The sequence below is a fragment of the Aestuariimicrobium soli genome (genome assembly GCF_051192575.1).
Lineage (GTDB): Bacteria > Actinomycetota > Actinomycetes > Propionibacteriales > Propionibacteriaceae > Aestuariimicrobium > Aestuariimicrobium soli.
Genome location: NZ_JBPJSQ010000002.1, coordinates 1 through 53,201, shown reverse-complemented (window position 1 = coordinate 53,201; position 53,201 = coordinate 1). Strand labels below are relative to the sequence as shown.

63 protein-coding genes (1 of these 63 running past the window's edge) are annotated in these 53,201 nt (G+C 69.3%); 36 read left to right on the top strand and 27 right to left on the bottom strand.

Annotation, left to right across the window (positions count from 1 at the left end):
• The 4 genes in view from ACSDQ9_RS01620 to ACSDQ9_RS01605 are tightly spaced (at most 5 nt apart) and all read left to right on the top strand, a layout consistent with a single transcriptional unit that may run on beyond the window.
• Positions 1–326: the 3' portion of an Lrp/AsnC family transcriptional regulator gene (locus tag ACSDQ9_RS01620; protein WP_435142883.1), read on the top strand. 151 nt of this gene lie to the left of the window's left edge; the window shows 326 of its 477 coding nt (coding positions 152–477); its start codon lies beyond the left edge, outside the window; its stop codon occupies positions 324–326.
• Positions 323–1,918: an apolipoprotein N-acyltransferase gene (lnt, locus tag ACSDQ9_RS01615; RefSeq protein WP_435142881.1), complete on the top strand. Its 1,596-nt coding sequence runs from the start codon at positions 323–325 to the stop codon at positions 1,916–1,918. The genes ACSDQ9_RS01620 and lnt overlap by 4 nt, the downstream gene beginning before the upstream one ends.
• A gap of 5 nt (positions 1,919–1,923) precedes the next feature.
• The gene (locus tag ACSDQ9_RS01610; RefSeq protein ID WP_435142879.1) at positions 1,924–2,679 is read left to right on the top strand and encodes a polyprenol monophosphomannose synthase; all 756 of its coding nucleotides are present in this window, start codon (positions 1,924–1,926) and stop codon (positions 2,677–2,679) included.
• A 2-nt stretch (positions 2,680–2,681) separates the two neighbouring features.
• Positions 2,682–3,257 carry an FxsA family protein gene (locus tag ACSDQ9_RS01605; RefSeq protein WP_435142877.1) on the top strand — a complete coding sequence of 192 codons (576 nt, stop codon included), beginning with the start codon at positions 2,682–2,684 and terminating at the stop codon, positions 3,255–3,257.
• Here the strand turns inward: ACSDQ9_RS01605 and ACSDQ9_RS01600 are convergent, their stop codons facing one another.
• Both ACSDQ9_RS01600 and ACSDQ9_RS01595 read right to left on the bottom strand, forming a co-directional pair.
• A complete protein-coding gene (locus tag ACSDQ9_RS01600) occupies positions 3,258–3,596 on the bottom strand; it encodes an RNA polymerase-binding protein RbpA (protein WP_435142875.1) in 339 nt (112 codons plus the stop codon).
• A gap of 87 nt (positions 3,597–3,683) precedes the next feature.
• On the bottom strand, positions 3,684–4,469 hold the full coding sequence (locus tag ACSDQ9_RS01595) for a glycerophosphodiester phosphodiesterase (RefSeq protein ID WP_435142873.1): 786 nt from the start codon (positions 4,467–4,469) through the stop codon (positions 3,684–3,686).
• Between the two features lie 70 nt (positions 4,470–4,539).
• Here ACSDQ9_RS01595 and pdxY point away from each other — a divergent pair, with 70 nt between their 5' ends.
• Complete coding sequence (gene pdxY, locus ACSDQ9_RS01590; protein WP_435142871.1) at positions 4,540–5,388, top strand: pyridoxal kinase PdxY; 849 nt, start codon at positions 4,540–4,542, stop codon at positions 5,386–5,388.
• Between the two features lie 22 nt (positions 5,389–5,410).
• On the opposite strand, the gene ACSDQ9_RS01585 is transcribed toward pdxY, so the two are convergent.
• The gene (locus ACSDQ9_RS01585; RefSeq protein ID WP_435142869.1) at positions 5,411–6,955 is read right to left on the bottom strand and encodes a helix-turn-helix domain-containing protein; all 1,545 of its coding nucleotides are present in this window, start codon (positions 6,953–6,955) and stop codon (positions 5,411–5,413) included.
• Between the two features lie 48 nt (positions 6,956–7,003).
• Between ACSDQ9_RS01585 and lpdA the strand changes: the two genes are divergently transcribed.
• The gene (gene lpdA / locus ACSDQ9_RS01580; protein ID WP_435142867.1) at positions 7,004–8,404 is read left to right on the top strand and encodes a dihydrolipoyl dehydrogenase; all 1,401 of its coding nucleotides are present in this window, start codon (positions 7,004–7,006) and stop codon (positions 8,402–8,404) included.
• 28 nt (positions 8,405–8,432) lie between these two features.
• Here lpdA and ACSDQ9_RS01575 read toward each other — a convergent pair whose 3' ends face one another.
• Complete coding sequence (locus ACSDQ9_RS01575; protein ID WP_435142865.1) at positions 8,433–9,083, bottom strand: cation transporter; 651 nt, start codon at positions 9,081–9,083, stop codon at positions 8,433–8,435.
• Between the two features lie 34 nt (positions 9,084–9,117).
• On the opposite strand from ACSDQ9_RS01575, the gene ACSDQ9_RS01570 reads away from it, so the two are divergent.
• From ACSDQ9_RS01570 to ACSDQ9_RS01550, 5 genes are all read left to right on the top strand, one after another.
• Positions 9,118–10,329 (top strand): cytochrome ubiquinol oxidase subunit I, encoded by a 1,212-nt coding sequence (locus ACSDQ9_RS01570; protein WP_435142863.1) that lies wholly within the window; start codon positions 9,118–9,120, stop codon positions 10,327–10,329.
• The gene (locus ACSDQ9_RS01565) at positions 10,326–10,865 is read left to right on the top strand and encodes a hypothetical protein (protein ID WP_435142861.1); all 540 of its coding nucleotides are present in this window, start codon (positions 10,326–10,328) and stop codon (positions 10,863–10,865) included. Before ACSDQ9_RS01570 ends, ACSDQ9_RS01565 begins: the two co-directional genes overlap by 4 nt.
• Positions 10,862–11,374: a hypothetical protein gene (locus tag ACSDQ9_RS01560; protein WP_435142859.1), complete on the top strand. Its 513-nt coding sequence runs from the start codon at positions 10,862–10,864 to the stop codon at positions 11,372–11,374. The genes ACSDQ9_RS01565 and ACSDQ9_RS01560 overlap by 4 nt, the downstream gene beginning before the upstream one ends.
• A 112-nt stretch (positions 11,375–11,486) precedes the next feature.
• Entirely contained in the window at positions 11,487–12,074 is a 588-nt protein-coding gene (locus ACSDQ9_RS01555; RefSeq protein ID WP_435142857.1) for an HhH-GPD-type base excision DNA repair protein, read from the top strand.
• Positions 12,064–12,465 (top strand): (deoxy)nucleoside triphosphate pyrophosphohydrolase, encoded by a 402-nt coding sequence (locus tag ACSDQ9_RS01550; protein ID WP_435142855.1) that lies wholly within the window; start codon positions 12,064–12,066, stop codon positions 12,463–12,465. The genes ACSDQ9_RS01555 and ACSDQ9_RS01550 overlap by 11 nt, the downstream gene beginning before the upstream one ends.
• Here the strand turns inward: ACSDQ9_RS01550 and ACSDQ9_RS01545 are convergent.
• Positions 12,449–13,357 carry an AEC family transporter gene (locus ACSDQ9_RS01545; RefSeq protein ID WP_435142853.1) on the bottom strand — a complete coding sequence of 303 codons (909 nt, stop codon included), beginning with the start codon at positions 13,355–13,357 and terminating at the stop codon, positions 12,449–12,451. The two genes, ACSDQ9_RS01550 and ACSDQ9_RS01545, sit on opposite strands and share 17 nt — an antisense overlap.
• Positions 13,358–13,415: 58 nt before the next feature.
• Between ACSDQ9_RS01545 and ACSDQ9_RS01540 the strand changes: the two genes are divergently transcribed.
• Together ACSDQ9_RS01540 and ACSDQ9_RS01535 are read left to right on the top strand one after the other, a co-directional pair.
• On the top strand, positions 13,416–14,339 hold the full coding sequence (locus ACSDQ9_RS01540) for an ABC transporter ATP-binding protein (protein ID WP_435142851.1): 924 nt from the start codon (positions 13,416–13,418) through the stop codon (positions 14,337–14,339).
• Positions 14,336–15,160, top strand: a complete 825-nt coding sequence (locus ACSDQ9_RS01535; RefSeq protein WP_435142849.1) for an ABC transporter permease subunit — start codon at positions 14,336–14,338, stop codon at positions 15,158–15,160. Before ACSDQ9_RS01540 ends, ACSDQ9_RS01535 begins: the two co-directional genes overlap by 4 nt.
• Positions 15,161–15,913: 753 nt before the next feature.
• On the opposite strand, the gene ACSDQ9_RS01530 is transcribed toward ACSDQ9_RS01535, so the two are convergent.
• Both ACSDQ9_RS01530 and ACSDQ9_RS01525 read right to left on the bottom strand, forming a co-directional pair.
• The gene (locus ACSDQ9_RS01530; RefSeq protein ID WP_435142848.1) at positions 15,914–16,351 is read right to left on the bottom strand and encodes an OsmC family peroxiredoxin; all 438 of its coding nucleotides are present in this window, start codon (positions 16,349–16,351) and stop codon (positions 15,914–15,916) included.
• Positions 16,352–16,413: 62 nt separating this feature from the next.
• Complete coding sequence (locus ACSDQ9_RS01525) at positions 16,414–17,247, bottom strand: pseudouridine synthase (protein ID WP_435143708.1); 834 nt, start codon at positions 17,245–17,247, stop codon at positions 16,414–16,416.
• A gap of 114 nt (positions 17,248–17,361) precedes the next feature.
• Between ACSDQ9_RS01525 and ACSDQ9_RS01520 the strand changes: the two genes are divergently transcribed.
• From ACSDQ9_RS01520 to ACSDQ9_RS01505, 4 genes are all read left to right on the top strand, one after another.
• Positions 17,362–17,850 carry a GNAT family N-acetyltransferase gene (locus ACSDQ9_RS01520; protein WP_435142846.1) on the top strand — a complete coding sequence of 163 codons (489 nt, stop codon included), beginning with the start codon at positions 17,362–17,364 and terminating at the stop codon, positions 17,848–17,850.
• A 31-nt stretch (positions 17,851–17,881) separates the two neighbouring features.
• On the top strand, positions 17,882–20,143 hold the full coding sequence (treS, locus tag ACSDQ9_RS01515) for a maltose alpha-D-glucosyltransferase (protein WP_435142844.1): 2,262 nt from the start codon (positions 17,882–17,884) through the stop codon (positions 20,141–20,143).
• Between the two features lie 38 nt (positions 20,144–20,181).
• The gene (locus tag ACSDQ9_RS01510) at positions 20,182–20,679 is read left to right on the top strand and encodes a hypothetical protein (RefSeq protein ID WP_435142842.1); all 498 of its coding nucleotides are present in this window, start codon (positions 20,182–20,184) and stop codon (positions 20,677–20,679) included.
• Between the two features lie 282 nt (positions 20,680–20,961).
• The gene (locus tag ACSDQ9_RS01505) at positions 20,962–21,321 is read left to right on the top strand and encodes a hypothetical protein (protein WP_435142840.1); all 360 of its coding nucleotides are present in this window, start codon (positions 20,962–20,964) and stop codon (positions 21,319–21,321) included.
• Positions 21,322–21,352: 31 nt separating this feature from the next.
• On the opposite strand, the gene ACSDQ9_RS01500 is transcribed toward ACSDQ9_RS01505, so the two are convergent.
• Genes ACSDQ9_RS01500 through ACSDQ9_RS01480 form a run of 5 tightly spaced genes read right to left on the bottom strand, consistent with a single transcriptional unit; the run spans position 21,353 to position 24,472 of the window.
• On the bottom strand, positions 21,353–22,189 hold the full coding sequence (locus tag ACSDQ9_RS01500; protein WP_435142839.1) for a D-hexose-6-phosphate mutarotase: 837 nt from the start codon (positions 22,187–22,189) through the stop codon (positions 21,353–21,355).
• A complete protein-coding gene (locus tag ACSDQ9_RS01495; RefSeq protein WP_435142837.1) occupies positions 22,186–22,743 on the bottom strand; it encodes an AAA family ATPase in 558 nt (185 codons plus the stop codon). Before ACSDQ9_RS01495 ends, ACSDQ9_RS01500 begins: the two co-directional genes overlap by 4 nt.
• 4 nt (positions 22,744–22,747) lie before the next feature.
• Positions 22,748–23,548: a phosphotransferase gene (locus ACSDQ9_RS01490; RefSeq protein WP_435142835.1), complete on the bottom strand. Its 801-nt coding sequence runs from the start codon at positions 23,546–23,548 to the stop codon at positions 22,748–22,750.
• Positions 23,538–24,029 carry a GyrI-like domain-containing protein gene (locus ACSDQ9_RS01485; RefSeq protein WP_435142834.1) on the bottom strand — a complete coding sequence of 164 codons (492 nt, stop codon included), beginning with the start codon at positions 24,027–24,029 and terminating at the stop codon, positions 23,538–23,540. The genes ACSDQ9_RS01490 and ACSDQ9_RS01485 overlap by 11 nt, the downstream gene beginning before the upstream one ends.
• 14 nt (positions 24,030–24,043) lie before the next feature.
• A complete protein-coding gene (locus ACSDQ9_RS01480; protein ID WP_435142832.1) occupies positions 24,044–24,472 on the bottom strand; it encodes an MmcQ/YjbR family DNA-binding protein in 429 nt (142 codons plus the stop codon).
• Between the two features lie 49 nt (positions 24,473–24,521).
• Here ACSDQ9_RS01480 and ACSDQ9_RS01475 point away from each other — a divergent pair, with 49 nt between their 5' ends.
• The 3 genes from ACSDQ9_RS01475 to ACSDQ9_RS01465 are packed head-to-tail and all read left to right on the top strand — an operon-like array spanning position 24,522 to position 26,216.
• Positions 24,522–25,346, top strand: a complete 825-nt coding sequence (locus ACSDQ9_RS01475) for a DUF2786 domain-containing protein (protein WP_435142830.1) — start codon at positions 24,522–24,524, stop codon at positions 25,344–25,346.
• A complete protein-coding gene (locus ACSDQ9_RS01470; RefSeq protein ID WP_435142829.1) occupies positions 25,339–25,839 on the top strand; it encodes a hypothetical protein in 501 nt (166 codons plus the stop codon). The genes ACSDQ9_RS01475 and ACSDQ9_RS01470 overlap by 8 nt, the downstream gene beginning before the upstream one ends.
• Positions 25,836–26,216, top strand: a complete 381-nt coding sequence (locus tag ACSDQ9_RS01465; protein WP_435142827.1) for a thiol-disulfide oxidoreductase DCC family protein — start codon at positions 25,836–25,838, stop codon at positions 26,214–26,216. The genes ACSDQ9_RS01470 and ACSDQ9_RS01465 overlap by 4 nt, the downstream gene beginning before the upstream one ends.
• Before the next feature lie 22 nt (positions 26,217–26,238).
• Here ACSDQ9_RS01465 and ACSDQ9_RS01460 read toward each other — a convergent pair whose 3' ends face one another.
• The gene (locus ACSDQ9_RS01460; protein ID WP_435142825.1) at positions 26,239–27,231 is read right to left on the bottom strand and encodes a Gfo/Idh/MocA family protein; all 993 of its coding nucleotides are present in this window, start codon (positions 27,229–27,231) and stop codon (positions 26,239–26,241) included.
• A gap of 141 nt (positions 27,232–27,372) precedes the next feature.
• Between ACSDQ9_RS01460 and ACSDQ9_RS01455 the strand changes: the two genes are divergently transcribed.
• On the top strand, positions 27,373–28,209 hold the full coding sequence (locus tag ACSDQ9_RS01455; RefSeq protein ID WP_435142823.1) for an EamA family transporter: 837 nt from the start codon (positions 27,373–27,375) through the stop codon (positions 28,207–28,209).
• Between the two features lie 9 nt (positions 28,210–28,218).
• On the top strand, positions 28,219–28,968 hold the full coding sequence (locus tag ACSDQ9_RS01450; RefSeq protein WP_435142822.1) for an SDR family oxidoreductase: 750 nt from the start codon (positions 28,219–28,221) through the stop codon (positions 28,966–28,968).
• 15 nt (positions 28,969–28,983) lie between these two features.
• Here the strand turns inward: ACSDQ9_RS01450 and ACSDQ9_RS01445 are convergent, their stop codons facing one another.
• Positions 28,984–29,763, bottom strand: coding sequence for a DUF1206 domain-containing protein (locus ACSDQ9_RS01445; protein ID WP_435142820.1), 780 nt, complete (start codon positions 29,761–29,763; stop codon positions 28,984–28,986).
• Between the two features lie 58 nt (positions 29,764–29,821).
• Here ACSDQ9_RS01445 and ACSDQ9_RS01440 point away from each other — a divergent pair, with 58 nt between their 5' ends.
• Genes ACSDQ9_RS01440 through ACSDQ9_RS01420 form a run of 5 tightly spaced genes read left to right on the top strand, consistent with a single transcriptional unit; the run spans position 29,822 to position 36,357 of the window.
• Entirely contained in the window at positions 29,822–30,529 is a 708-nt protein-coding gene (locus ACSDQ9_RS01440) for a phosphatase PAP2 family protein (RefSeq protein ID WP_435142818.1), read from the top strand.
• Between the two features lie 10 nt (positions 30,530–30,539).
• Positions 30,540–32,915 carry an ATP-binding cassette domain-containing protein gene (locus tag ACSDQ9_RS01435; protein WP_435142816.1) on the top strand — a complete coding sequence of 792 codons (2,376 nt, stop codon included), beginning with the start codon at positions 30,540–30,542 and terminating at the stop codon, positions 32,913–32,915.
• A gap of 51 nt (positions 32,916–32,966) precedes the next feature.
• Positions 32,967–33,545 carry a TetR/AcrR family transcriptional regulator gene (locus tag ACSDQ9_RS01430; RefSeq protein WP_435142815.1) on the top strand — a complete coding sequence of 193 codons (579 nt, stop codon included), beginning with the start codon at positions 32,967–32,969 and terminating at the stop codon, positions 33,543–33,545.
• On the top strand, positions 33,542–34,183 hold the full coding sequence (locus tag ACSDQ9_RS01425; RefSeq protein WP_435142813.1) for an ATP-binding cassette domain-containing protein: 642 nt from the start codon (positions 33,542–33,544) through the stop codon (positions 34,181–34,183). Before ACSDQ9_RS01430 ends, ACSDQ9_RS01425 begins: the two co-directional genes overlap by 4 nt.
• A 2-nt stretch (positions 34,184–34,185) precedes the next feature.
• Entirely contained in the window at positions 34,186–36,357 is a 2,172-nt protein-coding gene (locus ACSDQ9_RS01420) for a YhgE/Pip family protein (RefSeq protein ID WP_435142812.1), read from the top strand.
• A gap of 7 nt (positions 36,358–36,364) precedes the next feature.
• Here the strand turns inward: ACSDQ9_RS01420 and ACSDQ9_RS01415 are convergent, their stop codons facing one another.
• The 3 genes from ACSDQ9_RS01415 to ACSDQ9_RS01405 are packed head-to-tail and all read right to left on the bottom strand — an operon-like array spanning position 36,365 to position 39,026.
• Complete coding sequence (locus ACSDQ9_RS01415; RefSeq protein ID WP_435142811.1) at positions 36,365–38,101, bottom strand: hypothetical protein; 1,737 nt, start codon at positions 38,099–38,101, stop codon at positions 36,365–36,367.
• On the bottom strand, positions 38,101–38,412 hold the full coding sequence (locus ACSDQ9_RS01410; protein ID WP_435142809.1) for a hypothetical protein: 312 nt from the start codon (positions 38,410–38,412) through the stop codon (positions 38,101–38,103). Before ACSDQ9_RS01410 ends, ACSDQ9_RS01415 begins: the two co-directional genes overlap by 1 nt.
• Positions 38,413–38,435: 23 nt before the next feature.
• Positions 38,436–39,026: a hypothetical protein gene (locus tag ACSDQ9_RS01405; RefSeq protein ID WP_435142808.1), complete on the bottom strand. Its 591-nt coding sequence runs from the start codon at positions 39,024–39,026 to the stop codon at positions 38,436–38,438.
• 49 nt (positions 39,027–39,075) lie between these two features.
• On the opposite strand from ACSDQ9_RS01405, the gene ACSDQ9_RS01400 reads away from it, so the two are divergent.
• From ACSDQ9_RS01400 to ACSDQ9_RS01390, 3 genes are all read left to right on the top strand, one after another.
• Entirely contained in the window at positions 39,076–39,963 is an 888-nt protein-coding gene (locus ACSDQ9_RS01400; RefSeq protein ID WP_435142807.1) for an aldo/keto reductase, read from the top strand.
• A gap of 139 nt (positions 39,964–40,102) precedes the next feature.
• Complete coding sequence (locus ACSDQ9_RS01395; protein ID WP_435142805.1) at positions 40,103–40,459, top strand: ArsR/SmtB family transcription factor; 357 nt, start codon at positions 40,103–40,105, stop codon at positions 40,457–40,459.
• Between the two features lie 2 nt (positions 40,460–40,461).
• Positions 40,462–41,109, top strand: a complete 648-nt coding sequence (locus tag ACSDQ9_RS01390; protein WP_435142803.1) for an SRPBCC domain-containing protein — start codon at positions 40,462–40,464, stop codon at positions 41,107–41,109.
• Positions 41,110–41,147: 38 nt separating this feature from the next.
• Here the strand turns inward: ACSDQ9_RS01390 and ACSDQ9_RS01385 are convergent, their stop codons facing one another.
• The 4 genes from ACSDQ9_RS01385 to ACSDQ9_RS01370 form a co-directional block, all read right to left on the bottom strand.
• The gene (locus tag ACSDQ9_RS01385; RefSeq protein WP_435142801.1) at positions 41,148–42,107 is read right to left on the bottom strand and encodes a serine hydrolase domain-containing protein; all 960 of its coding nucleotides are present in this window, start codon (positions 42,105–42,107) and stop codon (positions 41,148–41,150) included.
• 20 nt (positions 42,108–42,127) lie between these two features.
• Positions 42,128–43,381, bottom strand: a complete 1,254-nt coding sequence (locus tag ACSDQ9_RS01380; protein ID WP_435142800.1) for a glycoside hydrolase family 76 protein — start codon at positions 43,379–43,381, stop codon at positions 42,128–42,130.
• Between the two features lie 99 nt (positions 43,382–43,480).
• Complete coding sequence (locus ACSDQ9_RS01375; RefSeq protein ID WP_435142798.1) at positions 43,481–43,996, bottom strand: SRPBCC domain-containing protein; 516 nt, start codon at positions 43,994–43,996, stop codon at positions 43,481–43,483.
• Complete coding sequence (locus ACSDQ9_RS01370) at positions 43,993–44,310, bottom strand: ArsR/SmtB family transcription factor (protein ID WP_435142796.1); 318 nt, start codon at positions 44,308–44,310, stop codon at positions 43,993–43,995. Before ACSDQ9_RS01370 ends, ACSDQ9_RS01375 begins: the two co-directional genes overlap by 4 nt.
• A 109-nt stretch (positions 44,311–44,419) precedes the next feature.
• On the opposite strand from ACSDQ9_RS01370, the gene ACSDQ9_RS01365 reads away from it, so the two are divergent.
• Positions 44,420–44,803 carry a VOC family protein gene (locus ACSDQ9_RS01365; RefSeq protein ID WP_435142794.1) on the top strand — a complete coding sequence of 128 codons (384 nt, stop codon included), beginning with the start codon at positions 44,420–44,422 and terminating at the stop codon, positions 44,801–44,803.
• Between the two features lie 8 nt (positions 44,804–44,811).
• Here the strand turns inward: ACSDQ9_RS01365 and ACSDQ9_RS01360 are convergent, their stop codons facing one another.
• Positions 44,812–45,372 carry a helix-turn-helix domain-containing protein gene (locus tag ACSDQ9_RS01360; RefSeq protein WP_435142792.1) on the bottom strand — a complete coding sequence of 187 codons (561 nt, stop codon included), beginning with the start codon at positions 45,370–45,372 and terminating at the stop codon, positions 44,812–44,814.
• A 67-nt stretch (positions 45,373–45,439) separates the two neighbouring features.
• Here ACSDQ9_RS01360 and ACSDQ9_RS01355 point away from each other — a divergent pair, with 67 nt between their 5' ends.
• Positions 45,440–46,450 (top strand): NAD(P)/FAD-dependent oxidoreductase, encoded by a 1,011-nt coding sequence (locus ACSDQ9_RS01355; RefSeq protein WP_435142790.1) that lies wholly within the window; start codon positions 45,440–45,442, stop codon positions 46,448–46,450.
• Here ACSDQ9_RS01355 and ACSDQ9_RS01350 read toward each other — a convergent pair.
• From ACSDQ9_RS01350 to ACSDQ9_RS01340, 3 genes are all read right to left on the bottom strand, one after another.
• Positions 46,425–47,249, bottom strand: coding sequence for a sugar phosphate isomerase/epimerase family protein (locus ACSDQ9_RS01350; RefSeq protein ID WP_435142789.1), 825 nt, complete (start codon positions 47,247–47,249; stop codon positions 46,425–46,427). The two genes, ACSDQ9_RS01355 and ACSDQ9_RS01350, sit on opposite strands and share 26 nt — an antisense overlap.
• A gap of 9 nt (positions 47,250–47,258) precedes the next feature.
• Entirely contained in the window at positions 47,259–48,566 is a 1,308-nt protein-coding gene (gene aspS / locus ACSDQ9_RS01345) for an aspartate--tRNA(Asn) ligase (RefSeq protein ID WP_435142788.1), read from the bottom strand.
• Between the two features lie 174 nt (positions 48,567–48,740).
• The gene (locus ACSDQ9_RS01340) at positions 48,741–49,511 is read right to left on the bottom strand and encodes a hypothetical protein (protein ID WP_435142786.1); all 771 of its coding nucleotides are present in this window, start codon (positions 49,509–49,511) and stop codon (positions 48,741–48,743) included.
• Positions 49,512–49,714: 203 nt separating this feature from the next.
• Here ACSDQ9_RS01340 and ACSDQ9_RS01335 point away from each other — a divergent pair, with 203 nt between their 5' ends.
• A complete protein-coding gene (locus ACSDQ9_RS01335; protein WP_435142784.1) occupies positions 49,715–49,813 on the top strand; it encodes a type II toxin-antitoxin system YoeB family toxin in 99 nt (32 codons plus the stop codon).
• Positions 49,814–49,954: 141 nt separating this feature from the next.
• Complete coding sequence (locus ACSDQ9_RS01330) at positions 49,955–50,116, top strand: hypothetical protein (RefSeq protein WP_435142782.1); 162 nt, start codon at positions 49,955–49,957, stop codon at positions 50,114–50,116.
• A 19-nt stretch (positions 50,117–50,135) separates the two neighbouring features.
• Here the strand turns inward: ACSDQ9_RS01330 and ACSDQ9_RS01325 are convergent, their stop codons facing one another.
• Entirely contained in the window at positions 50,136–50,666 is a 531-nt protein-coding gene (locus tag ACSDQ9_RS01325) for a DinB family protein (protein ID WP_435142781.1), read from the bottom strand.
• Between the two features lie 135 nt (positions 50,667–50,801).
• On the opposite strand from ACSDQ9_RS01325, the gene ACSDQ9_RS01320 reads away from it, so the two are divergent.
• Together ACSDQ9_RS01320 and ACSDQ9_RS01315 are read left to right on the top strand one after the other, a co-directional pair.
• Positions 50,802–51,269 (top strand): pyridoxamine 5'-phosphate oxidase family protein, encoded by a 468-nt coding sequence (locus ACSDQ9_RS01320; RefSeq protein WP_435142779.1) that lies wholly within the window; start codon positions 50,802–50,804, stop codon positions 51,267–51,269.
• 73 nt (positions 51,270–51,342) lie between these two features.
• Positions 51,343–52,533 (top strand): NAD(P)/FAD-dependent oxidoreductase, encoded by a 1,191-nt coding sequence (locus tag ACSDQ9_RS01315; RefSeq protein WP_435142777.1) that lies wholly within the window; start codon positions 51,343–51,345, stop codon positions 52,531–52,533.
• Between the two features lie 95 nt (positions 52,534–52,628).
• On the opposite strand, the gene ACSDQ9_RS01310 is transcribed toward ACSDQ9_RS01315, so the two are convergent.
• A complete protein-coding gene (locus ACSDQ9_RS01310; RefSeq protein ID WP_435142775.1) occupies positions 52,629–53,096 on the bottom strand; it encodes a DinB family protein in 468 nt (155 codons plus the stop codon).
• Positions 53,097–53,201: the final 105 nt, after the last annotated feature.

The following is a 53,201-nucleotide window of genomic DNA, read 5'->3' as shown; positions in this document are numbered from 1 at the left end:
GGGCGGTGCTCAGCCCCGAGCAACTCGGTCGCACGCTGACCGCGTTCATCGCGATCCGCCCCTTCGACCCGGCCGAGGACGAACTGGTGCCGCCGGCGATCGCGGCGATGCCCGAAGTGATTGATTGCTACTCGGTGGCGGGGGAGGCCTCGTACCTGCTGAAGGTGCAGGTGGCCACCACCACCGAGCTGGACGAACTGCTCACCCGCATGCGCCTGAACGCGAAGGTGTCGACGTCGACCACGGTCGCCCTGACCACCCTGTTCACCGATCGACCGCTGCTTGAACCCGCAGGGCACGGCTCGACGGGCGCGGACGAGGCGTGACCAGCGATCGGCTCAACCGCTGGCTGCGGGCGGTGCTGCTGATCGCCGCAGGCGTGGTCACGGCCGGGGGGTTCGCTCCGTTGCAGTGGTGGCCTCTGGCGATCATCGGGCCGGCGGCCTTCTTCTGGTTGGTGCGCGGCGGCATCGACGAGCACAGTCTCGGGGTCCGCAGCGGACTGTGGCGGGGGTGGCTGTTCGCCCTCGGCTTCTACGGAGCGCTGATCGGCTGGATCGGTGTGCTGGGTTGGTACGTGACCCCGGGTCTGGTCGGCCTGATGTCGATGCACCCGGCCCTGGTGGGTCTGGGCGTCGTGCTGGTGCGCAGGCTGCGCTGGTGGCCACTGTGGACCGCCGCGTGCTGGTCGTTGGGGGAGTGGACCGCCGGCCGGTTCCCGTTCGGCGGGTTCTCGTGGGGACGACTGGCCTGGACGACGGCCGACCAGCCCCTCGGAGGTTGGTTGGGGTGGGTCGGAGCATCCGGCGTCAGCCTGTTGTGCGCCGGGGTTGCCGCCGCGATCGCTCACCGGATCGAGGTGGCGCGGCGTCGTCCACTGATCGCCGAGGGCGCGGTCGTGGCACTGGTGCTGGCCGGCGTGGCTCTCGGCCGGGTTCCCGCCGTGCCTGCGACGGGGCAGAACGTGACCATCGGCATGGTGCAGGGCAACGTCGACGGGTCGGCCGGCCCCGACTCGATGGGCTACGCCCGATCGGTCACCAACAACCACCTCTCCGAGACCATCACGCTGATGGCCCGCGCGCGCACCGGTGTCGACCCCATGCCGCAGTTCGTGCTGTGGCCCGAGAACTCCACCGACATCGACCCCACCGTCGACGTCGAGACGCGCCGCATGATCACCGAGGCCCAGCAGCTCGTGGGGGTGCCGATGTTCATCGGCATCGTCCGCTTCGGACCGGGCCCGGACGAACGCCAGACCTCCGGGCTGTGGTGGACCGCCGACGGCCCCGGGCAACGCTACGACAAGCAGAACCTGGTGCCGTTCGGTGAGTACATCCCCTTCCGCGACCAGTTGCTGCCACGGTTCCCGATCCTGCAACAGGTCGGCGCGCAGGGGGTGCCCGGCACTCTGCCCGGGGTCACCACCGCGACCGTCGCCGGTCGTCCGCTCACAGTCGGCGACATGATCTGCTTCGAACTGGCCTACGACCAGACGGTGCACGAGATGGCCCGCCTCGACCCGCAGGTGGTCGTCGTGCAGTCGAACAACTCGACCTACACCCTCACCGGCCAGCCGGCCCAGCAGTTCCAGATCACCCGGGTGCGCGCCATGGAGATGCGCCGAGAGGTGGTCGTCGCCACCACCGGTTCGTTCTCGGGACACATCGATGCCCACGGACGAGTGCTCGACCGCACCCGCGAGGCCACCGCCGCCGCCCGCACCTACACGGTGCCGGTGCGCCAGGGGGTCTCGCTCGGGGTGAGGATCGCCCCTTGGGTGGAGTCCGGGGCGGCCCTGCTCGCCCTGGGGGCCATGGTGGTGGGGCTGGTGAGCGCGGTGACCGCGAGCCGCGCCCGGCGACTGGCTAGGCTGGAGGGCGATCGACCCGCCGTCGCCACCAATCAGCAGGAGTAGCCAGCATGACGAGGCCGCCCATCACGACCGTGCTCGTGGTCATTCCGACCTACAACGAGGCCGAGAACCTGGAGAGCATCGTCGGCCGCCTGCGCCGCGCCGTTCCGGTGGCCGATGTGCTGGTGGCCGACGACAATTCGCCCGACGGCACCGGAGCTATCGCCGACCGACTCGCCCAGGCCGACGACCACGTGCACGTGATGCACCGCGCCGGCAAGCAGGGCCTGGGTGCCGCCTACCTCGCCGGCTTCGCCTGGGGCCTCGAGCGTGGCTACGACGCCATCGTCGAGATGGATGCCGACGGCTCGCACCAGCCCGAGCAGCTTCCCCTGCTGCTCGAGGCACTGCGCGACGCCGACATGGTCAAGGGATCGCGCTACGTCAAGGGCGGCAGCACCGTGAACTGGCCCGCCACCCGCAAGGTGATCAGCCGGGGCGGTTCGCTGTGGAGCGCCGCCGTGCTGGGGTTGCCGCTGCGCGACGTCACCGGGGGGTTCAACGCCTTCCGCGCGGAAACGCTGCGCACCATCGGTCTGGACGAGATCGCCTCGGCGGGTTACTGCTTCCAGATCGACCTCGCCTGGCGCACTCACAAGGCCGGACTGGTGATCAAGGAGGTTCCCATCGAGTTCGTCGAGCGCGAGTTCGGCGACTCCAAGATGAACCGCTCGATCGTGGTCGAGGCCATGATCCGCACCACCCTGTGGGGGGTCGACCACCGGGCCAAGCAGGTCAAGCGGGCCCTGACCCGCGGGCACTGACGATGGCCCGAACGCCCCGCCGTTGGCTCACCCCGCTGTTGGTGGTGATCTTCGTCGGGCTGCCCATTCTCGAGGTCTTCCTGCTGGTCAAGGTGGGCGAACTCATCGGCGTGCTGCCGACCATCGGCCTGCTGGTGGTGACGGCCGTGCTGGGTGCGTGGCTGATGAAACGCGAGGGCGCCAAGGCCTGGCGGGGGTTGCGCGACGCGTTCGGTGAGGGCAAGGTGCCCAGTCGGGAACTCTCCGACGGTGCGCTGGTGCTGGCCGGCGGACTTCTGCTGACCCTGCCCGGGTTCACCACCGACGTCGTCGGCCTGCTGTGTCTGCTGCCGTTCACCCGGCCGCTGCCTCGTCGTCTGCTGAGCTGGTTCGCCGAGCGTCAGGTCGACCGCGCCGGGCTGGGCGGGATCGGCACCACCTTCTCGACGGGCATCACCCGCATGCGTGGCGACGTCATTCCCGGTGAGGTCGTGGACGACGCCACCTCACCCTCGACCGGCGCCGGGAATGGCGCGACCCCCGACGACCCGGGTCGGGCCATCGAGGGTCGGGTCATCGAGGGTCGGATCGACGACTGATCAGTACTGCTGATCCTTGCGGTGCAGGTCGAGGCGCTCCTGCAGCAGTTCTTCGAGGTCGCTGACCGACCGGCGCTCGATCAGCATGTCCCAGTGCGTGCGCACCGGCTTCTCGGCCTTCTCCTCGGCCTGGGTTCCATCGGTGCGCACGGCCTCCTTGCCACAGCGGGGGCACTCCCACACCGCCGGGAGTTCGGCCTCGCTCGCGAAGGTCAGCTCGAAGTGGTGTCCGTTGGGGCAGTCGAATCCCAGCTGCAGCCGGGAGGCGAACTCGATGCCCTCCTCGTCCTCGAAGCTCTTGGAGCCCAAACCCATGCCACGCAGAGCCCTGTCAGCCATCGTCCCCTCCTCAGGTCGGTACGGATGCACCCTGACTCGAGGGTAGCGAGGCCGGTCAACCGCCGGGGCGGATTCGCCGGGGAACGACTACGACCAGAGGCCGCGGCCGACCAACACCTGCTTGAGCACGTCGATGGCGTCACTGACGAGTCCGTCGACGCCGAGGTCGATCAGGCGGTGCATCTCGTCGGGGTCGTCGATCGTCCACACGTGCACCCGTCGGCCGGCCCGGTGTGCCCCGCGGACGAAGCCTCGGGTGACGACGGGCACGCGTCGTCCGGCCACCTCGTGGTGCGTCGGAACCTGGTAGGCCAGCCCCGGCCCGGGCAGTGGCAGGCCGACCACTCCGGCGGCCATGGCGGCCGCCACCTCGACGGGTCCGCACGACGTGGCCGCGGTGCCCTTCGGCAGGGGTGCCGCGAGCCGACGGTAGGTCGCCAGCCGTGACTGGCCGAACGACCCGACACACACCCGGTCGAACGCCGCGTGGGCACGCAGCAGGTCGGCAAGGGGAGCCTCGGCACCGGCGGCCTTGATGTCGACGTTGAAGCGGGCGTCGCGGAACTCGTCGACCAGGTCGGCGAACAGCGGGATGGGCTCACCGTTGACCCTCACCGCGCGCACCTGGTCGAGGGTGAGGTCGCGGATCAGTCCGGAGGCATCACTCACCCGGTCGAGCCGGTCGTCGTGGAAGGCGACCAGGTGGCCGTCCCGGGTGACGTGCACGTCGGTCTCGAGGTAGCGGAAGCCGAGCGCCACCGCGTTGCGGAAGGCGACCGCCGTGTTCTCGCGACCCACATTGGCCGGCAACAGGCTGCCGCCGCGGTGGGCCAGGGCCGCGAAGCCGACATCGAAGTAGGGATGAGTCTGCACGGGCACCATCCTTGCTGGAGCGATGCCCGAAGTGCTGGAAGAATGCCGCTGTGCTGGAAGAATGCGGGGGGTGACCCGCATTCTCTCGATCCAGTCGCACGTCGCCTACGGGCACGTGGGCAACTCCGCGGCCGTCTTCCCGCTGCAGCGGCTCGGCGTCGAGGTCTGGCCCGTGCACACGGTCACCTTTTCGAACCACACCGGCTACGGCGCGTGGCGCGGGCCGATGATCCCCGCGGACGAGGTGCGCGAGATCGTGCGCGGCATCGACGAACGGGGCGCCCTGGCCACCGCCGATGCCGTGCTCAGTGGCTATCAGGGCGGCACCGACGTGGGGGCCGCGATCGTCGACGCGGTCGACCTGACCAAGCGTCGCAACCCCCGAGCGATCTACTGCTGCGACCCGGTGATGGGCGACGTCGACACCGGCTTCTACGCGCTGCCCGGCATCCCGGAGTTCATTCGGGACTCCGTCACCCCACGCGCCGACGTGATGACCCCCAACCTGTTCGAACTGCAGTTCCTGACCGGTCGCACGGTCACCTCGGTGCCCGAGGCGCTGGCGGCCGCCCACGACCTGCGCTCACAGGGGCCCGAGACGGTGCTGGTCACGTCGGTGGTGGCCCCGGACGAGCATCTCGTGCGCATGCTGGCCGTCAACGGTGACGAGGCGTGGCTGGTCGAGACGCCCTTGTTCGAGGGCTATTTCACCGGCACGGGAGACCTGACGGCGGCGATGTTCCTGGCCCACCTGTTGCAGGGGGCCGGGTTGCGCGGAGCCCTCGAACGCACCGCGGCCATCGCCCACGGGGTGCTGCGCGCAACCGTGCTGAGTGGCGAGGCCGAGCTGGCGCTCGTCGAGGGGCAGGAACAGATCGTGGCCCCGAACGCATTGTTCGAGGCCACGAGACTGGGTTGATCAGCTCATTGGGTTGATCAGCTCACTCGTGGAAGACCTCGATGTTGGCCCCCAGCTTGTTCAGGCGGGTGGGCAGGTCTTCGTAGCCGCGGTTGATCACGTAGACGTCGCGCAGCACCGACTCTCCGCGGGCGGCCAGGGCGGCCAGCAGCAGGCAGACCGCGGGGCGAAGCGCCGGCGGGCAGACCATGTCGCGGGCACGCCACCCGGTGGGGCCGGTGACGATCAGGCGGTGCGGGTCGAGCAACTGCACGGTGCCGCCAAGCTTGCCCAGCTCGAGCAGGTGGATGGCGCGGTTCTCGTAGACCCAGTCGTGGATCATCGTCTGCCCCTCGGCGGCCGCCGCGATCACGGCGAAGAAGGGCAGGTTGTCGATGTTGAGGCCCGGGAACGGCATCGGGTGCACCTTGTCGACGGGCGCCTTCAACTGTGACGGGTGGATCGTGATGTCGACCAGGCGGGTGAAGCCGTTGTGGCTGCGGTACTCCTCGCTCAGGGAGAACTTGAGACCCATCTCCTCGAGGATGGCCAGCTCGATCTCGAGGAACTCGATCGGAGCCCGGGTGATCGTCATCTCGGAGTCGGTCACGATCGCCGCGGTGATCAGGCTCATCGCCTCGATCGGATCCTCCGACGGGAAGTAGTCGACGTCCTCGTTGATGTCGGTCTTGCCGACGATCGTCAGAGTGGTGGTGCCGATGCCGTCGATCTGCACCCCGAGCTGGGTGAGGAAGACGCACAGGTCTTGCACCATGTAGTTGGGGCTGGCGTTGCGCAGCACCGTGGTGCCGGCGGTCTGCGCCGCCGCCATCAGCGCGTTCTCGGTGACGGTGTCGCCGCGCTCGGTGAGGGTCACGTGACGCACACCCTTGATGTCGCGCGAGACGCGCGCCTGGTAGAAGCCCTCGGTGGCTTCGACGTCGAGGCCGAACTCGCGCAGCACCTGCAGGTGGGGCTCCACGGTGCGCGAGCCCAGGTTGCAGCCGCCGGCGTAGGGCAGCTGGAACTCGGTGTAGAAGCGCAGCAGCGGGCCCAGGAACATGATCACCGAACGGGTGCGGCGGGCCGCCTCGAGGTTCATCTGGTCGAGCCGCAGGTCGTCCGGTCGACGGATCGTGAGCAGGGACTTGTCGTCGCTCCACGTGCACTCGACCCCGATCGAGGTGAGCACCTCGAGAATGCGGTTGACCTCTTCGATGCGCGCGATGCCGCGCAGCCGGGTGGTGCCCTTGTTGATCAGGCTGGCGCACAGCAGGGCGACCGCCGCGTTCTTGGACGAGCGCACCTCGATCGAGCCCGACAGCTTGGTCTCACCCTGGATGCGGAAGTTCATGGTGCGCGAGTCGGCGCGGGTGATCAGGGGGGCCTCGAGGGCCTCGGCGATCTTGTTGATCATCTCGAGGCTGAGGTTCTGGTTGCCGGCCTCGATGCGGTGGATGGCGCTCTGCGAGGTCGAGAGCTCCTCGGCGAGCTGCTGCTGTGTGAGGCCGCGCTGCTTGCGTGCGTCGCGGATGAGGCTGCCGATGGCGGCGGGGCTGGTGGTAGTCACTCGACCACGATAACTCATTTACGATATGAAGCAAGCACCCGCGTGTCGAGCACTAGAGTGTGGGCCATGAGCTCGCATTACGACGTCGTTGTCCTGGGCGCTGGCCCGGGTGGTTACGTGGCCGCCATTCGTGCCGCCCAGCTTGGCAAGAAGACCGCCATCATCGAGAAGCAGTACTGGGGCGGTGTCTGCCTGAACGTGGGCTGCATCCCGACCAAGTCGCTGCTGCGCAACGCCGAGATTGTCAACCTGGTCACCAAGGAGGCCGACAAGTACGGCCTCGAGGGCCAGGTCACCGCCAGGTACGGCAAGGCGTTCAGCCGCAGCCGCGAGGTGAGCAAGCGCATGACCAACGGCGTGCACTACCTGATGAAGAAGAACAAGATCACCGAGTACGACGGCTGGGGAGAGTTCGCCGACGCCTCGTCGATCACCGTGACCAAGGCCGACGGCTCGACCGAGACCGTCACCTTCACCGACTGCATCATCGCCACTGGCGCCACCACCAAGATGCTGCCCGGCACCCAGGTGACCGACAAGGTCGTCACCTACGAGGAGCAGATCCTGGCCGAGGAAGTGCCCGGCTCGATCATCGTCGCCGGCTCCGGCGCCATCGGAACCGAGTTCGCCTACGTGCTCAACTCCTACGGCGTCGACGTCACGATCGTGGAATTCCTCGACCGTATCGTGCCGCTGGAAGACCCCGAGATCTCGGCCGAGCTGGCCAAGGCCTACAAGAAGCAGGGCATCAAGCTGATGACCGGCACCAAGGTCGAGTCGATCGACGACTCGGGCGACAAGGTGCGCGTCACCGTCTCGCCGGCCAAGGGCGGCGACCAGCAGGTGCTCGAGGCCGACAAGGTGCTCTCGGCCATCGGCTTCCAGCCCCGCACCGAGGGCTATGGGCTCGAGAAGACCGGCGTCAAGCTCACCGAGCGGGGTGCCATCGACATCGACGACTACATGCGGACGAACGTCGAGCACATCTACGCCATCGGCGACGTGACCGCCAAGCTGATGCTGGCCCACACCGCCGAGGCCCAGGGCGTCGTCGCGGCCGAGACCATCGCCGGCCACGAGACCTTCCCGATCGACTACATCATGGTGCCCCGCGCCACCTACTGCCAGCCGCAGGTGGCCAGCTTCGGGTACACCGAGGCGCAGGCGAAGGAGAAGGGCCACGAGGTCAAGGTCGCCAAGTTCCCGTTCTCGGCCAACGGCAAGGCTTGGGGCCTGGGCGAGGGAACCGGCTTCGTGAAGATCGTGGCCGATGCGGCGCACGGTGAGCTGCTGGGTGCCTCGATGATCGGCCCCGACGTCACCGAGCTGCTGCCCGAACTGGTGCTCGCCCAGAACTGGGATCTGACCACCGAAGAGATCGGCCGCACCATTCACGCGCACCCGACCCTGTCGGAGGCCCTGAAGGAGGCCGCCGAGGGCGTGCTCGGGTCGTCCATCAACATCTGAGTCACCACCCGGACGACCGCGCCGCCGGTCAGTCCTCGTCGGGGGCCTCGCCCGCCAGTGCTTTGGCGGCGAGGCCCTCTTCGTTCGCCACCTCCCAGACCTCCTTGGCCGCCGAGCCGTTGATCACGACGATCAGCACGCCGAGGACGAGATCGGGCCAGCCCGATCGGCTCCAGGCCGTGACGCCGGCCATGGCGATGATGGCGGCGTTGACGAACACGTCGTTGCGCGCGGCCAGGAAGGCGGCCCGTCCCATGCTGCCGCCGTGGTGGCGGATCCTCATCGGGATGAGGGCGCACACGCCGTTGACCACGATGGCGCCACCGGCCGTGAGCACCAGCGACAGCACCTCGGGAGGATGCGGGTCACGGAACTTGACCACCGCCTGCCACAGGGCGGCGATCGCGGGCACGAGAATGATGACCGCCATCACCTTGCCCATGCGCGAGCGCCAGTGCAGCGACCACCCCAGGGCGAGCGCGATCAGCAGGTTGACCGCGGTGTCCTCGAGGAAGTCGACCGAGTCGGCGAACAGTGACACCGAGCCGATGCGCACGGCGACGGCTGCCTCCACCACGAAGTAGGCGAGGTTCAGCAGTGCGACCAGCACCACCGTGTGGCGGAGCCGGGAAGGACTGACGAACGGCTGGTCGGACGAGGGTGCAGGGGCGGAGTTCACCGGACCAGTCAAGCACCGATGTAGCGTGAACCCCATGGACCCGCTGCTCCTGGCCCGGTTGCTGTTCGCGGTCACCGCGGGCGTCCACTTCCTGTTCGTCGTCACCACGCTCGGGCTCGCCCCGATCCTCACGTGGAAGTCGTGGCGCAACGTCGTGCGACCGACCGCGGCCGGCGACGGCGAGCTGCGCATTCTGGGCCGCATGTACCTGGTGAACTACGCCGTCGGCATCGTCACCGGGCTGGTGATGGAACTTCAGATGGCGATGGTGTGGACCGGCCCCGGGGCGGCCGGTCCCTGGAACCCGGTGGCCACCCTGCTCGGGCTCGAGACCATCGTCGCGTTCTTCCTCGAATCGACGTTCCTGGGCCTGTGGTTGGTCGGCTCGGGGGTGCTGTCGCGCCGGGTGAGGGCGGTGCTGTTCACCCTGGTGACAGTGACCGCGTACGTGTCGGCCACCTACGTGACCGCCGCCAACAGCTACCTGCACTTCCCGATCGGTGACGCCGCACCCACCCTCGGTTGGGGGTTCGTCGGCCGGCTCGTCTGGCGTCCGGCGACGCTCACGGTGCTGGCGCACATCGCCGGTGCGGCCCTGGTGGTGGGCGGCATGTGGGCGGCCGCCGCCGGGGCCAGGGTCATGCAGCGCGGCGGCACCCCGGCCGTGGCCAACCGCCTGATGAGGGGAGGGGTGATCACGGTGGCCTGGTCGTCCGTGGTGACGCTGCTCGCCGGCGGCCTGCAGTTCCCGTTCGTGCGACCCACCCTGCCCAGCCAGCAGACCACGCCCGTGTTCGGCGCCCTGTCGATGGCGCTGATGATGTTGGCCGGGCTCGCGATCGCCGGGGTGGCGCTGATGGCCCTGTTGCCGCTGGCGCTGCGCAACCGGCTGGTCACGCAGAAGACCGGCCGCGTGTGGTGGCCCTTCCTGACCAACAGCGTCGGGCTGGCGCTGTTGGCGACCTTCCTGGGCTGGCTCTACCGCGAGCAGATGCGCAGCCCGTGGTTCATCTACCAGCGGGTGCCGTTGGACGAGGCCCTCGCCCCCATCAGCGCCGCCCAACTGAAGGCCATGCTGGTCGTCTTCGGGGCACTGACGATCGGGGCGGCGGTGCTGGCGTGGTGGCTCATGCGCACGCTGATGCACACCGATCCACCCGAGGAGTTCGCCCCGGACGAGGCCCTGTCCGACCCGATCCGCTTCGACCACGCCCTGGTCGAGACCACGAGCGGGGCCGTGCGATGACGTGGCCGTTGTGGGTGCTGGTGGCCGTCGGCCTGGTGTGGCTGGTCGCCGAGGGGTGGACGATCCTCGTCTGCCTACGCGCCGGGTCGCGTGCGGGCGGCGATCGCCTCAACCGGCTCGGGTTCCGATTCCTGGCCACCGAGGCCTGGACGCTGCTGCTGCTCGGCGCGACACACGGCATCGTCCCCGATGCGGTGCACCGCCTCGGCGATGCCCTGCTGCTGTTCGTCGCCGCCTGGATGGTGCGCGACCTGGGGCTGTGGCTGGGGCCGCGCACCAGGCGTCAGGAGCTGTGGCGCCGGGTGATCGGGGGAGCGGCCATCGTCCAACTTCTGGTCATCGCGGCCGTCGCGTTCTCGGTGATCTTCCTGCGGTGGACCTGGCCCTCGTCGGATCCGAGTGCCTCGGCCGGCCTGCTGGCGGGGATGGTGGTGCCCGTCGCGATCGTGGGCGTCGCGCTGCAGGTCTGGTTGCTGCGGCTGCAGCGCGCCCGGGGGTTGGCGACGGGTTCCACCCAACTAGGGTGGGACGCATGACCGCGCCCCAGTCGAGCACCCCCGCGGCCCTGCAGCCGTCTCTGCGACAGCTCATCATCACCGTCGGCACCGTGGCCGTGGCCCTCGTGGTGATCGGCGCCATCAGTTGGACCGTGCTCGCGGACGTCGAATTCTCGGCCGGGCGCCTCGCCCTGGCGCTGGGCATCGTCGTGGCGACCGCCGCGGTCGGGCGCATCGTCGGACTGCGGGTCGAGCCGCTGCCCGCGAACCTGCGGGGTGACGCCGCCACGGTCGAGGCCCTGCGGCGCGTCCACCGGATCACGCTGCCGGCGATGGCCCTCGCCGAGGCGGGGGGCCTGCTCTGCTTCGCGCTGGGGTTCGTGCTGCCGATGAGCCGGATCACGGTGCTGGTGGCCATGGTCGTCTCGGCGGGCGCGACGCTGTGGGCGGCCCTGCCGATGGGGTCGCGGTTGCGCTCGCTGGTGGCCCGACTCGAGAGCGAGGGTGGTCGCACCGGGCTGCCCACGGGCGGGGAGAGGTCGGCATGAGCTGGCTGCACGACGCGGTGGACGAGGGCACCTCCTGACAGGAGGAGCTCTACAAGGACCTGCGCCCATCCCTGCGCACGGGCACGCTCGCGGCACTCGCCGACTGCCTGGCGTGGCTAGGCTGATCGACATGTACCTCACCGGCGACCCCACCGCGGACGACCTGCTGGCCACCTCAGACTTCGCCCTGCTGGCGGGCATGCTGCTCGACCAGCAGGTGACCATGGAGAAGGCCTTTTCGGGCCCCGCCGTGCTGCTCGAGCGGCTCGGCTCGATCGACCCGCGCGCCTGGGTCGACCTGGGCGAGGAGGAGTTCGTCAGGCAGGCCTCGATCCCGCCGGCGATCCACCGGTTCCCGGGCTCGATGGGCAAGCGCCTGTTCGACCTGTGTCGCGTGCTGGTCGACGAGTACGACGGCGACACGACCACGGTGTGGGCCGATGCTCAGACCGGGGCCGAGCTGAAGAAGCGGCTGACCTCGTTGCCCGGGTTCGGCGACCAGAAGGCGAAGATCTTCATCGCGCTGCTGGCCAAGCAGCGCGGGGTTCGTCCGCCGGGGTGGGAGAAGGCCGCCGGCGACTACGCCCTCGACGGCTTCCGATCGGTGGCCGACATCACCTCGCCGGAATCGCTGGTGAAGGTGCGCGCCACCAAGAAGGCGGTCAAGGCGGCTGCCAAGGCCGCGACCCATGGCGGCTGACCGCCGACGACTGGTGGTGGCCGGGCTGCTCGTCCGCGACGGTCGCCTGCTGGCCGCCCAACGTTCCTACCCGGACGACCTGGCCGGTCTGTGGGAGTTCCCGGGCGGCAAGGTCGAGCCGGGGGAGGAGCCGGGCCGGGCGCTCGTCCGCGAACTGCGCGAGGAACTCGGGCTGGAGGTCACCGTCGGCGAGGTGCTCGAGGGCCCCGACGACGGACTGTGGCCGATCAATGACCGCTGGGCGATCAAGGCCTTCTGGTGCGAGGCCGGCGATCGGGAGCCGCAGGCGCTCGAACACGCCGCCCTGAGGTGGGTCGCCGACGCCGACGAGGTCGAGTGGCTGCCGGCCGACGTGGCCATCGCGAGCGCGGCACTCAACGCAGCACCATGACGAGCACCGGCATGACCACGATGCTCACCAGGATCGTCAACGACGTCATGAACGCCGACAGTTTCACGTCACCCCCGATCTCGGCGGTGAACCCCGGGATCATCGAGGCGATCGGGGCGAAGCAGATGGTGGTGACGGCCAGGCGCACGTCGTCACCGAAGGGCAACAGGTGCCAGCATCCGAGGGCGAAGGCGATGCACCAGGCGTAGCGCACGGCCAGGAACCTGCCGGCGGCGCGCAGCTGGCTGGTGTCGAGATCCAGGTCGAGCCCGATGCCGATCATCAGCATCGCCAGGAATGTGTTGGCGGCCCCGACGGTCGACGTGAAGTGCATCACCTGGTCGGGAAGTCGCAACCGCAGCAGTTGCATGACCAGCACCGCCAGGTAGAGCACGAAGATGGTGGACGAGAACAGGCGCTTGAGACTGGCACCCATCGAGGTGCGGCCCGGGCGGGCGATCGAGAAGGCCCAGAATCGCCCCCAACCGGCGGCGACGATCGAGTTGCCGATGTCGAACAGGGTGGCGTTGATCAGCGCGGTGGGACCGCCGAAACCCGCGAGGTAGGGGGTGGCGAAGGCCCCCATGTTGTAGCTGCCGGTGTTGAGCACGCCGAAGGCCTGGGTTGTGCGCCCCTGCCGCCGACACAACAGGTACGCGCTCACCTGCTGGCAGAGGTTGAGCCCGACCGCGACCAGTCCGAGCGTCAGCATCGCGAACGGCACGGTGACCGTGTGGAAGCTGGTGAGAATGGCGCAGGGCAGGGTGAAGTTCAGCACGATGCGCGAGAAGATCATGAAGTGCCGGGCGTCGACCCACTTCAGCCGCCGCATGAGCTGGCCCAGCCCGATGATGGCCACCAGCGAGAGGGCCTGGATGACGACGTCGATCACGCCCCGAGACTAGTGCCGTGCCCGGGTGGCGGCGGTGGGGGTTTGCGATGATGGACCCATGCCCGACCCCCTGATGCTCGAGTTCACGGGCCTCACCAAGCGCTTCGGTGCCGTGCCTGCCCTGACCGACCTGTCCGCGCGCGTCGAGCCGGGGCGGGTCACCGGCTTCCTCGGCCCCAACGGGGCCGGCAAGACCACCAGCCTGCGCATTCTGCTGGGCCTGGTGCGCGCCACGTCTGGTTCGGCGACCATCGGCGGACGAACCTACGCCGACCTCGCCGATCCGCTGCGCACCGTCGGGGCCGCCCTGGAGGCGAGCAGTTTCCATCCCGGCCGCAGCGGAGCGAACCACCTGCGGGTGTACGCCCGGGCCGCGGGAATCGGCGATGCCCGCGTCGATGAGGTGCTCGACCTGGTGGGGCTCGCCGACGCCGCCGGCCGCAAGGTGGGTGGCTACTCCCTCGGCATGCGCCAACGACTCGGGCTGGCCACGGCACTGCTGGGCGACCCCGGGGTGCTGGTGCTCGACGAACCGGTCAACGGCCTCGACCCCGAGGGCATCAAATGGATCCGCGGGCTGATGCGCTCGCTGGCCGCCGAGGGGCGCACGGTGCTCGTCTCGAGCCACCTGCTCAGCGAGGTGCAACAGACGGTGGACGACCTGGTGGTCATCTCCCGCGGCAGGCGGGTGTTCCAGGGAACCCTCGACGAGCTGACCGCCCTCGCCGACCAAGCCACACTGGTCGACGCTCCCGACCGGGAGGCGCTGGTGGCGGCACTGCGGGCGGCCGCCCTGACCGTCGAGGCGACCCGCGCGGGCGTGCTCGTGCGCGGTGTCGACCCCGTGCAGGTCGGTGAGGTGGCGGCCCGGGCCGGGGTGGCGTTGGGCCACCTGCAGCGCAGGGGGACCGGCATCGAGGAGGTCTTCCTCGATCTGGTGAGCGGGGCGGTTCCCGGGGAGCCCGAGCGAGTGTCGGCATGAGCGCTCACACTGACGCCGTCCGTTCGGAATGGACGAAACAGGTCACCACCTCGGCCTGGTGGGTGCTCGGCCTGGTGTTGTTCGCCTACGTCGCCTTCACGGCCGGAACCCTCGGTTTCGTGTTCGCGGCCTCGGCCACCGGGCGGCTGACCGGCGACAATGCCATGCCGATGCCCGCGGACTCGTTGCCAGCGCTGCTCTACAGCACCGGCACCGCCATCGGGTACGTGTTTCCGCTGCTGATCGGCACCATGATGATCACCGGCGAGGTGCGCCACCAGACGCTCACGCCCACGTTCCTGGCCACCCCGCGGCGCTGGCGGGTGCTGGCGGCGAAACTGGTGGTCGGCGCCGTGCTCGGCGTGCTCCACGGTCTCGTCGCCGTGGTCGCTTCGGTGGCGCCATCCGCGGGCCTGCTCGCCGCCATGGGCCTGCCCACCGACCTCGACACCGAGCGCATCTGGGCGCTGCTCGCGCGCATGCTGGTGGCCACCGTGTTGTGGGTGCTGATCGGCATTGGCGTGGGGGCGCTCGTCCGTCATCAGGTGGCAGCCATCGTGGGTGTGATCGTGTTCACCCAGTTCGTCGAGCCCATCGTGCGGGTGGTGGCCGCGTTCGTGCCCGTGGCCGGCGATGTCGCCAACTTCCTGCCCGGCGCCGCCAGTGATGCGCTGGTCGGCGCCAGTCTGTACACGCAGATGACCGGCGCCTCGTCCGCCGCCGGACTCGACTGGTGGGCCGGTGCCCTGGTCATGGTGGCCTATGCCGTGGTCTTTCTGGTGTTGGGTTGGCGGACGAGCTGGCGTCGCGACATCACCTGAGCCTCATCAGACCACCGACAAGCCTTCAGTGTCGGCCAAGCACACCTGCCCAACCGCTGCCACGTACCCGTAGCGGTGCTAGCTTCATGTCATGGCTCTTCATGCGTCCGTGCAGGAAAATGGCCTTGGCTGCCGCTATAACCCCTGATCGGGGGTGGGCCTTCCGTCGCCTCAGGGCATTGCTGGTTGGGTTGCTGATCGGTGCTCTCACGGTGGCCGTGGGTGGCTGCCAGCCGACGAGGCGGCCCCAGCAGCCGGACCAGACCGTGGTTCGTCCAACCAGATACGAGGTACTGCCCGCGGAGCCTCAGCCTCGTCCTCCGTGGTTCACCAAGATTCGTGGCGACCTGCAAGGACCCTTTCATTGGGCGCGACTTCAGTCAGTTCCTGATGGCGATCTGTACCTCTTGGCGACGGACAGCGGAATTGAATGCCTGGTCGTCACCGGGTCCGCGGGAGTGGCCTACTCGTGCGGCGACCGAAAGGCGCCCGGGCCTCAGTTCCTGTTCTGGTCCCATGCGCAACCTGCCGAATCCATCTTGGTGATAGCCGTGCCGGATGGCTATCAGGACGTGCGAGTGGGAACCCAAGCCTGTCGCCCTGACAGGAATGTGGTCGTGCTGCTCAACCCCAGTACTTCCGCCGCCCTGTCAGTCCGAGGTCCCGGCAAAGAGACGCTGGCAGCATCCTTGCCTAGTACTGGCTCGCCGACCGAACAGCAGCCCTTCACGGACTATTGCCCCTGATCCTGACTCAGGAGGCCAGCTTCGCGTCCAGCGTGATCTCCGGAACCGAGGCGAGGGCCTGCGAGACCGGGCAACCGGCCTTGGCCTCCTCGGCCAACCGGACGAACTCGGCCTCATCGATGCCCTCGACCTGACCGACGACCTTCAGGGCGATCTTGGTGATGCCGGTGCCGGCCACGAACGTGACCACGGCCGAGGTGTCGAGCTGGGTGACGGTGTGCCCAGCCTTGGTGAGGCCATTCGAGAAGGCCATCGAGAAGCAGGTCGAGTGGGCGGCCGCGATCAGTTCCTCGGGCGTGGTGGTGCTGCCGGACTCCTCGCCACGCGCCTTCCAACCGACGGCGAAGCTGCCGGCACCGGAGGTGTCGAGGCGCACCTCGCCGGATCCGGAGAAGAGGTCACCCTTCCAGGTGGCGCTGGCGGTGTTGTCGATGGGACGGGGCATGGCTCACTCCTTGGATTGTGGCTTGGCCGACGGCCGATGCTGGTCACCAGCCAAGCACGAACTCACGACGAGCGGGGCCAGCAGGACAGTTCTCGCCGACTGCGGTAGTGGCGGGGCTCGCCGGTGACCGGGTCGGTGAACCACAGCTCCGAGCTGAGCAGTTGCAGCGGGCGGCTGAAGTCGCCGAGATCGGTGGTCGTCACCTCGGGGTAGAGGGGATCGTTGACGATCGGAATCCCGAGCCGCAGCAGGTGCAGGCGGATCTGGTGGGTTCGTCCGGTGTGGGGCGTGACCCGGTACCCGGCGAGCCCGTCGTGATGGGTGACCAGCTCGACGGTGGTGTGCGCGTTGGGTTCCCGGTCGGGCAGCTCGTAGGCCTGCACGGTGCCGACGTCCTTGACGATGTGGCTGGTCACCTCGGCGGGAAAGGTCAGCTCGGGACGATGCTCCGCCACCGCCAGGTAGCGCTTGCCGACCTCGCGGCGGGCGAAGACCTGCTGGTAGGCGCCGCGGTGTTCGCGGTGCTTGACCAGCAGCAACAGCCCGGCCGTCGCGCGGTCGAGCCGGTGGGCGGGGCCCAGCTCGGGCAGGTCGAACTGCCGCCGCAGCCGCACCACCACCGACTGCTGGATGTGTTGCCCGCGGGGGATCGAGGCCAGGAAGTGGGGCTTGTCGACGACCATGATGCGCTCGTCCTCGGCGACGACGCCCACCTCGAACGGCACCTTGACCTCGTCGGGCAGGTCGCGGTGGAACCAGACGAACCGGTGGGGCTCGTAGGGCTGGTGGGCGGGGTAGGGGTGGCCCTGCTCGTCGCACCAGCGGCCCTCGGCGAACATCTCGTCGATGCGCTCGGGGCTCACCTTGGGGATGCGCTCGACCAGGAACTCGCGCAGGCTCGTCCAACCGCCGGGTTCGGTGCGCAGCCACGCCGCCTCCAGACCGAAGCGCTGGGGGAGGGGGGAGCGGGGCACCGGCCCATCGTAGTGTCGGCCCCGTAGTGTGGGCGCGTGACCCCAGCCCACGGCCCCCTGCGCACGGTTCTCGGCCCCGACCTGACAACCCGACAGCTGCACGACCTGCTCGCGCTGCGCGTGCAGGTCTTCGTCGTCGAGCAGGGCGACCCCTACCAGGCCATCGACGGCGTCGACCTGGAACCGACCAGCCGTCACCTGTGGATCGAGCGGGGTGGTGAGATCGCCTCGGCCATCCGGCTGGCCGAGTGGACCGACAACCGCGACGGCCACCGCGGTGACCAGGCATGGCGCATCGGGGCCGTGATCACCGCCGAGTCGGCGCGCGGACAGGGGCTCGCCGGACGACTCATCCGCTCGGCGCTGGAACTCACCCAACGGGAGGCACCCCGGCGCGACGTCGTCCTGCACGCCCAGGCGCACCTCGCCGACTGGTACGGCCGGTTCGGGTTCGTTGTCGAGGGGGACGAACATCTCGACGGCCACATCCCGCACCTGTGGATGCGGCTGACGCGCTCCCGCTGACGTCAGGCTGGCGATTCAGTACCGTGGCCGAGTGGCCACTGATGACCTGAACTCCCAGCCGACCCAGGGCGATCACCCGGGCGACCTCGCCGACGACTTCTTCGCAGACCTGAGCTTCGAGTCGCAACGCTTCGCGGCTCGTCCCTCGAAGCTGCGACCGCGCGCGATGCGGCGCCAGCCGACCCCGGGCAGCATCGCGGCGCCTCCCTTCGAGGCCGACGGTCGCAACACCGCCTATGTCGCCTGGCTGGTGGAGCAGTCAATGCTCAAGGACGCCACGGTGCTGGCCCGGCAGCTGGCCGGGCACGCATCGATGTGGTCGAACCCGTACGCCCAGCCCGACCCGCGCGCGGCGCTTGACAAGGCCCAGGTCTGGTTCACCGCATACCCACTGTCGTTCGTCACCCGGCCGGGGGAGTCGTTCCTGTCGGCCCTCGGCTCGGACGACCTGTGGAGCGCCTTCGAAAAGATAGGCATCGACGCCGTGCACACCGGGCCAGTGAAGCTCGCCGGCGGCATCTCGGGTTGGACGCTCACCCCGTCCGTCGACGGCCACTTCGACCGAATCAGCATGGTGATAGACCCGATCTTCGGCACCGAGGAGGAGTACCGCGAGATGTGCGAGGCGGCCGCGCGCCACCACGGCACCGTCATCGACGACATCGTCCCCGGTCACACCGGCAAGGGCGCCGACTTCCGCCTCGCCGAGATCAACTACCAGGACTACCCGGGCATCTACCACATGGTGTCGATCCCCGAGGAGGCCTGGCACCTGCTGCCCGACGTGCCCGAGGGCCGCGACTCGGTGAACCTCGACGCCGAGACCGAGCAGAAGTTGGCCGACGAGGGCTACATCATCGGTGCCCTGCAGCGGGTCATCTTCTACGAGCCCGGCGTGAAGGAGACCAACTGGTCGGTGAGCCGCGAGGTGCACGGCGTCGACGGGGTCGCCCGCCGATGGGTCTATCTGCACTACTTCAAGGACGGGCAGCCATCGGTCAACTGGCTCGACCCGACCTTCGCCGGCATGCGCATGGTGATGGGCGACGCCCTGCACTCGCTCACCGACCTCGGCTCGGGCGGGCTCCGCCTCGACGCCAACGGTTTCCTCGGGGTCGAGAAGCGCGCGGACGACCTGGCCTGGTCGGAGGGTCACCCTCTGTCGCAGGCCGCGAACCAGCTGATCGGCTCGATGGTGCGCAAGGTGGGCGGCTTCACCTTCCAGGAGCTCAACCTCGCCATGGACGACATCGTCGCGACCGGTTCCGTCGGCCCCGACCTCTCCTACGACTTCGTCACCCGGCCGGGGTACCACGTGGCCCTGCTCACCGGCGACACCGAGTTCCTGCGGCTGACCCTGAACGAGTCGCTGGCCCTGGGCATCGACCAGGCCTCGCTGGTGCACGCCCTGCAGAACCACGATGAGCTCACCTACGAACTGGTGCACTTCGAGTCGGCCCACGCGCACGACACCTACACGTTCGCGGGCGAGGAGCTCACCGGCCGCGAGCTCGCCGAACGGGTACGCACGACCATGCGCACCACCATGGCCGGGGAGGCCGCCCCGTACAACGCGCTGTTCGTGCAGAACGGGATCGCCTGCACGACGGCCTCGGTGATCACGGCGGCGCTGGGGATCAGCTCGCTCGATGACCTCACCGACGAGCAGGTCGCCACGGTGCGCGATGCCCACCTGCTGCTCGCGAAGTACAACGCCTGGCAGCCGGGAGTCTTCGCCCTCTCGGGCTGGGACCTGGTGGGAGCCGTCCCGCTCGCGAGGGAGCAGGTGCAGAGCCTGATCGCCACCGGGGACACTCGCTGGATCGAGCGCGGTGCCTACGACCTGCTCGGCGTCAGCAGCGACGACACCGCAGCCAGCACCAACGTGCCCCTCGCACACGCGCTGTACGGATCGCTGCCCGCCCAGTTGGACGATCCCGACTCCTTCGCCCGCCGGCTGGCCGACGTGCTGGCCGTTAGGCGCCGACACGGTCTGGGCACCGGCACACTGCTCGAGGTTCCCGACGTTGACGAGCCCGGGCTGCTCGTGCTGATCAACCGGCTGGCCATCGGCGCCTGCCAGGTGACGGTGCTTAACTTCTCGAACCAGCCCGTGACCGCTCAGGTGCAGTCGGTGCACGTTCCCGCCGGACGAGTGCTCGACCTCGCGGCCCGGCGCACCGTCGGCACCGTCGAGGTGGGCGCGGCCGACGTCGAGACCGGCCTGTGCCAGGGATCTTTCTCGGTCACGCTCGAGCCCTTCGGCGGAAAGGCGCTGATCATCAAGGAATGAGGTATTGACTCCGGTATCGGCGCCGCGCACACTGAATCATGGGCCGAACTTCACGTCCACGCTCGAACTGGTGGGGACTGCTCGCGCTGATGACCTGTGTGAGCTTGGTACTCAGCGGAACAGCGACAGCCCAAGCGGAGACAAGCCCCCCGGCCTCGGCGCTCCCGATCAGGGACAAGGAGACGGGCGTTTTGGTCGCCCATGGCGAGCTGCTGCAACTGCCCGACCGATGCGTCGAGCTGTACTCCCCGGTGGTGTTCCTGGCAGACGCGCATTGGAGTGCGTTCGGTCCGCCGACGGTTGATCCAGATTCGTGCCTGGCCATGTTGCCCGCCAGCGATGAGGGCATGGCTCTGCTGCAACTCGCTGGTGCGGGCAAAGCCGAAGCACCTCTGGCTGAGGACGTCGCTCGAGCAGGCAAGCATGTCCGGCTGCCCAGAGTTGACCTGAGTTCTGTCACGACGGTTCGTATGGCGATCAGCCTGGGTGAAGCATGGGCGGCGGCCGATGCCGCCGCAGCTGCCATCAGGACGTGATCTGTGCGGTTGGAAAGTAGTATCGGTTGGCTATGTCGCCGTCGACTACTACGATCAAGGAGTTTATGTGGGAACGGCGAGGCGCATGTCGAAGGGGCAGAAGACAGGTTCGTGCACCGTGAGTGGCGACTCGGGAGGTCCCGTATATACCCAGTCCTCCAGCGGGAGGGTCTATGCCAAGGGTTATACCAGTGGTGGCGCCGGAGGTTCCACGTGTACCCATTACTACACGGATCAGATTCTCGCTGACCAAGCCTTTCCAGGCTCCGTCATTCTCGCCCCATGAATCGACGGCTGCTGGTGGCTGGCCTCGCTGTGACAATGCTGGCCGCCTGCTCATCGACCGAGTTCACGGACGTGAACTACCCCATCCAGTCGGCCCAACGAGGAGTCGATGACCGCCATTGGGAGGTGATCATCTTCGCTCCCAAGCCCGACTACGGACCATTGACATGCGCGATGGACTACTCCCGCTCCCAGGTGACGATCTGGGTGACAGACGATCCACCCAGGGCAGCGGAATCATCGCAGGACCCCGGATTGCTTCCGGCGTATGAGGCAAAGGTCGCCTGCGTCTTCGACGAGGGCCTCGGCGGACGAGAACTTGTCGCGGGGGGCACTGGGAAAACTCTTTATCGCTGAGGTCCTGCCGAACCCTGGGTCGGTCGCCGGTTCAGCTGAGGCGCAGCGTCTGACTGAGCACGTGGGTCTCACCCGCGGGCAGGACGACGGCATCGTCTAACACGTTGGCGGCCTCGATGCAGACCATCAGCGGCCACTCGTCGTCACCGAAGTCGCCCATGGCGGCGGCCTTCTCGATCCAGGGGTTCCACACCACCGTGTTGGCCGAGCCCTGCTTCGAGACCTCGATGTCACGCTCCCAGGCGGGGTCGACGACCCGCACGCTGCCATCGGTGAGGTAGATCCGGTCGGTCTCGGCGGTGAACACCACGTCGCCGGCCTGGGTGCAGTGCAGCTGCGGGGCATGCTTGGCGCGATCGAGGTAGGCGACACCATCGAGCCCCTGCACGCTGATCTGGGTGACGTCGGACACGGCCAGATAGGTGTGCAGGGCCTGCTCGAAGGTCACCTCGTGCTCGCCGGTGTTGGTGACCGACAACTCCACTCTGAACTCCTCGTTCGAGAAGTGGGTGGTCACCGCGACGTCGGCGGCGAAGGGCAGGTCGCCCTCGTAGGTGTGGCGCACGGTGAGGGTGCCACTGGCCGCGGTGTCGTCGACCACCTCGTCGCGGCGCCAGGCCATCGTGCGCACCGGGCCGTGGGCGGGCTGCTGGTCACCGGATCGTCCGTTGGCGAACCAGGGGAAGATCACCGGCACCCCACCCCGGATGGGCGAACCGTCGACGAAATTGGACGAACCGGAGAGCCACAGCACGGGGCGGTGGCCGGCGGGCTGCCACGCCCACGCGTGGGCACCGTGATCGGCGACTGCAAAGTGGGAGCCCTCGGCGGTGGTGACGTCAATGCCGGGCAGGTCGGTGATGTTCATGCGCCGATCCTCTCGCGAATGGCGGCCAGCGTGGTGGCGATGTCCGCATTCCCGTCGACCACGTGGGCGTGCGGACGAAGCGCCCGCAGCTCGACCATCGAGGCGACGAGGCGATCGGCATCGTCCGGCCCGACCAGCGTGGCGTTGTGGGCCTGCTCGGGTCGGTCGGGATTGGCGGAGCGTCCCGCCAGCCGAGTGCGCAGGTGGTCGGCCGAGACGTCGAGCACGATCTCGACGAACCGGCCACCGCCGGCGTGGGCGGCCTCTTCGAGGGCCTCGATGAACAGGGTGCGGGCCAGGTACTGGCCGAGCACCACCGGGTGCTCCTCGGCAAGCTGCTCGGCGATCAGGGCCAGCGCCAACCGTCTGGCCTGCAGTCCGGCCGCGTTGAGGTCGTCGCGCCAGCCGCCGAGGGAGAACTTCAGCTGGTCGATGTCGAGGGCCAGGGCGAGCGGCAGGTCGGCGGCGACCAGAGCCGCCAGCGTCGACTTGCCCGAACCCGGGGCGCCGTTGATGAGCACCACGGGGGGCCGGCCGGTCTGGGTGTCGGTCATGGCGTCATCCTCCAGCGTTCCAGAGTCGGGTGTAGTGGTCGAGCCTGGCGTGGTCGAGGGCGATGCCGTAGCCGTCGAGGAACAGGTCGCGACGGTGGGCGTGCAGGTCGGCGTCCTCACCGAAGTTCCAACCCAGGCTGAGGATCGCCGGGGCCAGATCGGCCCAGCGGTCGGCGACGCCGACGAAACCGAGGTCGACGTAGCCGGTGAAGGTGCCGTCGCCATCGAACAGGAAGTTGGGATTGCAGGCGTCACCGTGGCACACCACGCGGTTCGCGTCGTCGAGCGGCGGGGTGACGAGCAGGGTCTCGTCCGCGTCGATGGCCGAGCGGGGCAGGCGGGCGAGGCGTTCGTCCGCCGACCAGGTGTTGGGGCAGTCGGCCACGGGAACCGTGTCATGGAATCGGCGCAACGCCTGACCGAGACCCCGGACGATGGCCTCGTCACCGCAGGGGAAGTCGTGGCTGACGGCCGATCGCCCGGGCAGGGCGCGGGTGTGCAGGAATCTCAGGCCGTCACGTTCACCGAAGGAGAGCACCTCGGGAACCGGCACGTGGGTCGCCAGCCACCGATGCCGGGCCACGTCGCTCTCGACCTCGAACTCCCAGTGCGGGGGGCCCACCTTGACGTACTCGACCGGGTCACCACCCGATTCGGCAGCAGACGTGTCGTCGATGCGCCAGGTGGACGACCCGATGACGGGGTTCTGCCAGACGGGGGTCAGCGCTCGTCCGGCGGCCAGATCGACGACCAGGGGCGCGGGAGCCGCCGTGGGATCGGGTCGGTTGGGGCTGTCAGTCGGCAAGCTTGAACGCCAACTCTGTTTCCCACGTCGACATGTCGGGGTCGTCGTCGTTGGCGTAGAACTCCAGTCGAGCCGCCCACTCGCGCTGATCGGGGGTGCAGTCGAACGCGAGGCCCTGCTCGTCGGCCCAGGCGAGCAGTTGGCGGGTGACCTCCTCGAGTTCGTCGGGGTGACCGGTGTGGCTGACGGTGAGGTAGCGGCCCGCGGGCAGGGTGCCGGAGATCACCGTGCCGTCCCCGGGCTGCGGCTCCGGCACGGCGAAGCCCGCGACCACGGTCAGCTCGGCGGCCATGTCGATCACCTCGTACTTGTAGAACGGGGGCCCTTCGGGGGCGATGCCCCGCTCGGCCAGCCAGGCCGCGACCGTGGCGAAGCTCTTGGCCGGTTGGTCCATCTGCTGCATGGTCACCTGGTGACTGACGCCCACCCAGGGAACTTCGGGAGCCTCGACGATCTCGGGAGTGGCAATGGTGAAGGTCATGGGTTCAGCCTGCCTCATTGTGTGCGGTGGGGGGACTCGTCGTCCGAACCCGGTGGTCGGGCCTCGAGGCTGGCCAAGTATTCCTTCGCCAGGCGCTTCGGAGCCCGCGCGAGCCAGCCGTCGAGGATCACCTCCTGCAACAGGTCGCGATCGAGCTCTGGCAGGCGGCTCTCGCGCACCAGCACGGCGGGGTAGCCGTTGAAGTGGGGGGTGGTGAAGAACGGATTCTGGTCGTCGTCGACCAAAGCCGCCTTCGCATCGGCTCCCCGGGTGCGCAGGCAGATGACATCGGTCAACCGCTCGCCGGCGTCGTCGACGGCGTCGGGCCGGGGCTCACGGAAGAACACGAACGTCTTGTCGCGGAAGGCCCAGCTGGGCAGGTCGTCGGAACCACCCCGCACCACCTCGGGCAGGGCCTCGCAGAAGGCCTCGATGTCGGCCACGGTCGATCCTCGCTGAGACTGTGTCACAGCCCGACTCTAGGCTGAGGGCATGCATGGTGGTGGCAAGGACTCCGTGGTCGCGCGCATCGGCAAATTGTTGTCGAAGGCCGAGTCGACCGATTCGGTCGACGAGGCCGAGGCGCTGTTCGCCAAGGCCCAGGCCTTGGCGAGCCGTCATGCCGTCGAGTTGGCGGTGGCGCGCCATGCGCAGGCCTCGAGCCAGGCCCGCGAGACGCCCGAGGAGCGCAGCATCACACTCGGCAAGGCGGGTTCGCACCACCTCAAGCAGGTGGCATCGCTGTTCCTGGTGGTGGCCGAGGCCAATGACGTCAAGTGCCTGATCGCGGCCAACTCGTCCGTGGTGTACCCGCTGGGGTTCCCCTCCGACCTCGACGTCACCGAGGCCATTCACGTGGCTTTGGCCGAGCAGATGGTGCGCTGGGGCAATGTGTGGCTGCGCGAGGGTGCCTGGCGCGGTGAGCACTACCCGGTGGGTCACGACCGGTGGGGGCGACTGGTCACCAAGCCGATGACCGCTCGGGTCGCCCGGCGCAGTTTCTACGAGGGCTTCATCGCCGAGATTCGTCGGCGGTTCACCGAGGCGAGGGACGAAGCCGTGCGCGAGTCCGATGAGCGCCTCGCCGCCGAGCAGGCGCTCGCCGACGGCAAGCGGGTGTCGGTGACGACGCTGGCATTGCGGGAGAAGGCCGAGGAGGTCAACGAGTTCTACCGGCGCCGGGTGCAGCGCGACCGCATCCGATCGTCCTGGCGGGGGAGTTCCGCCCTGTCGATGCGCGGGCCCTCGACCGAGGCCGGGCGTCGGGCCGGTTCGAGGGCGTCGATGTCTGGGGCCAAGCAGGTGCGCGGTGCCTGAGGTGAGTGCCGCGGACCCCGACCGGGACGCCGTCTACCTGGCCGAGCATCGGCTCGAGGCCGCCCTCGAGCTGCTGCCCAGCGGGGGAGAGGTGACCGCCTTCGGACGAGTGCTGCGCCTCGAGCAGGCCCAGGAGTTCACCACCCTGGCGGCCGCCCAGGGGTTCGCGACGTTGACCTGCATCGAGCTCGGCGAACCGCCGGTCACCGTGGCTCACGCGCGAGGCCAGACCCGGTCGAGTTACGTGCCCGGGTCGACGGACAACGAGTCACCGGCCACCATCAGGCTGGCCCACTGGGGCGGCACGCGGGTGACGCTGTGCCATGAGTTGGCCCATCACCTGACCCGCGGCAGCACCCCGGCGCACGGGGCGCCGTTCCGGGCCGCGTTGCTGAGGCTGCTCGTGCACTGCGGGGCACCGGGTCAGGCGGAATGGTTGAGACTCGCCTGGGCTGAGGCCGGGCTGTCCCTCGTGGGATCGACGGTGCCGTGAGCGCGCTGCTGTACGACCCCGACTGCGGGTTCTGCACCCGCTCGGCGAGGCTGCTCGCGAAGCTCGGCCCGCGCGCAGAGGTGAGGCCGTTGCAGCTGGCCGGCCTCGACAGCGGTGGGCCGGTGGATTCGGCCCGGGCGTCCTGCGAGGTGCCCTTCGTGCGCGACGACGGCACGGTGGTCTATGGGGCCGCAGCCATTGCGGCGGTGCTGGTCACCTGCCGCCAGCCGTGGCGGCTGGTCGGCCGCGTGCTCGGGTCGCGGCCCGGGCTGTGGGTGGCTCGCCCGGTCTATGCGCTGGTGGCCACGAACCGGCACCGGTTGCCGGGCGGCACGGCCGCCTGCGACCTCACGGGTCGAGGCGGCCGCGCCGGCTGACGGCTGGGTCAAGCTGGCTGGGTCAGGCGGAGGCCGACTCGTTGGCCGCCACCACCACGGCGGTGAGCGCACGCGCCGCCGCCAGGGTCTCGTTCTCGGGGTTGCCCGACTGAATGTCGCGCACCCAACGGGCGAACGGCGGCTCCACGTCGTCAGGCACCTCGACGGAGCGGGTCTCGCCGCCGACGGTCACGGTCATGGTGCGACCGTCGAAGCCGTAGCGCAGGCCGCCCTTGGTGCCCTCGACCTCGATCGAGAATGGGCTCAGGCCCGACACGAAGCCGGTCTCGAGCACGCCGATCGCGCCGGCGGCGGTGGCGACCGTGACCGAGGCATTGTCCTCGACGCCGCGGCCGGTGACGTCGGTGTAGGTCGCGCGAACGCTGGCGTACTCACCGGTGGACTCCGGCCCGCCGAGGATCAGGTTGGTCAGGTAGATCGGGTGGGCACCGAGGTCGGTGAGCGCACCGCCGACCCCGCCGGAGATGCCGATGGTCTCGTCGGCGTCGTAGAACCGCGGCGGCAGCCAGTCGGCCACCGAGCCGTTGTGGCTGAGGCGCACGCGCGAGTAGGTGATGTCGCCCAGCTCGCCCGAGGCGAGCACCTCGCGCACGGCCTGGGTGTAGCCGTGGAACAGGCGGGGCAGCGAGACGGTGAGCGCCAGCTTCTTCTCGGCTGCCTTGGCGACCAGGTCGTCGACGTCGGCGAGGGTGGTGGCGAGCAGCTTCTCGGTGAAGACGTGCTTGCCGGCCGCGATCACGGCACCGATGACCTCGGGGTGGGCAGTGGTGGCGGTGGTGATGGTGACGCCGTCGAGGTCGTCACGGGCGAGCAGCTCGTCGAGCGAGGGGGCGAACTCGACGCCGAGCTTGTCGGCCAAGGCCTGCCCGCGGTCGGCGTCGTCGTCCCACACGGCGACGAGTTCGGTGTCGGGGTGGTCGAGCGCGGCGCGACCGTACTCCTCGGCGTGCACGTGCCACGCGCTGAGGACGGCGATGCGAAGGGGGGACGTCATGACTGGGGACACTCCTGTGTGTGCTGGGCTGGTGGAGGGTATTAGTCCACGTCTTGGACTAGTTTCGAATCTAGCGGGTGCCGGGCGACCGCGGAGCCGCGCCCGGCGGATTCGTCCCGACGCGACCATTAGAGTGCACGCGTGCCCACCCGTCCCTCCCTGCCCGCCACGTGGCTGGTGGTGACCAGCATCGTCTCGGTGCAGGTCGGGGCCGCCATCGCGAAGCACCTGTTCGGCACCGTGCCCGCGACCTCGATGGTGTGGCTGCGACTGGCCACCTCGGCCGTGGTCTTCGTGGCGCTCTTCCGGCCGGTGCTGCGCGGCCGAACCCGCCGCGACTGGGGGATCGCCCTGGCCTTCGGGGTGATGCTGCTGGGCATGAACTGGTGCATCTACCAGTCGTTCGCGCGGATTCCGCTCGGCATGGCGGTCACCTTGGAGTTCCTCGGTCCGTTGACCCTCGGCGTGGTGCTGTCGCGCCAGCGCCGCGACCTGATCTGGGTGGCGCTCGCGGCCGGAGGCGTGGCCCTGTTGGGCTTCACCCCGCACGGGCTGACCTGGGTCGGCGTCGGTTTCGCGCTGGCGGCGGGGGCCTTCTGGGCGGGCTACATCGTGCTCGCCGAGAAGACCGGACGATCCTGGCCCGGCATCTCGGGTCTGGCCGTGGCAAGCCTCGTCGGCACCTTCGCACTCGCAGGGCCCGCCATCGCCGAGGGCGGCTCGCGGCTGCTGGAACCGAAGGTGCTGCTGATCGGGGCGGCGGTCGGGCTGCTGAGCTCGGTGATTCCCTACAGCCTCGAGCTGGTCGCGCTGCGCTCGATCCCGCGGGGGGTGTTCAGCGTGCTGATGAGCCTGGAGCCTGCCGCCGCGGCTCTGGCCGCGATGGTGCTGCTGCACGAATGGCTGGCGCCGGTGCAGTGGGTGGCGATCGGGTGTGTGATCGCGGCGAGTGTCGGGGCCACGCGCGCGTCGCGCTAGGTTTCGGTCATGCCGAGAACCGCACTGATCACCGGCGTCGGGCGCCGCCGGGGAATCGCCGCCGCCATCGCCCGCGCGCTGGCCGCCGACGGCTGGGACCTCGGGTTGTCGTACTTCGCCGACTACGACCGCCGCGTGCACGGCGAGCCCGCCGACGTCACCGAGCTCGCGGACGAGCTGCGCGCCCTCGGCCGGCGGGTCACCCTGGTGCCGGGCGACCTGGCCGACCCGGAGGTGCCCTCCCAGTTGATGACCGCCCTGGCCAACGAGCAGGGCCCGGTCGGCGGCCTGGTGATGAGCCACTGCGAGTCGGTGGACTCCTCGATCCTGACCACCACCGTCGAGAGCTTCGACCGCCACTATCGGGTCAACGTGCGGGCCACGTGGTTGCTGCTCAAGGCATTCGCCGAGCAGGACCCCTGCCCGGGCGGCCCCGTGGTGGCCCTGACGAGCGACCACACCGTGCACAACCTGCCCTACGGCGCCACCAAGGGTGCGCTCGACCGGCTGGTGCTGGCGGGCACCCACGAGCTGTCGCACCTGGGCATCTGGACCAATGTCATCAACCCCGGGCCGATCGACACCGGCTGGATGGACGACGAGATCCGTGCTGCCGGTGCCAAGCAGACCCCGGCCGGGCACCTGGGCGAGACCCGCACCGTGGGCGACCTCGTCCGGTTCCTGTTCTCGGACGAGGGCAGTTGGCTGCGCGGGCAGTTGCTGTACTCCAACGGCGGGTTCGCCACCCCGGCCCTCTGAGCCTGCCCGCCGGCGTCACACCTTGGCGTGCCGCGCCCGCAGCACGCAGTACGCCGCGAAGCAGACGAACCCGACGGCCATCACGACCACCAGCACCCGCCCGAAGCTGACCGACAGCACGGCCTTGAACGCCCCGTCGAGGCCGCGGGCCTGATCGGTGTCGCCGCTGATGCCGGCCCAGGCGAGCAGGCCACCGGCCACCAGCAGGGCGACGCCCTTGGCGATGTAGCCGACGGTGCCGAGCACCTGCGCCGCTCGTCCGGGGTGGGTGACCAGGTCGTCCAGGAACTTCCGGGTGGCGCCCTTGTAGACGTGGTAGGCACCCACCCCCACCACGACCAGCCCGGCGGCGACCACCAGCACCTGCCCGCCAGGGGCGGACAGCACCGTGCGGGTGGTCTGCTCGGTCTGCCCGCCCGAGTCGGCACGATGACTGACCAGCAGGGTGACCGCCGGCGAGGCCAGCGCCAGATAGGCGACGCACTTGCCCAGCGGCTTCACGCGGTCCTTCCACTCCGAGGCACGCACGGCCTCGGTCAGTTGCCAGACCGCCAGCAGGGCCAACCCCACCACCATCGCGACCATCAGCACCACGCCCAGCGGGTTGCCCGCCAACGCCCGGAAGGCTCCCGACTGGTCGGCGTTCTCGGATCGTCCGCCCACGGCCAGCTGGGCGGCGATCCAGGCGATGAGCAGGTGCACGATGCCCGAGGCGACGTACCCCGCCCGGGCTCCGGCCTCGACCACCGGCGACTCGCCCACACGGTGGGCTTGCTTTCTAACTTCGGACGACATGCCGCAGACACTAGCGATGCCGGGCGACAGGCGGCGACGCCGCGGGCATACTGCTCGAATGCGTCGCGTTCGATCCTGGCAGGTGGGCCTGCCGTTGCTGCTCGTCTCGTTCCTGCTCGGGGTGGTGGCGGCTCGCTGGAACCCCCGCCGTACCGGCGAATGGCAGACGCTCGACGCCATCCGCGGCCTGCGGACCGCGTGGCTCGACCCGATCGCCCATGGGGTGGAGATCTTCGGCGGCCCCGCCTGGACTCCGTGGATCATCCTCGCCGTGGCGGTGGTGCTCTTCCTGCTGCGCCGACGGTTCGCCGCGGTCACGTTCGCGCTGGCCTCGGGGCTGGCGTGGCTGCCCGGGCACGTGCTCAAGAAGGTGGTGCATCGCCAGCGCCCCGAGCAGCTCGATGCCATGACCAGCTACAGCGACGGCATGAGCATGCCGAGCGGCCACACGGCCATCGTCGCGGCAGTGACCATCGCGGGCTGTCTGGTGCTGGCCAACGAGCGTCGCCGCCTTCGCTGGGTGGTGGTCGCCGGTGTGGCTTTGACCGCCTTCGTCGGCTTCTTCCGCATGTACGCCGCCGCCCACTATCCCCTCGACCTGCTGGTGGGAGCCGGGCTGGCGACCGGCGCGGGGCTGAGCCTGTGGCGCCCCAGCCTCGCCCTGAACCGACGCATCAATCGCGGCGGTGGGTTCTGGGCCTTGCCCCCCGCCGTCAACCCCGAGCGTCCCGCTGTCACGGCCTCGCGGGCCGAGCAGGGCCAGTAGGCTCGCTCGCGTGAGCGCAGCTGAGCAGAAGTCCACCGCCAAGGCCGACAGTCACGACCTGATCCGGGTGCGCGGAGCCCGCGAGAACAACCTGAAGAACGTCTCCGTCGAGCTGCCCAAGCGCCGCCTGACGGTGTTCACGGGGGTGTCGGGTTCGGGCAAGAGTTCACTGGTGTTCGGCACCATCGCCGCCGAGTCGCAGCGCATGATCAACGAGACCTACTCCGCATTCGTGCAGGGGTTCATGCCCACGGTCGATCGTCCGGAAGTCGATTCGATGGACGGACTGACCACCGCGATCATCGTCGACCAGGAACGGATCGGCGCGAACGTGCGCTCGACGGTGGGCACCGTCACCGACGCGAATGCCCTGCTCAGGTTGTTGTTCAGCCGGATCGCCGAGCCGAACCTGGGGTCGACCACCGCCTACTCGTTCAACACCCCGTCGGTGTCGGCCCAGGGTGGCATCACGATCGAGCGCGGCAACAAGACCAAGCGCGAGGTCGCCACGTTCAACCAGGTCGGCGGCATGTGCCCCCGCTGCGAGGGCATCGGCAAGGTCTCCGACATCGACCTCGACGAGCTGTACGACTCGTCGAAGTCGTTGGACGAGAACCCGTTCAAGGTGCCGGGCTACTCGATGGACGGCTGGTACGGACGCATCTTCAAGGGATCGGGCTACTTCGACCCGGCCAAGCCGATTGCGAAGTACACCAAGAAGGAGATGCACGACCTGCTCTACCGCGAGCCCACCCGCATCAAGGTCGAAGGCATCAACGTGACCTTCGAGGGGCTGGTTCCCAAGCTGCAGAAGTCGATGCTGTCGAAGGATCCCGAGCAGATGCAGGCGCACGTGCGTGCCTTCGTCCAGCGGGCCGTGACCTTCCAGGACTGCCCCGACTGCGGCGGCACCCGACTCGCCGAGCACACCCGCAACTCGAAGATTCACGGGAAGTCCATCGGCGACGTCTGCGCCATGCAGATCACCGATCTCGCGGCGTGGATCGCCGACCTGGACGAGCCATCGGTCGCGCCGATCGTGGCCGGGTTGCGTGAGCACCTGGACGCCTTCGTGCAGATCGGTCTGGGATATCTCAGCCTCAATCGTCCCTCCAGCACCTTGTCGGGCGGGGAGGCGCAGCGCACCAAGATGATCCGGCACCTGGGGTCGTCGCTCACCGACGTCACCTACGTCTTCGACGAGCCCACCATCGGGCTGCACCCGCACGACATCCAGAACATGAACCAACTGCTGCTCGACCTGCGCGACAAGGGCAACACCGTGCTGGTGGTCGAGCACAAGCCCGAGACGATCGCCATCGCCGACCACGTCGTCGACCTTGGCCCCAAGGCGGGTTCGGCCGGCGGTGAGATCGTCTACGAGGGCGACCTGGCCGGCCTGAAGGCCGCCGACACCCTGACCGGACGACACTTCGGTGATCGGGTCAGGCTGAAGGACGAGGTGCGCACCCCGACCGGGGTCATCGAGGTGCGGGGGGCAGACGACAACAACCTGCGCGACGTCGACGTCGACCTGCCGACCGGAGTGTTGCTGGTGGTGACCGGGGTGGCCGGCTCGGGCAAGAGTTCACTGATCCACGGGTCGGTCGCCGGCCGCGACGGCGTGGTCGCGATCGACCAGGGCGCGATCAAGGGGTCGAGGCGCTCCAACCCGGCCACCTACACCGACCTGCTCGACCCGATCCGCAAGACCTTCGCCAAGGTGAACGGGGTGAAGCCCGCGCTGTTCAGTCCCAACTCCGAGGGTGCCTGCCAGGCCTGCAACGGGGCCGGGTTGATCTTCACCGAGCTCGGCTTCATGGAGACCGTCTCGACCACCTGCGAGGTGTGTGGCGGGCGACGCTTCCAACCCGAGGTGCTCGAGCACACCATCGACGGCCGCAGCATCGCCGACGTCTTCGAGATGAGCGTTGACGAGGCGGAACAGTTCTTCTCCCAGGGGGAGGCGAAGACGCCGGCGGCGCACAAGATCCTCGTGCGGCTCAAGGACGTCGGCCTGGGCTACCTCACGCTCGGCCAGCCACTGTCGACGTTGTCGGGCGGCGAACGCCAGCGCGTCAAGCTGGCCGTGCACATGGGCTCCGACGGCGGCACCTACATTCTGGACGAGCCGACCACCGGCCTGCACCTGGCCGATGTCGAGCAACTGCTCGGCCTGCTCGACCGGTTGGTCGACGGCGGCAAGAACGTCATCGTGATCGAGCACCACCAGGCGGTGATGGCGCATGCCGACTGGATCGTCGACCTCGGCCCCGGTGCCGGGCACGACGGCGGTCGCGTGGTCTTCGAGGGCACCCCCGCCGAGCTGGTCGCCGACGGCAGCACCCTGACCGGACGACACCTCAAGGACTACGTCGGCGCTTGACGAAGCGCATACCCAGGGTATTCAATACTGGGAGTATCGATTGGAGCCCGCATGCCACCCACCCGCACCCGTCCGGATCGCAACCGCGTTCGCGAGTCGCTGCTCGACGCTGCCGCCGAGGAGTTCCTGGAGCACGGCTACCAGGGCACGACCATGAGCCGCATCGCCGCCCGGGCCGGCTACACCAAGGGCGCCGCGTACTCCAACTTCGAGGGCAAGCCGGCCTTGTTGGCGGCGGCGTGCCTGCGCCGTTCTTCCGTGACCACCCAGGCGGTCGCCGGTGAGGTGACCGGCACCCGCGACCCGCTGGAGATCGGACGACGCCTGGCCCAGGCGGCCGTCGACGGCAGCCCATGGGCGCAGACGCTGGCCGAGGTCGCCGCTGTCGGACGCCATGACCACGAGGCGGCGTCGGCCTACCGACACCTCCGCGACGCCCAACTGGCCGCGGTCGTCGAGCAGGTGCGTGCCCTCGATCTGCCCCTGCGAGCGACGGCCGAGACCTCGGCACGGGTGCTGCAGGCCGTGATGTCGCAGATCGGGCTCGAATACGCCGTGGTGCCCGAACGCTGGCCACTCGACGAGATCGAGAACACGTTGACCACCATGGTGAGGGGGCTGCTCGCGTGACCGGCGACGAGGAATCCACCCGGGTGGTGTTGCGCGCGCAGGGTCTGGTTGTCCACGGGCGTGAGGCGGTCGATCTCGAAGCCGAGGCGGGCCGGGTCACCCTGGTGGTCGCCCCCAAGGGGACCGGACGCACGAGCCTGCTGCTGGCGCTGGCCGGGCGGATGGCCGGGGTGCAGGGTTCGGTCACCGTCGATGACGTCGACGCGACCACCGAGCGGCGCCGGTACCGCCACCTGGTCTCCGTCGCGCGTGCCGGAGAGTTCGTCGACCTCGAACCCCGTCTGTTGGTGCGCGAGGCGGTCGTGGAACGCAGCCTGATCGACAACGTGCGGTCGTCGGCGGGGGAGTGGCGGTTCACGGAACTGTGCTCGGCCGTGGGCGAGGGGCGCGCGATCACCCTGCCCTCCGACAGCCTCGTCGAATCACTGGACGAAGCCTCCGCCACCGTGCTGGCCGCGATCCTGGCGCTGCTGCGCCCGGCGCGGGTCGTCGTCCTTGACGATGTCGATGCCCGGTTGACCACCGATCAATGGCGCACCGTGCACGCCGCCCTGACCGCGCTGGCCGAGCACGAACAGTGCGCCATCGTCTGCACGTCGTCGACCCCCGCGCCGCCGGCCCTCTCATCGGAGTCCTGAACATGTCCTTCCCCCTCTCGCGACTGGCGCGCTTCGAACTGCGCAGGTTCCGCGGACCCCTGCCGACCATCGCCCTGGTGTTCGTGCTCTGCGTGCCGCTGCTCTACGCCGCCATCTACCTGAGCGCCAACTGGGACCCCTACGGTCGCCTGGGCAACCTGCCGGTGGCCGTGGTCAACCAGGACCGGCCCACGACGGTCACCACCCAGACCGAGTCGGGGACGACCACCGAGACCATTCACGCCGGGTCGGACTTCGTCACCGAACTGCAGAAGCAGGCGACGTTCCGGTTCGTGCCCACCACGGCGGACGAGGCCGAGTCCGGTCTGCGGGAAGGTCGCTACTACCTCACGATCGTGGTTCCCCCCGACTTCTCGACCAACCTGGTCAGCGGGCAGACCGACAGCCCCGAGCGTGCCCACATCGTCATGCACCGCAACGACGCCAACGGCTTCGTCATCGGGTCGATCACCGACAAGGCCCGCGGGTCGGTCACCGAGGCAGTCAATTCATCGGCCATCGAGGCTTACTTCCGCGCCGTCTTCACCAACCTGCAGACCCTGCGTGCCGGCATGGTCGAGGCTCAGCAGGGCGCCAGCCAATTGGCCGCGGGGTTGGACGACGCCAAGGCCGGTTCCGCCAAGCTGGCCACCGGCGCGTCGCAGGCCGAGGCCGGCGCTGGCCAGCTGGCCACCGGGGCCGACTCGCTCAACACGGGCCTGGCCAAGGCCAAGCAGGGGTCGTCCCAACTGGTGACGGGGCTCGACCAGCTGAACACCGGCGCCGGGCAACTGACCAGTGGGGCCAACCAGGTGGCGGCCGGTACCCAGCAACTGCGCGACACCGTGGTGCCGCCGCTGACCACCGTGCGCGACACCTGGCCGAAGGTGAAGGACGACGCCACCACCATCGCCGATGACGCCGCCGCCATCACGCAGGTGGCCGCGGGAGGAAGCTCGTCGATCGCGGCCGACGTGACTCAGGCCAACGCCCTGCTCGACCAAGTCGAGGCCGACAACCCGGCCCTGAAGGACGATCCTCGCTGGCAGCAACTGCGCACCGCCACCACCAACGCCAAGACCCGCACCGGCGAGATTGCCACGAAGGCGGGCGCCGTCAACACCCGGGCACAACAGGTCAAGAAGGCGGTCGACAACTCCGACCAGCTGAGCGCCAAGGTGAACACGGCCATCACCGACGTCAACCGGCTCAACGACGGGGCCCACCAGGTCGCCACTGGTGCGACCCAGCTGCAGACCAGCATCAAGCAGGCCGACACCGGCGCCCGCAGCCTCGACCAGGGGCTGGGCACGGCCTCGTCCGGTGCCAGCCAGGTGGCCCAGGGTGCCCACACGCTGCAGACCGGTCTGGGGCAGCTGTCGACAGGGGCGACCCAGCTCGACCAGGGTCTGGGCAAACTGCAGTCCGGTGCGCACCAGTTGGCGACCGGGCTCGAGGCGGGCGTCAAGCGCATCCCGGTGCTCTCGTCCAGCCAGCAGAACGAGGCCGTGCAGGTGCTCTCGGAGCCCGCCCAGGTCGACATGACCGTCGAGAACCCGGCGACCTACTACGGACGAGGCCTCGCCCCGATGTTCTTTTCGATCGCCATGTGGGTGTTCGGCATCTCGGTGTTCCTGGTGGTGCGCGCCATCACCGGACGAGCGCTGGCCGGGCGCGCGTCGTCGCTCAGGGTGGCGGTGACGGCCTGGCTGCCGATCGGCGTCATCGCGGCGGCCGGGTCACTGCTGATGCTCGGGGTGGTGTGGCTCGGGCTCGGCCTCGACCCGGTGCACCCGGCATTGACGGTGCTGCTCACGGTGCTCGGTGCCTTGGCGTGGTCGCTGGTGGCCCACCTGCTGCGGACGGCCATGGGCACGCCCGGATCGAGCGCGCTGCTGGTGTTGCTGATCCTGCAGTTGGTGGGCGCCGAGGGCCTCTATCCGAAGGAGATCCTGCCGCCGTTCTTCGCAGCGATCAGCCCGTGGCTGCCCATGACCTACCTGATCGACGCCTATCGGGTGGTGATCTCCGGTGGGCTGATGGGTCACCTCGGACGAGACCTGGCCATTCTCGCCGCGTTCTCGGTGGTCAACCTGGGGTTGTTGTGGCTCGTGGTCAGCAGGCGGCGGACGCTGCGGATGAAGGACCTGCATCCGCCGCTGATGACTCCCTGACGGGTGGTCAGTTCTGGTTGCGCAGGTAGCCGTACTTGCGCTCCCACAGCTCACCGGCGTGGGTGAGATCGTGCCCGTGCTCGTACGGTTTCGGCAGGGTCGCGCTGTCGGGGGTGTGCGTGTACGGGTCGCTGAGGGCGTAGGGACGACCGATGGCGTCGGGCAGTGAGTCGGCGATGCCGTGGTCGAAGCGCTCCTGCGCTGCCGTCAGCGGATCGTCGCCGGCGTAGTAGCGACGCACCTGGGTGTCATTGGCGCGGGCAGTGACGGCGGCCGGATCGTCGCCATTGCGTTCGGCGACGTAGTTGACGGTCGACTGGCTGACGCCGGCGGCGTCGTAGGTGACCGCCGGCTGGCCCGAGTTCATCGCCGCGACGGCCGCGTGTCGTCCGCCCAGGGAGTGCCCCGTGTAGGCGACCTGGTCGCCGTTGGGGCTCTTCTCGATGGCATCCGAGATGGCGAGCACCCGCTGGGTCTGGGGCGAGACCGTCGCGCCACCGACCGCGTCCTCGATGATGTCGGGCCCGGCGGACTTGTCGCTGCCGGCGGTCGTGCCGGCGAAGGCGACGACATAGCCGCCCTCGGGGGTCTTGAAGACCTCGGCCTCGAGACCCTGGTCATCCTTGAGCATGTCGCGCGTGAGACCCAGGGACGCGAGGTCGGCATCGGTGGCGCGGGAGTACCCGGGCGGCAAGGGTTTGCTGGGGTCTCCGATGGCCTCGTTGACCGTGACCAGATCGCCGTCGCGGGCCTGCGGGTCGGCGCCCATCGCCTGGTCACCGTACGACCCACGCTGGGGGGCATCGGACGAGGTGCCCGGATCCGACTGCCCGCGCAGCAGGGCCGCAGCCCGCTCGGCCCGGGTGCCGGTCTCGGCGATCTGGCCGAGCGTCGTGTTCATGGTGTCGAGGTGGGTGCGGACGAAGACCGAGATCTGCTGCAGCTTCTGCCCGACCTTGCGCACCGCCCAGGCGACGAACTTGTCGAAGGCAGCCTTCAGCACGGCCTCGACATTCTCCTTGGCGCCGTCGACGGCACCATGGAAGCCGCCGGAGATCATGCCTCCGAGGCCGCCCTTGCTGAAGCCCTTGACCGCACCCTTGAAGCCGCCGGAGATGCCTCCGCTGACGGCCGCTCCGGCGAGCACCCAGACGCCAGCCGCGATGATCAGACCCAGATTGCGCAGGATGACGAACGCGTAGGCGCACAGTTCGGAGGCCAGATCCGAGGCGAGCTTGATGACCCCGTGCTTGGAATCGGCCAGTTGCCCGGCCAGCACCAGATGTCGCTCGGCATCGCTCGCGAGCACGCCCGCGACGCCACCGGTGGCTCGTCCGACGGACTGGATGCGGGTCGAGAAGGAGTCGAAGGCCTGGCCCTGCCAGATCTGGCCCACGGCCGAGCCGCAACCGGCGACGTTGGCCTCCTGGGCGGCGACGTCGCGCGCGGCCTGCATCAGCGCGCGCACATGACCGCCGATCTGCGACGTGTCACCGGTCAGGTCTTCGAAGGTCTCATGCACCTTGGCCAGCGCGTCCACGATCCATGTGAAGATGCTGCTCGGCAACTTGTCGGCCACCCACTGGGCGGTGTCGATGGTCTGGTCGATGACCGTGTCGATGCCGACGGCGGCGGCGCCGCGGACGTCACCGGTGAAGCTGGCCTGCTGGTTGTCACCGAGCAGGGCGACGGCCTGGTTGATCTGCGAGGTGGTGGCACCACTGGCCACGACGGCAACCGACATCAGAAGAGCCTCCGACCGATGCTGCGCATCACCAGGTCGATGTGGTCGCGCTCCACGTTCTGGTAGCAGGTACCGGTCGCCTCGAGCCCTTCCGAGGTGGCGCCGAAGAGCTCCGACAGGGCGGCGATCAGGTCGTTGTGCTGCTGGGTGGTCTGCGGCTCGGTGGTCTGGGCGGAACTGCCGACCAGCTTGCCGTACATGCCCGGGTCCGGCTCGGGCACGGTCGTGCCCGACAGGGTCGACTGGGCGTCCTGCAGGGGTGTGTTGGAGCGCAACAACGCGAAGGCGTCGATGCGGAAGTCGGTGACCATGGGGGACTCCTGGGGTGGACGGATCAGGTGGCGGGAAGGTCGATGCGAGCGCAGGCGGCGCGGTAGGCGGCCATCACATGGTCGTCCAGTGACGAGTGATCGCGCAGCGCCTCGGTCGAGGCGGTGGCGTCGATGATCACCTCGAGGGTGTTGACGGTGATCGTGACCCCGCCCGAGCTGGCGGAGAACGACGGGGGTTCTGCCTGCGCGACGGCGTTGCGCGCCGTCATCTCGGCCAGCTCGCGTTCCTGCAGGGCCCGAATCTGGGCGGCGACGACCTCCTGCTCGGGAGCGCGGGGGCGGTCGGACGGGCGCACTCCCGGTGGGCCGGGCGCCTCGGTGGGCACGACCAGGTCGGGCCGCTCCCACAGGGCCTGGGTGTAGGCCTCACCGAAGAAGTGGTTCCAGCGCTCCGGGGTGGTGGGCATGGGAGGGAAGTCGACCGCCACGAGTTGCCCTCGGGCGTTGACGGTGACGGTGGCCCCCTCATTGGTCGCCGTCGCGGTCTCGGAGGCGGCGGCGTCGAGGCGGGAGGCCTCGTCCAGGAAGGCTTGGGCGGTGCGCTCGAGCCGGGACAGCGCGTCCTCGTGTGCGGACCGGTGGGGGGAACTCATGGAGCGACCTTAGGCCCACGGCGGTTCAGGTGCGTGGGAGAGTGGCGTCATGCAGACAGACACCCCCACGCGCCCTCAGCGCCGCATCGGACAGTTCTCGGTCTCGGCCATTGGTCTGGGCGCCATGCCCCTGTCGTTCAAGGATCCCCTGCCGTCGGACGAGCAGTCCGACGCCACCATTCATGCGGCCCTGGACGCCGGCATCACCCTGGTCGACACCGCCGACATCTACGCCCCGAGCTGGGACACCATGGGCCACAACGAGCAGCGCGTGGCCCGGGCACTGTCGTCATGGTCGGGCGATCGCGACTCGATCGTGGTGGCCACCAAGGGTGGTATCACGCGTAGCCAGGGCAACGTCTGGGGGCGCAATGGCTCACCGGAGTATCTGCGTCAGGCGGTGGAGAACTCCCTGCGCAACCTCGGGGTCGACGTGATCGACCTCTACTACTGGCACCGCCCCGATCGCCACCGTCTGTACGCCGACTGCGTGCAGGTGTTCGCCGACCTGAAGGCCGAGGGCAAGATCAAGGAGATCGGCATCTCGAACGCCAACGTCGAAGAGATCGAGGTGGCCCTCGAGGTGTTGGGCGAGGGCGGGCTCGCGGCGGTGCAGAACGAGTTCTCGCTCAGGTTCCACCACACCTCGATGAACGAACTGCGCTTCTGCGCCGAGCACGACATCGCCTTCCTGCCCTGGTCGCCGTTGGGCGGCTCGGGGGGCGCCAAGGAGGTCGGGGGAGCGTTCCCCGTCGTCCGTCAGATCGCGGACGAGCGCGGCGTCAGCCCGCAGCAGGTGGTGCTCGCGTGGCAGCTGTCGCTGGCCGAGCAGGTGATCCCCATTCCGGGGGCCTCTCGCCCGGAGTCGATCGTCGACTCCGCCGAGGCGATGACGCTGGAGCTGACGGCCGACGAACTCGAGCGCCTGCACCTCTGAGTCGACCGTCGGAACCTGCTGCAGCCCCTCCCCGCAAACCGGCACCAAAACATGCGGCCCTCAGGAAGATTCCTGCGGGTGGCACCGTTTCCTAGGAGTGTGCGGGGAGTACTTCACTCTTGACTTATATAAGGCAGTGGTGAAGTATGAGGGTGTGCACGCGCTCGACGTCCTGGGCGATCCCGTCCGCAGGCGGATCCTCGAACTGCTGGCCGAGGGGGAGGCCCCGGCCGGCGACGTTGCCGCGCGCATTGCCGATGAGTTCGGCATCTCCCAGCCGGCGGTGAGCCAACACCTGCGGGTGCTGCGCGAGAACGGCTTCGCCCGGGTTCGTCCGCAGGGGAGCAGGCGGTTGTACAGCGTCGACCCCGAGGGTCCCCGCGAGGCCAGCGCGTGGCTCGGCATCTTCGATCGGCTGTGGCTGCCGTCGCTGGCAGCCCTCGACACGGAACTCGCGCGCGGCCGCCGGGCCGCTCGCACCCCACCACAGGAGTGACCATGGACGTCCAGGAACAGATTGGTGCCGTCACCCGCGCGTGGCGCCGCGAGGAACGCGACGGCGAGACCGTGCACGTGCAGACCCTCAGCCAGCTGTACCCCTCGCCGCTCGACGACGTGTGGGACGCGGTGACCACCTCCGAGCGGATCCCGCGGTGGTTCCTGCCGATCACCGGTGACCTCGAGGTCGGCGGTCGCTACCAGTTCGAGGGCAACGCGGGGGGAGAGGTGCTCGAGTGCGAGCCCCCGGCCGACGGACGAGCCCGGTACCTGGTCACTTGGGAGATGGGTGGCGTCACCTGGGTCACCGTGCGCCTGCTGGCGGAGGGGGACTCGTCCACCCGGTTCGAGCTCGAGCACGTCGCCAAGGAGGCCGACGTGCCCGCCGAGATGTCGGCCATGTTCGGGCCGGGCGCCACAGGCGTGGGCTGGGACGGGGGCCTGCTCGGGCTGTGGCTGCACTTGACTCGCTCCGGCGGGTCGATGTCGCCGGCCGACCTGGCCGCCTGGGTGGCCACGGACGAGGGCAAGGCCTTCTACCGTGGGGCAGCCGACGCGTGGGCGCAGGCCTCGATCGAGGCGGGCACGCCCGAGGAGCAGGCGCGGCAGCAGGCCGACGCCACCTACGGCTTCTACACCGGTGCCTGACGAACCTGGTTCACCGCAGCTGGTTCACCGCAGCTGGTTCACCGCAGCTGGTTCATGAGCCCGGCCACCCGGTCGATCATCGGAACCCCGGCATTTGCCAGCCCCGTTACCGTGGTGCTGGTCCGCGGGTCGTGACGGCTGACGGCACCCACCCCATGGTCGCCGCCCGACAGGATCAGGTCTCCGTCGGCGTGCCACACGCCTCGTCCGTAGTCATTCTCGCCCTCGGGGTGGCTGACGATCTCGGTGGCGAGGGCCGTGTGGTGCGCGTCGAGCAGCCGGCCGCCGGTCAGGGCGAGCCACAACGCGTGCAGGTCGGCGACGGTGGAGTAGGCGCCACCGTCGCCGGAGCCCAGCACGGGTAGCTGGAAGACGTTGGTGCGGCCGTCGTCCAGGTAGCCGGTGGCGGTGCCGGGTGGCAGGCGGTCGGTGCGGAAGAAGCCGGACCACGCCATGCCCGCGGGCCGGAAGACGCGCACGTCCACCAACTGCTCGAAGGGGGTGCCGGCAGCGCGCTCGGCCAGGAGGGCGAGCACGACGAAGCCACCGTTGCTGTAGGAGAAGGCGGTGCCGGCGGCGAACTTGGTGGGGTGGCCGTCCAGCACCCGCAGGTAGGCCGGGGTGGAGTCGAGCTCCTGCACGGGCACCGGCATCGGCGCCAGGGCGTCGACGTCCTCGTCGAGGTAGTCGCCGATCCCCGAGGTGTGGGTCAGCAGGTGGTCGACGGTGACGTCGTCGGCCACCAGGGGCAGGTCGTCGGCCAGGAGCTCGCGGGCCCGCGTGTCGAGGCGGAGACGACCCTCCGACACCAACGACAGCACCGTCAGCGCGGTGAACGTCTTCGTGCCGCTGGCCAGACCGAACCGGGTGGCGAGGGTGTTCGGCACCCCCGCCGTCCGGTCGGCCTCACCCACGGCCCACTCCGCGATGACGTCTTCTCCGCGTCGGACACTCAGCACCCCGACGAAGCCCTCGAGATCGGGCACAAGTTCCCCCATGGAGGAACGCTACCTCGCGCTCAGTACAGCTTCGACCAGTCGCGCTGCTGCCAGGCCAGCACGGCCATGATCTGCACCATGGCGGCGTTCTCGATCACTTCGGAGCGGGTCGGGTCGTCGTTGGGGAAGTAGAACAGGCCCGAGCTCGCATCGCGGCGGTTCGCCCACGCCCAACTGGCGTACTCGCCCATGCGACGGTGAGCGTCGACCTTGCCCGTCACCGACGCCAGCAGCAACAGGTTCTTGAAGTAGATCGAGTTGAAGAACGGCGGCTGCTTCTCCAGCGCTCCGTTGGCGTAGAAGGCCGCGGCGGCATCGGCGATCCGCTGGGCCTCCACCACGTACTTCTTGTCGCGAGTGGCCAGGTAAAGCAGCGTGTTCACGCCGATCGGCACACCCTGGTTGTAGCTCCAGATGGTGCGGTCAATGTCGCCGGAGAGCTTGATGTTGTCGTGGTAGAGCCCGTCGGGACGCTGCAGGGTGGCGTTCGTCCACTCGTACATCTTCAGCGACCACTCGAGGTAGCGGGCCTCGCCGGTGATCAGGTGCAGGCGCAGGCCCAGTTCGGCCCCGGGCATGTTCGACACGGTGTTGCGGTCGGTGCTCCACGGCGCCTGGGTCCAGAACACACCGCCCGGTGCCGGATGGGTCGGATCGGTGTCCCATCCGCTGACCACGAGCTCGAAGATCGCCTTGGCCTCGTCGAGGTCGGAGGGTGCGCCGCCGAGCATGAGGTGACGCTGCACGTCGATCAGGCCGACCCACTCGTTGTCGTCGTAGAAGAAGTCCCCGCCCCAACCCCACGGGTCCATGGGGTAGGAGGCATGCCCGGGCAGTCCGGTGGATCCGGCCTTGCTCCAGTAGCGGGACTGGCCGATCGCTGCGTCGGCGAGGGCGCCGTCGAACCGGCTGCCCGCGCCGACCATGCCGGTCAGGTCGAGGGCGGCGCCGTGCACCTGCGAGAACGGCCACTCGTAGGAGTACGGATTGTCGTTGTCGGGCTCGTAGGGGAATCGCTCCCGAACGAGGTGGCTGCCGTCGTCGGTGGCGAAGTGGCGTTGCAGTGACTCCCAGGACTGGGCGGCGCGCTGGCCCCAGACCGGGCCCGGGACGACTCTCTGCGCGCGGGCGGTGAGTGGGGTGGCGGCGAGCCCCGCGGCTGCGAGGCCGAGGGCACCCGCAGCCTTGGCGAAGCTGCGACGGCTGGTGCGCTTGGAGGTGGCGGTGTGGTGCGGGGTGGGGGGCAGCTCGGACGAGCTGGTGCCTGCGGTCACGCGAATCTCCCTTGATCGTCGTGTGGTGGATCAGTCGTGCTTGGCATGTTCATCCAAACCGTGGACTAATCGCGGCGTCAAGCAGTTCGGCGAAAGTTTCTACCCCTCAAGCGGTGCGTACGAGCCGCGGGCGAGCTGCCACTCCCGCGCCCAGTCGGGGGAGGGGCGCTCGGACGACCAGCCGCTCGGGTGGGCCGTGGCACCGGCGGCGAGGGCGCGGGTCAGGTCGTCGAGATGCACCTGCCAGCCGGCCGCATGCTCGTGCACCTCCTCGAGGGGGAGACCGCGGTCCTCGATGACCAGGCGGGCGCCGTCGCCCTCGGACGAGATCCACAACTCCAGTTGCATGGTCAGCTCGCCGGCCTGTTCGGTGAGCAGCAGGTGACGGGGTGCCTCGCAGGCGTCGACGCGGAAGGTGCCGGTGTAACTGCTGGTGAACGTGATCTCGACGAGGCCGCCGAGGCGCACGTCGCCATCGACCTGCGCGATCCAGCGCTCGAGTCGCTCCGGATCGGTGCAGGCCTGCCAGAGGTCGTCGGGGCTGGTGTCGTAGTGGTCCTCGGCCCGGACCATGGCCAGGGCGTCGTCCGATCGATGCATGGTGGCGGTGCTCATGACGGTGTCTTCTTTCCTCGGGTGATTTCGGTGTGCAGGGCGTCGAGGCGGTGCTGCCACAGGTCGCGGTAGCGCTCGAGCCAGTGGTCGAGTTCGGCGAGCGGCTCGGGTCGCAGGCTGTAGATGCGGTGCTGGCCTTCGTTGCGCACCTCGACCAGACCCGCCTCCCGCAGCACGCGCAGGTGGCGTGAGACGCCGGGGCGAGCGATGGGCAGTTGCTCGGCCAGTTGCCCCACGGTGGCGGGTTGGCGCCGCAGCGACTCGATCATCGTGCGGCGACTCCCGTCGGCCAAGGCGTGCAGAACGTCGTCCATGCACACCAATGTACCCATCTGGTTACGTACCCGCAAGGGTACGCATCGGTTCGTCTATTTTTTCGTACAAACGACCCATTGTTGGGCGGGGCGGGTGCAGACTGCTGCCATGAGCACACCCATCACCCAACTCATGGCCTTCACCATCGACACGCCCGATGCCGCCAAGTCCGCCACGTTCTACGCCGAACTGACCGGGGGAGAGGTGACCGGCAACTATCCCGAGTACGGCGTCGCATCGGCCGCGGTCTTCGGCCAGACGTTCAACTTCCAGGGGGTCGCCGACTACACCCGCCCTGAGTGGCCCGACCAGGCGCACCCGCAGCAGTTCCACCTCGACTTCCGAGTGGACGATCTGGACGCCGCCGTGGCCCACGCCACCTCACTGGGCGCGACGGAAGCCGAGCACCAGCCCGCGGCCGAACTGGGCGGCAGCTGGCGGGTCATGCTTGACCCGGACGGTCATCCTTTCTGCCTGTGCCCGCCCAGCTGACGCACACGTCAGGAGCGGACGTGCATCCGCTCGCCCTGAGGGCCGAAGATCGCCAGCACCTCGGTGATCGTCGGGCCGGGATTGCCGACCCAGTGCGGGGTGCGGGTGTCGAACTCGACCACTTCGCCCGGCCCCAGCGTCATGTCGCTGGGGCCAAGGATGAGTCGGACCAACCCGCTGAGCACGTAGAGCCACTCGTAGCCCTCGTGAGTCCGTAGCGGCGGGGTCGGGTCGTTCTCGACCGGCATCAGGATCTTGTAGGACTGCAGCCCGCCCGGCCGACGGGTCAGGGAGATGAAGGTGCGACCGTGCCTCACGACCGGCTTCGAGCGGATTCGCGGGTCCCCGGTCTCGGGCGCATCGACGAGCTCGTCGAGGGCGACCCGGTGGGCCCGGGCGAGGGGCAGCAGCAGTTCGAGCGTCGGCTTGCGCTGGCCCGACTCCAACCGCGACAAGGTGCTCAACGAGATACCCGTCTCCTCGGCCAGGTCGGTCAGGGTTGCCTCGCGCTCGAGCCGGAGTTGGCGCAGCCGCGGCCCGACTCCGCGCAGCACGTCGTTGTCGTCCATGGACAACAGTTTGCCATTACAGCAAGAATGTTTGTCAATACGGCAGAGGCGGTCCACCATGGGTGACATGAGCGATGACCTGAACTATGACGTGGTGGTGGTTGGTGGCGGAGCGGCCGGCCTGAGTGGTGCGATGGCCCTGGGCCGGTCGCGGCGGTCGGTACTGGTGATCGACGCCGGCGAGCCCCGCAACGCCCCCGCCGACCATGCCCACAACTACCTCGGCCGGGAAGGCGTCAGCCCTCGTGCGCTGGTGGAGATCGGTCGCGAAGAGGTGGCCCGGTACGGCGTCGAGGTGCGGGCCGACCGTGTGGTCGGGCTGTCCGGCGAGGCGGGCTCGTTCGCGGTCACCACGGAGCGCGGGCGACGCGTCAGCGCGCGACGGATCCTCGTGGCCGGCGGTGCCGTCGACGAGCTGCCCGACGTTCCCGGCCTCGCCGCCCGCTGGGGCAAGGACGCGCTGCACTGCCCCTACTGCCATGGCTGGGAGGTCCGCGACCAGCGACTCGTCATCCTCGGCACGACTCCGATGGCTGGCCACCACGGCCTGCTCTTCGGCCAGCTCTCCGACGACGTGACGCTCGTCGTCTTCGACGGCGTCGAGCTGCCCGAGGCCGAGCTGGAGAAGATGAGCGCGATCGGGGTGCAGATCGCCGTCGGGACGCCGCAGGAGGTGGTGACCGACGGCGACGCGCTGGTCGGGCTGCGATGGCAGGACGGGTCGGTGCTCGAGTGCGACGCGATCGTGGTCGCCTCGAAGGTGCATGCCCGCGCCGACTACCTCGCGCCGCTGGGCATCGAGCCGAAGCCCTTCGAGATGAACGGCATCCCCTTCGGCTCGGTCATCCCGGTCGAGCCGACCGGGGCGACGTCCGTGCCCGGCATCTTCGCCGCCGGCAACATCACCGACGTGGCGATGATCCTGATCGCCGCCGCCGCCCACGGCGTACGGGTCGGCGCCTGGATCAATGCCGAGCTCGCCGGGGAGGAAGCCGCGGCCGCCGTCGCCGACAAGCGCGCCCAGATCGCCGAGCAGACCAGCCGGGAGGGCGCTACTCCGACTGACCCGCCGAGCTGACGAGGGCGTAGGCCTCGTCCAACTTGCCCCACTCGTCGTTGTCGGGCCCGTCGTGCACCAAGGCCAGCGGGCCCGTGTAGTTCGCCTCGTTCAGCACGGTCAGGCACGCACGGAAGTCGTCGGCGTCGATCTCGCCGGCGGCATTCGTGGTGACCTTCGCCTGACAGGTCTCGGCCCGCGGAGCCACGGCGGCGAGCTCGGCGTACTTGCCCGGCCCCTTCCAGTTGCCCAGATCGATCAGGAAACCGACACGCCCCTCGGTGCGATCGAGCAGCCCGTTCACCGAGGCGGCGTCGGGCAGGAGCGCCAGCCAGTTCTCCGTGACGATCCTTGTGTCGCCGTGGCGATCGGCGAGTCGGACGAGACCCGCGGCGCTGGCGGCCAGGGTCGTCGGGCTCGGCAGTTGTTGACCCGCACAGACGCGGGTACGGGTGGCGCCGAGTCGTTCGGCGATGGTCACCCAGCCCGAGATCCAGTCGACCTGGGCGTCGGCTTCGGTCGGGTGGGCGGGGTCACCGTCGTCGATGAGGAACGCCTCGAGCTCGACGCCTGCCTCGGCGAAGGCCGCCCGGAGTTCGTCCACGTAGGAGTCGTCGAGTCGGGGCAGATAGAAGTGACACAGCTGAGCGGTGGCGAAGCCGTGGTCCGCCAGTGCGGCGGGGAGCTCGAGCAGATCGAGCCCCCCGCCACCACCCTCGGTCAGGCTCCTGTTCAGCGGCATCGAACCTGGGGCGACGAAACGCCCCATGGTGCGAAACAGCGACCAGGTGTGCACGGACTTCGCGGGCTTAGGGCTCATTCACCCAACCTAGGGCGACAAGCGGTGAAGGTCACGGGGGAACAGGGTGACCTCTCGAATGTTGGTCGCGCGCACCAGCCGGCCCACCCACCGCTCCAGCCCGATGGCGAACCCACCGTGGGGTGGCATGCCGTGGCGGAAGGCCTGCAGGTAGGCGGTGTAGGGCCCGGGCCGGTCGGGGACGACCGACTCGCCGCGCCTGGCCAGCGCTGCGAGGTAGTCGGGGTACCGATGCAGCCGTTGGCCGCCCGTCACCAGCTCCATGCCGCGGAACAGCAGGTCGAAGCTGTTGCTCCACCGCTCGTCATCGGGCTGCGGATGGGTGTAGAACGGCCGCTTGGCCATCGGGTATCCCTCGACCGCGAGCAGGTCGCTGCCGAACCGTTCCAGTGCCCACTCGCCCAGGGCTCGCTCGTGTTCGGGTGCCAGGTCGGGTTCGTCCTCATGTGCGCCCACGATGTCGAGGGCCTGCCGGAAGTGGATGACCGGAATATCGTCGGGAATGACGGGCAGGGTCACGTTGAGTCCGGCGACCGCTGCGGACGCCCGGGATCGGACTGCCTCAACCATGCCGGCGAGCACGGTTCTGAGCACCGCCAACACGTCGCGATGGTCGTCGATGAAGCCGAGTTCGACGTCGAGGGAGACGTACTCGGCCAGATGGCGCACGGTGTCGTGCGGTTCGGCGCGGAAGACCGGCCCCACCTCGTAGACGCGCTCGAAGACCCCCACGAGTTGCTGCTTGTAGAACTGAGGGCTCTGCGCGAGGTAGGCGGGTCGTCCGAAGTAGTCGACCTCGAACACGCCGGCACCCGATTCGGTGGCCGATTCCACGAGCTTCGGGGTGTGCACCTCGGTGAAGCCCTCGGAGTCGAGCGTCTGCCGGAAGCCGGCGAGGCTGGCGGCGGCGAGTTCCCAGCGGGCGCGCTGGGTGGGGTGTCGCCAGGTCACCGCGGCGTGGTCGAGCAGGGTCGGCAACGCCGTGGTCAACGCCGGACGCCACAGCTCGACGGGGGGAGTGGCCGCCGGTTCGGTCAGCAAGCGGACGACCGGGCTCGTGATCTCGACACCGCCGGGAGCCTGCGGGTTCGGGGTGGCGACGCCGGTCACCTCCACGGTGGTCTCCTCGGGCGGAAGCCCGCCCTCGGGCAGTTCGGACGACCCGAACACGGCCTGGGCCAGCCCGGTGCGGTCGCGCAGCACGAGAAAGCTGACGGCCGACAGTGATCGTCGACGGTGCACGTGGCCGAGCAGGCGGACGGGGGAGCCGCGCTCGGCGAGGGCGAGGTCGCGGGCACGGGTGCGTGGTGGTCTCATCATTCCTCCAAGTGGCGAAGCCCTGGAGGTGTGGGCGGGGGCAAAGTCGCGGTGCCACCACACCTTCGCCGACGTGACGCCGGCCTCTCGTCGGTTCGCCGTACGCGCGGGGGTCGTTGGTCCGGAGAGATCCGGGCGGAGGGTTGTCAGGCCTCACGACCGCCAGGGTCAAAGCTACGGGGCATCGGACGAGGGCCGCCAGCGAGTTTGTGAAACGAGGTAGGTGGCGAGCACGGCGACGGTCGCCACGGCCGCGGCGATGCCCACGAGCCACGAGATCGGACCCGACACGAGTCTGCCGTAGCAGATCCAGCCCAGCCCCCAGGCCATGGCGCCCCCGATTCCGGGTGCGGCTGCCATGGCTCGGGCGTACACGACGGCCAGCACCGTTGCGGCTGCGAGCACGGCGACCGCGACGCCTTCGGCAGCCCGGCCGAGGGTGACACCGGAGCCGACGCCGGCAGCCGCAACATTGGCGCACGTCGCCACAGTGACCCACCCCAGATACAGGCCGAAGGTGCCGTCGAGCAGGAACTCCTCGGTCATCCTGCGGGGGCGCGACCCGGCCAGCCGCACCATGGCCAGGCCCAGGGTGGCTGCGAGCAGGGCGATGTCGACCACACTCGCCCACAACCATCCGGCCTGAGTCAGACCCAGCCATGCCCCGTTGAGAATCATCGAGATGGCCGGTAGCCATCCAAGGCGGTCGGCACGCGAGGATCGTTGGCCGTCGGGCGTCCATCGCCACACCACGAAGGCGGCCAGTAGCAGGTAGATGGGAGTCCAGATCAGGAACGCCGGCGACCCGGGTGCCAGCAGGGTCGCGTCGGCCGCCAGCGCACCACCTGCGGTGTCCTCGACCGGGCTGCCGACCCATCCCAGTCCCCACAGGGTGCCGACGAGCATGATGGCCAGCGCTGCCGTGTCGGCGATTCTCCGAGTCATGCGGTCAGCCTAGACCCAACATTGAACAAACCCTGAACACCCTCGAAGGTGGGCGCTTTGTGGCGAGTGCGGTCCCACGAGACGGCCAGACAGGTGTTGCGGGCGCGCGGGCAGACGACCCAGGCAGGGTTCACGGCCGAGTGGATCCCGACCGGCTGGCTGAGACATCACCCGATTCTGCTGTCGCCCACCATCGGCCGGAAATGGAGCGCACATGCATCAATGACGAGCACCGGTTGGTCTACAAGGTGGTGGCTGACGAGGTGCGGGTTGCGGCCTGCAGGTACCACTACGAGGCCTGAATCACGCGCCTGAGCCGTTGTCCGATAAGCGACATTATGTCACTTCCTGTCGGCGAGTTGCATCAGATGGATCACCGCCGCCGCGGACCTGACCCACTCCCCGTTCAGCTCCGCCGAATCTTGGCCTGACCCGCTGCAGAGATGCAGGGCGCGTGCGGCACCATCGAGCACGCCCGAGCCATGGCCCGGCAAGGGATCGAACCGCAACGCACCCTCGTCGAGCTGGGCACGATGGACGCCGAGGCTGCCGAGATCCGGTGGCTGCAGGCCCACCGCACCCTGCTCGACGATCCACCCGGCTGACCAGCCCGCCGCCGATACCTCAGACGCCGATGCGTCCGTCGATGGACTCCCGGATCAGGTCGGCCTGCCCGAGATGACGGCCGTACTCCTGCACCAGGTGCAGCAGGATCCACCGCAACGAGCAGGGCTCACCGTGGGGCGAGTGGCGGGCGTGCTGGTCGAGGGTGTCGGCCTCGGCCACCGCGTGCTCCGTCAGGGCCCGGGACTCGTCCAACCGCGCCAGCCACTGCTCCACCGTGTCGTCGTCGGTGAGCTGGAAGGTCCAGCCATCGGCCTCCCCGGACGGACGCATTGCCCAGGCGGGGCTCCCTGACTCGCCCAGGAAGACGTCGTGCAGCCAGACCCACTCCACGAGGGCCGCGTGCTTCAGCAGGCCACCGAGGGTGAGCGTGCTGGGCGGGTGCTGCTGTCGGTGCTGACCCGGCAGCAGCCCCGAGCACTTCCAGCGCAGGGTGTCGCGCTGAAAGGCGAGCAACTGCATCAGCGTCGTGCGTTCGTCCGCCGAGTACGGGGTGCGGGCTCGTTGCGACGGGTCGTCGAGGGCACTCATTCCCCCACCGTAGGTGCCCTGATGGCCGAGGGCTCGGGGATCTTGCACCACTTCCTCCCATGGGCGCCCGCCTCTGCGAGGCTGGGAGGACCCGGTCGTCTCGCACCCGAGGCGCGGGCCGACAAGGAGAGCCCCATGGACGAGAACCAGCAGAAAATCCACGACCTGATCGACGGCATCCGGTTCGCGATGCTCACCACCCTTGACGGTGACCGGCTGGTCAGTCGGCCGATGACCCCCTTGCGCATCGAGCACGACCTGACCGTGTTGTTCATCACCCAGCGCCACACCGACGTCGCCGCCCAGGCCGACGGCCACCGCGTCAACCTAGGGTTCTCAGACGGCGGCACCTTCGTCTCGCTCAGCGGCACCGCCCAACTGCGCGACGACGCGGAGCTGAAGAAGCAGCTGTGGGGGCCCGCCACCGACGCCTTCACCGACGGCGGTCCTGAGAATCCCGACAACGTGGTGCTGGCCGTCTCGGCCGACTCGGCCAGCTACTGGGACTCCGCCCCCACCCCCGTCTTCGTGTGGGAAGTGATCAAGGGAGCGGTCACCGGTGACAAGCCCGCCGGCGGCGACCACGGGACCGTCGAGGTCTGAACCGCCTCTCGGGCCTGCGTGCGCTGCCCGAACGGCGTGATCGATGAGGACGACGACGGATGAGGGGAACTCCATGACCCAGCCCGAGGTGATCGTGGTCGGGGCCGGACTGGCCGGACTGGCCTGCGCGCGGGAACTGCGCGCGCAGGGCGTCGAGGCGCTGGTGCTCGAGGCCTCCGACAGGGTGGGCGGCCGGGTGGCCACCGACGCCGTCGACGGCTTCCTGGTCGACCGTGGCTTCCAGGTGCTCAACCCCGCGTACCCGCACCTGCGCCGGACCAAGGTGCTGCGGTCGCTGAACCTGCGGCCCTTCCCCCGCGCGGTGCGGGTGCGCCGCGGCGAACGGCTCGACGAGGTGGTCGACCCCTCGCGGCATCCGCGGGCGGTGGCCGCCGACCTGCGCACCGGGCTGGTCTCACCCCGCGACCTCCGCGTACTCGCCGTCGTGGCCCAGGTGGGCGGCTACGACCGATCCCGGCGCGAGGCCTTCGACCGGGCAGGGTTCGCCGGACCGCTGCGGAACAGCGTGGTTGACCCGTTCCTGGCCGGGGTGGTCTGCGAGGACGACGGCTCGACCTCGGCCAGGTTCACGATCTGGCTCGGGGGCATGTTCGCCGCAGGTACCCCGGGCCTGCCCGAGGGCGGCATGCAAGCACTACCGACAGCGCTCGCGGCGGGCCTGGACGTGCGGCTCGGGCACCGTGTCACCGGGATCGACTCCGACCGCGGGGTCGTCTCCACCGATCGCGGCGAGTTCCGGCCCCAGCAGGTGGTCGTTGCTGCCGGGCCCGCGGCCACCAGCGACCTGACGGACTCGGCCGTGGTGCCGACCCATCCGACCACCACCTGGTGGTTCGCCACCGACCGGGCGCCCTGCGACAGTGCCGCCATCCACGTCGACGGCGACCGCGGTGGCCCGATCGTGACCACGAGCGTGGTCAGTCACGCCGCCCCCGACTACGCCCCGGCGGGCCAGCACCTGGTCGCGTGCCTGACCTTGGCCGACGGCGAGCTCGACGAGCAGGTCGTCCGCGACCACGCCGCGCACGTCTACGGGGTCGACACCGAGGGCTGGCGCACGCTGGCCCGGCACCACGTGCCGCAGACCCTGCCCGCCGTCCCCCCGGGCAGCTTCCCTGGGGCACGCCTCAGCCGACACGGTCGCGTGGTGGCCTGCGGCGACCAGTTCGGAAACGCCTCCATCGACGGCGCCCTGTCGTCGGGACGGGCGGCGGCCGAGGCCGTGCTCCACGCACGTTCCTGAGGTGCGATCCGATCCGCCGACTGAGTCCGCGTGGCTGCGTTCGGGTGGCTGCGTTCGGGTGCCTGCCGCCGACGATCGAACGGGGCTCGGCGGCGTCACTCGTTGCGCGATGGCTGCCGACCGGCGTACAGGTCACGGATCAGCGCGGCCTCGGCCGCGTGGTGGGTGAACTCGTCGAGGGTGTGCAGCACCAACGCACGTCGGGGCTCCTCGGAGTGGGGGCCGCCGACCGGTCCGATCGCGGCATCGAGGTCAATGGCTTCGTCGCGCACCAACGCCAGGAAGGCTGCGCAGGCGGCGGCGACGTTCGCCACGGCCGTCGCCGCGGAGTCGGCAGGCGCGATCGCCGGGGCACTGCCGGCCTCGGCACCCAGCCACGCCCAGTTGCGCTCACCCGCCACCGCGTCGACGATGTGGTCGAGCCTCCAGCGCAGGGTGACCTCGTCAGCCCCCGGGATGGGCTGCCACGCCCACTCGTGGTCGGTCAGCCCAGACAGACGGTCGGCGAGGCGGTCGTTGACGGCCTCCACGGCCCCGTCGATCTCGGCTTGCTCGTAGGTCATGGGGTCCTCTCGATGTGACCGGTGTCAGTCGTCCAGCCGGGGGGGGGGGGGGGGGAACTCCCCCCCCTTTTTCCCCAACCGCCCAAGCCCCGAAGACCCTTTTCC

Bases quoted from the DNA above. Each gene is read 5' to 3' on its own strand.
- ACSDQ9_RS01370 (WP_435142796.1), bottom strand. From the start codon at position 44,310: ATGGACGACGTTCTGCACGCCTTGGCCGACGGGAGTCGCCGCACGATG.
- ACSDQ9_RS01540 (WP_435142851.1), top strand. From the start codon at position 13,416: ATGCCCGACCCCCTGATGCTCGAGTTCACGGGCCTCACCAAGCGCTTC.
- ACSDQ9_RS01505 (WP_435142840.1), top strand. From the start codon at position 20,962: ATGAATCGACGGCTGCTGGTGGCTGGCCTCGCTGTGACAATGCTGGCC.
- ACSDQ9_RS01445 (WP_435142820.1), bottom strand. From the start codon at position 29,763: ATGTCGTCCGAAGTTAGAAAGCAAGCCCACCGTGTGGGCGAGTCGCCG.
- ACSDQ9_RS01440 (WP_435142818.1), top strand. From the start codon at position 29,822: ATGCGTCGCGTTCGATCCTGGCAGGTGGGCCTGCCGTTGCTGCTCGTC.
- ACSDQ9_RS01390 (WP_435142803.1), top strand. From the start codon at position 40,462: ATGGACGTCCAGGAACAGATTGGTGCCGTCACCCGCGCGTGGCGCCGC.
- ACSDQ9_RS01330 (WP_435142782.1), top strand. From the start codon at position 49,955: ATGCAGGGCGCGTGCGGCACCATCGAGCACGCCCGAGCCATGGCCCGG.
- ACSDQ9_RS01410 (WP_435142809.1), bottom strand. From the start codon at position 38,412: ATGGTCACCGACTTCCGCATCGACGCCTTCGCGTTGTTGCGCTCCAAC.
- ACSDQ9_RS01610 (WP_435142879.1), top strand. From the start codon at position 1,924: ATGACGAGGCCGCCCATCACGACCGTGCTCGTGGTCATTCCGACCTAC.
- ACSDQ9_RS01510 (WP_435142842.1), top strand. From the start codon at position 20,182: ATGGGCCGAACTTCACGTCCACGCTCGAACTGGTGGGGACTGCTCGCG.
- lpdA (WP_435142867.1), top strand. From the start codon at position 7,004: ATGAGCTCGCATTACGACGTCGTTGTCCTGGGCGCTGGCCCGGGTGGT.
- ACSDQ9_RS01600 (WP_435142875.1), bottom strand. From the start codon at position 3,596: ATGGCTGACAGGGCTCTGCGTGGCATGGGTTTGGGCTCCAAGAGCTTC.
- ACSDQ9_RS01310 (WP_435142775.1), bottom strand. From the start codon at position 53,096: ATGACCTACGAGCAAGCCGAGATCGACGGGGCCGTGGAGGCCGTCAAC.
- ACSDQ9_RS01420 (WP_435142812.1), top strand. From the start codon at position 34,186: ATGTCCTTCCCCCTCTCGCGACTGGCGCGCTTCGAACTGCGCAGGTTC.
- ACSDQ9_RS01450 (WP_435142822.1), top strand. From the start codon at position 28,219: ATGCCGAGAACCGCACTGATCACCGGCGTCGGGCGCCGCCGGGGAATC.
- ACSDQ9_RS01360 (WP_435142792.1), bottom strand. From the start codon at position 45,372: ATGGACGACAACGACGTGCTGCGCGGAGTCGGGCCGCGGCTGCGCCAA.
- ACSDQ9_RS01475 (WP_435142830.1), top strand. From the start codon at position 24,522: ATGCATGGTGGTGGCAAGGACTCCGTGGTCGCGCGCATCGGCAAATTG.
- ACSDQ9_RS01585 (WP_435142869.1), bottom strand. From the start codon at position 6,955: ATGAGTTATCGTGGTCGAGTGACTACCACCAGCCCCGCCGCCATCGGC.
- ACSDQ9_RS01570 (WP_435142863.1), top strand. From the start codon at position 9,118: ATGGACCCGCTGCTCCTGGCCCGGTTGCTGTTCGCGGTCACCGCGGGC.
- ACSDQ9_RS01355 (WP_435142790.1), top strand. From the start codon at position 45,440: ATGAGCGATGACCTGAACTATGACGTGGTGGTGGTTGGTGGCGGAGCG.
- ACSDQ9_RS01605 (WP_435142877.1), top strand. From the start codon at position 2,682: ATGGCCCGAACGCCCCGCCGTTGGCTCACCCCGCTGTTGGTGGTGATC.
- ACSDQ9_RS01535 (WP_435142849.1), top strand. From the start codon at position 14,336: ATGAGCGCTCACACTGACGCCGTCCGTTCGGAATGGACGAAACAGGTC.
- ACSDQ9_RS01365 (WP_435142794.1), top strand. From the start codon at position 44,420: ATGAGCACACCCATCACCCAACTCATGGCCTTCACCATCGACACGCCC.
- ACSDQ9_RS01315 (WP_435142777.1), top strand. From the start codon at position 51,343: ATGACCCAGCCCGAGGTGATCGTGGTCGGGGCCGGACTGGCCGGACTG.
- aspS (WP_435142788.1), bottom strand. From the start codon at position 48,566: ATGAGACCACCACGCACCCGTGCCCGCGACCTCGCCCTCGCCGAGCGC.
- ACSDQ9_RS01530 (WP_435142848.1), bottom strand. From the start codon at position 16,351: ATGCCCCGTCCCATCGACAACACCGCCAGCGCCACCTGGAAGGGTGAC.
- ACSDQ9_RS01550 (WP_435142855.1), top strand. From the start codon at position 12,064: ATGGCGGCTGACCGCCGACGACTGGTGGTGGCCGGGCTGCTCGTCCGC.
- ACSDQ9_RS01415 (WP_435142811.1), bottom strand. From the start codon at position 38,101: ATGTCGGTTGCCGTCGTGGCCAGTGGTGCCACCACCTCGCAGATCAAC.
- ACSDQ9_RS01335 (WP_435142784.1), top strand. From the start codon at position 49,715: ATGGAGCGCACATGCATCAATGACGAGCACCGGTTGGTCTACAAGGTG.
- ACSDQ9_RS01340 (WP_435142786.1), bottom strand. From the start codon at position 49,511: ATGACTCGGAGAATCGCCGACACGGCAGCGCTGGCCATCATGCTCGTC.
- ACSDQ9_RS01325 (WP_435142781.1), bottom strand. From the start codon at position 50,666: ATGAGTGCCCTCGACGACCCGTCGCAACGAGCCCGCACCCCGTACTCG.
- ACSDQ9_RS01405 (WP_435142808.1), bottom strand. From the start codon at position 39,026: ATGAGTTCCCCCCACCGGTCCGCACACGAGGACGCGCTGTCCCGGCTC.
- ACSDQ9_RS01375 (WP_435142798.1), bottom strand. From the start codon at position 43,996: ATGAGCACCGCCACCATGCATCGATCGGACGACGCCCTGGCCATGGTC.
- ACSDQ9_RS01385 (WP_435142801.1), bottom strand. From the start codon at position 42,107: ATGGGGGAACTTGTGCCCGATCTCGAGGGCTTCGTCGGGGTGCTGAGT.
- ACSDQ9_RS01560 (WP_435142859.1), top strand. From the start codon at position 10,862: ATGACCGCGCCCCAGTCGAGCACCCCCGCGGCCCTGCAGCCGTCTCTG.
- ACSDQ9_RS01565 (WP_435142861.1), top strand. From the start codon at position 10,326: ATGACGTGGCCGTTGTGGGTGCTGGTGGCCGTCGGCCTGGTGTGGCTG.
- ACSDQ9_RS01495 (WP_435142837.1), bottom strand. From the start codon at position 22,743: ATGACCGACACCCAGACCGGCCGGCCCCCCGTGGTGCTCATCAACGGC.
- ACSDQ9_RS01460 (WP_435142825.1), bottom strand. From the start codon at position 27,231: ATGACGTCCCCCCTTCGCATCGCCGTCCTCAGCGCGTGGCACGTGCAC.
- ACSDQ9_RS01400 (WP_435142807.1), top strand. From the start codon at position 39,076: ATGCAGACAGACACCCCCACGCGCCCTCAGCGCCGCATCGGACAGTTC.
- ACSDQ9_RS01320 (WP_435142779.1), top strand. From the start codon at position 50,802: ATGGACGAGAACCAGCAGAAAATCCACGACCTGATCGACGGCATCCGG.
- ACSDQ9_RS01500 (WP_435142839.1), bottom strand. From the start codon at position 22,189: ATGAACATCACCGACCTGCCCGGCATTGACGTCACCACCGCCGAGGGC.
- ACSDQ9_RS01350 (WP_435142789.1), bottom strand. From the start codon at position 47,249: ATGAGCCCTAAGCCCGCGAAGTCCGTGCACACCTGGTCGCTGTTTCGC.
- ACSDQ9_RS01485 (WP_435142834.1), bottom strand. From the start codon at position 24,029: ATGACCTTCACCATTGCCACTCCCGAGATCGTCGAGGCTCCCGAAGTT.
- ACSDQ9_RS01430 (WP_435142815.1), top strand. From the start codon at position 32,967: ATGCCACCCACCCGCACCCGTCCGGATCGCAACCGCGTTCGCGAGTCG.